51 protein-coding genes (2 of these 51 running past the window's edge) are annotated in these 56,985 nt (G+C 75.3%); 18 read left to right on the forward strand and 33 right to left on the reverse strand.

What is annotated here, in order from left to right; all coding sequences use genetic code 11:
- The 7 genes from ACIBPB_RS29165 to ACIBPB_RS29195 all read right to left on the reverse strand — a co-directional run.
- Nucleotides 1–151 carry the start of a type III pantothenate kinase gene (locus tag ACIBPB_RS29165; protein WP_357316791.1) on the reverse strand. The gene continues 608 nt to the left of window position 1, outside the view, so the window shows 151 of its 759 coding nt (coding positions 1–151); the start codon lies at nt 149–151; its stop codon lies off the left edge, out of view.
- Nucleotides 152–228: 77 nt separating this feature from the next.
- Nucleotides 229–1,125, reverse strand: a complete 897-nt coding sequence (gene nadC, locus ACIBPB_RS29170; protein ID WP_396842648.1) for a carboxylating nicotinate-nucleotide diphosphorylase — start codon at nt 1,123–1,125, stop codon at nt 229–231.
- 46 nt (nt 1,126–1,171) lie between these two features.
- The gene (locus ACIBPB_RS29175; protein ID WP_396842650.1) at nt 1,172–2,920 is read right to left on the reverse strand and encodes an L-aspartate oxidase; all 1,749 of its coding nucleotides are present in this window, start codon (nt 2,918–2,920) and stop codon (nt 1,172–1,174) included.
- 61 nt (nt 2,921–2,981) lie between these two features.
- Nucleotides 2,982–3,872 (reverse strand): septum formation family protein, encoded by an 891-nt coding sequence (locus ACIBPB_RS29180; protein WP_396842651.1) that lies wholly within the window; start codon nt 3,870–3,872, stop codon nt 2,982–2,984.
- Nucleotides 3,873–4,039: 167 nt separating this feature from the next.
- Entirely contained in the window at nt 4,040–4,468 is a 429-nt protein-coding gene (gene panD / locus ACIBPB_RS29185; RefSeq protein ID WP_396842652.1) for an aspartate 1-decarboxylase, read from the reverse strand.
- Between the two features lie 31 nt (nt 4,469–4,499).
- Complete coding sequence (gene panC, locus ACIBPB_RS29190) at nt 4,500–5,348, reverse strand: pantoate--beta-alanine ligase (RefSeq protein ID WP_396842653.1); 849 nt, start codon at nt 5,346–5,348, stop codon at nt 4,500–4,502.
- On the reverse strand, nt 5,345–6,292 hold the full coding sequence (locus tag ACIBPB_RS29195; RefSeq protein WP_396842654.1) for a Rossmann-like and DUF2520 domain-containing protein: 948 nt from the start codon (nt 6,290–6,292) through the stop codon (nt 5,345–5,347). Before ACIBPB_RS29195 ends, panC begins: the two co-directional genes overlap by 4 nt.
- Nucleotides 6,293–6,520: 228 nt before the next feature.
- Between ACIBPB_RS29195 and ACIBPB_RS29200 the strand changes: the two genes are divergently transcribed.
- Nucleotides 6,521–7,867, forward strand: a complete 1,347-nt coding sequence (locus ACIBPB_RS29200) for an SAM-dependent methyltransferase (RefSeq protein WP_396842655.1) — start codon at nt 6,521–6,523, stop codon at nt 7,865–7,867.
- Nucleotides 7,864–9,033 (forward strand): NADH-quinone oxidoreductase subunit D, encoded by a 1,170-nt coding sequence (locus ACIBPB_RS29205; protein ID WP_396842656.1) that lies wholly within the window; start codon nt 7,864–7,866, stop codon nt 9,031–9,033. Before ACIBPB_RS29200 ends, ACIBPB_RS29205 begins: the two co-directional genes overlap by 4 nt.
- A gap of 125 nt (nt 9,034–9,158) precedes the next feature.
- Here ACIBPB_RS29205 and ACIBPB_RS29210 read toward each other — a convergent pair whose 3' ends face one another.
- From ACIBPB_RS29210 to ACIBPB_RS29225, 4 genes are all read right to left on the reverse strand, one after another.
- Entirely contained in the window at nt 9,159–11,228 is a 2,070-nt protein-coding gene (locus tag ACIBPB_RS29210; RefSeq protein ID WP_396842657.1) for a hypothetical protein, read from the reverse strand.
- Nucleotides 11,229–11,409: 181 nt separating this feature from the next.
- Complete coding sequence (locus tag ACIBPB_RS29215) at nt 11,410–12,414, reverse strand: glycine betaine ABC transporter substrate-binding protein (protein WP_357316820.1); 1,005 nt, start codon at nt 12,412–12,414, stop codon at nt 11,410–11,412.
- Between the two features lie 168 nt (nt 12,415–12,582).
- Nucleotides 12,583–13,305: an ABC transporter permease gene (locus ACIBPB_RS29220; RefSeq protein ID WP_396842658.1), complete on the reverse strand. Its 723-nt coding sequence runs from the start codon at nt 13,303–13,305 to the stop codon at nt 12,583–12,585.
- A 40-nt stretch (nt 13,306–13,345) separates the two neighbouring features.
- Nucleotides 13,346–14,032: an ABC transporter permease gene (locus ACIBPB_RS29225; protein WP_396842659.1), complete on the reverse strand. Its 687-nt coding sequence runs from the start codon at nt 14,030–14,032 to the stop codon at nt 13,346–13,348.
- Between the two features lie 2 nt (nt 14,033–14,034).
- On the opposite strand from ACIBPB_RS29225, the gene ACIBPB_RS29230 reads away from it, so the two are divergent.
- Nucleotides 14,035–15,027 (forward strand): ABC transporter ATP-binding protein, encoded by a 993-nt coding sequence (locus ACIBPB_RS29230; RefSeq protein WP_396842660.1) that lies wholly within the window; start codon nt 14,035–14,037, stop codon nt 15,025–15,027.
- A gap of 35 nt (nt 15,028–15,062) precedes the next feature.
- Here ACIBPB_RS29230 and ACIBPB_RS29235 read toward each other — a convergent pair whose 3' ends face one another.
- The 7 genes from ACIBPB_RS29235 to folP all read right to left on the reverse strand — a co-directional run bounded on the left by ACIBPB_RS29235 (nt 15,063) and on the right by folP (nt 19,665).
- Nucleotides 15,063–15,560: a hypothetical protein gene (locus ACIBPB_RS29235; RefSeq protein WP_396842661.1), complete on the reverse strand. Its 498-nt coding sequence runs from the start codon at nt 15,558–15,560 to the stop codon at nt 15,063–15,065.
- A gap of 84 nt (nt 15,561–15,644) precedes the next feature.
- Complete coding sequence (locus ACIBPB_RS29240; protein ID WP_046568396.1) at nt 15,645–15,944, reverse strand: hypothetical protein; 300 nt, start codon at nt 15,942–15,944, stop codon at nt 15,645–15,647.
- A gap of 74 nt (nt 15,945–16,018) precedes the next feature.
- Nucleotides 16,019–17,239, reverse strand: coding sequence for an ABC transporter permease (locus ACIBPB_RS29245; RefSeq protein ID WP_396842662.1), 1,221 nt, complete (start codon nt 17,237–17,239; stop codon nt 16,019–16,021).
- A gap of 117 nt (nt 17,240–17,356) precedes the next feature.
- Nucleotides 17,357–17,845 (reverse strand): DUF3180 domain-containing protein, encoded by a 489-nt coding sequence (locus ACIBPB_RS29250; RefSeq protein WP_396842721.1) that lies wholly within the window; start codon nt 17,843–17,845, stop codon nt 17,357–17,359.
- Between the two features lie 61 nt (nt 17,846–17,906).
- Nucleotides 17,907–18,434 (reverse strand): 2-amino-4-hydroxy-6-hydroxymethyldihydropteridine diphosphokinase, encoded by a 528-nt coding sequence (gene folK, locus ACIBPB_RS29255; RefSeq protein ID WP_396842663.1) that lies wholly within the window; start codon nt 18,432–18,434, stop codon nt 17,907–17,909.
- Entirely contained in the window at nt 18,431–18,790 is a 360-nt protein-coding gene (gene folB, locus ACIBPB_RS29260) for a dihydroneopterin aldolase (RefSeq protein ID WP_396842665.1), read from the reverse strand. Before folB ends, folK begins: the two co-directional genes overlap by 4 nt.
- Nucleotides 18,787–19,665: a dihydropteroate synthase gene (gene folP / locus ACIBPB_RS29265; RefSeq protein ID WP_396842667.1), complete on the reverse strand. Its 879-nt coding sequence runs from the start codon at nt 19,663–19,665 to the stop codon at nt 18,787–18,789. Before folP ends, folB begins: the two co-directional genes overlap by 4 nt.
- A 356-nt stretch (nt 19,666–20,021) precedes the next feature.
- Between folP and ACIBPB_RS29270 the strand changes: the two genes are divergently transcribed.
- Genes ACIBPB_RS29270 through ACIBPB_RS29300 form a run of 7 tightly spaced genes read left to right on the forward strand, consistent with a single transcriptional unit; the run spans nt 20,022 to nt 28,437 of the window.
- Nucleotides 20,022–20,336 carry a hypothetical protein gene (locus ACIBPB_RS29270; protein ID WP_046568403.1) on the forward strand — a complete coding sequence of 105 codons (315 nt, stop codon included), beginning with the start codon at nt 20,022–20,024 and terminating at the stop codon, nt 20,334–20,336.
- A gap of 12 nt (nt 20,337–20,348) precedes the next feature.
- A complete protein-coding gene (locus ACIBPB_RS29275) occupies nt 20,349–20,711 on the forward strand; it encodes a hypothetical protein (protein WP_046568405.1) in 363 nt (120 codons plus the stop codon).
- A 49-nt stretch (nt 20,712–20,760) separates the two neighbouring features.
- Entirely contained in the window at nt 20,761–24,174 is a 3,414-nt protein-coding gene (locus tag ACIBPB_RS29280; RefSeq protein WP_396842668.1) for an ATP-binding protein, read from the forward strand.
- A gap of 1 nt (nt 24,175) precedes the next feature.
- On the forward strand, nt 24,176–26,101 hold the full coding sequence (locus tag ACIBPB_RS29285; protein ID WP_396842669.1) for an MFS transporter: 1,926 nt from the start codon (nt 24,176–24,178) through the stop codon (nt 26,099–26,101).
- A gap of 5 nt (nt 26,102–26,106) precedes the next feature.
- Nucleotides 26,107–26,658 carry a hypothetical protein gene (locus ACIBPB_RS29290; RefSeq protein WP_396842670.1) on the forward strand — a complete coding sequence of 184 codons (552 nt, stop codon included), beginning with the start codon at nt 26,107–26,109 and terminating at the stop codon, nt 26,656–26,658.
- Complete coding sequence (locus ACIBPB_RS29295) at nt 26,655–27,824, forward strand: M23 family metallopeptidase (RefSeq protein WP_396842671.1); 1,170 nt, start codon at nt 26,655–26,657, stop codon at nt 27,822–27,824. The genes ACIBPB_RS29290 and ACIBPB_RS29295 overlap by 4 nt, the downstream gene beginning before the upstream one ends.
- 13 nt (nt 27,825–27,837) lie before the next feature.
- Complete coding sequence (locus ACIBPB_RS29300; protein WP_396842672.1) at nt 27,838–28,437, forward strand: hypothetical protein; 600 nt, start codon at nt 27,838–27,840, stop codon at nt 28,435–28,437.
- 7 nt (nt 28,438–28,444) lie between these two features.
- On the opposite strand, the gene ACIBPB_RS29305 is transcribed toward ACIBPB_RS29300, so the two are convergent.
- Complete coding sequence (locus ACIBPB_RS29305) at nt 28,445–29,005, reverse strand: hypothetical protein (protein ID WP_396842722.1); 561 nt, start codon at nt 29,003–29,005, stop codon at nt 28,445–28,447.
- Between the two features lie 377 nt (nt 29,006–29,382).
- On the opposite strand from ACIBPB_RS29305, the gene ACIBPB_RS29310 reads away from it, so the two are divergent.
- Together ACIBPB_RS29310 and ACIBPB_RS29315 are read left to right on the forward strand one after the other, a co-directional pair.
- Entirely contained in the window at nt 29,383–31,899 is a 2,517-nt protein-coding gene (locus ACIBPB_RS29310; RefSeq protein WP_396842673.1) for an FtsK/SpoIIIE domain-containing protein, read from the forward strand.
- The gene (locus tag ACIBPB_RS29315) at nt 31,896–32,600 is read left to right on the forward strand and encodes a hypothetical protein (protein ID WP_396842674.1); all 705 of its coding nucleotides are present in this window, start codon (nt 31,896–31,898) and stop codon (nt 32,598–32,600) included. The genes ACIBPB_RS29310 and ACIBPB_RS29315 overlap by 4 nt, the downstream gene beginning before the upstream one ends.
- A 65-nt stretch (nt 32,601–32,665) precedes the next feature.
- Here ACIBPB_RS29315 and folE read toward each other — a convergent pair whose 3' ends face one another.
- From folE to ACIBPB_RS29335, 4 genes are all read right to left on the reverse strand, one after another.
- On the reverse strand, nt 32,666–33,331 hold the full coding sequence (gene folE, locus ACIBPB_RS29320; protein WP_396842723.1) for a GTP cyclohydrolase I FolE: 666 nt from the start codon (nt 33,329–33,331) through the stop codon (nt 32,666–32,668).
- 35 nt (nt 33,332–33,366) lie between these two features.
- Nucleotides 33,367–35,376 (reverse strand): ATP-dependent zinc metalloprotease FtsH, encoded by a 2,010-nt coding sequence (gene ftsH, locus ACIBPB_RS29325; RefSeq protein ID WP_396842675.1) that lies wholly within the window; start codon nt 35,374–35,376, stop codon nt 33,367–33,369.
- Between the two features lie 425 nt (nt 35,377–35,801).
- A complete protein-coding gene (gene hpt / locus ACIBPB_RS29330; protein ID WP_046564182.1) occupies nt 35,802–36,377 on the reverse strand; it encodes a hypoxanthine phosphoribosyltransferase in 576 nt (191 codons plus the stop codon).
- A gap of 99 nt (nt 36,378–36,476) precedes the next feature.
- Nucleotides 36,477–36,614 carry a hypothetical protein gene (locus tag ACIBPB_RS29335; protein WP_357316876.1) on the reverse strand — a complete coding sequence of 46 codons (138 nt, stop codon included), beginning with the start codon at nt 36,612–36,614 and terminating at the stop codon, nt 36,477–36,479.
- Nucleotides 36,615–36,764: 150 nt separating this feature from the next.
- Here ACIBPB_RS29335 and ACIBPB_RS29340 point away from each other — a divergent pair, with 150 nt between their 5' ends.
- Nucleotides 36,765–37,724: a GlxA family transcriptional regulator gene (locus tag ACIBPB_RS29340; RefSeq protein WP_396842677.1), complete on the forward strand. Its 960-nt coding sequence runs from the start codon at nt 36,765–36,767 to the stop codon at nt 37,722–37,724.
- On the opposite strand, the gene ACIBPB_RS29345 is transcribed toward ACIBPB_RS29340, so the two are convergent.
- The 4 genes from ACIBPB_RS29345 to dacB all read right to left on the reverse strand — a co-directional run bounded on the left by ACIBPB_RS29345 (nt 37,725) and on the right by dacB (nt 43,929).
- Nucleotides 37,725–39,353 (reverse strand): gamma-glutamyltransferase family protein, encoded by a 1,629-nt coding sequence (locus tag ACIBPB_RS29345; RefSeq protein ID WP_396842678.1) that lies wholly within the window; start codon nt 39,351–39,353, stop codon nt 37,725–37,727.
- 287 nt (nt 39,354–39,640) lie between these two features.
- The gene (gene tilS, locus ACIBPB_RS29350) at nt 39,641–40,600 is read right to left on the reverse strand and encodes a tRNA lysidine(34) synthetase TilS (protein ID WP_396842679.1); all 960 of its coding nucleotides are present in this window, start codon (nt 40,598–40,600) and stop codon (nt 39,641–39,643) included.
- Nucleotides 40,601–41,003: 403 nt separating this feature from the next.
- Entirely contained in the window at nt 41,004–42,071 is a 1,068-nt protein-coding gene (locus ACIBPB_RS29355) for a zinc-dependent metalloprotease (protein ID WP_396842680.1), read from the reverse strand.
- A gap of 67 nt (nt 42,072–42,138) precedes the next feature.
- Entirely contained in the window at nt 42,139–43,929 is a 1,791-nt protein-coding gene (gene dacB, locus ACIBPB_RS29360; RefSeq protein WP_396842682.1) for a D-alanyl-D-alanine carboxypeptidase/D-alanyl-D-alanine-endopeptidase, read from the reverse strand.
- 154 nt (nt 43,930–44,083) lie between these two features.
- On the opposite strand from dacB, the gene ACIBPB_RS29365 reads away from it, so the two are divergent.
- The gene (locus ACIBPB_RS29365) at nt 44,084–44,590 is read left to right on the forward strand and encodes an inorganic diphosphatase (protein ID WP_046564035.1); all 507 of its coding nucleotides are present in this window, start codon (nt 44,084–44,086) and stop codon (nt 44,588–44,590) included.
- A 70-nt stretch (nt 44,591–44,660) separates the two neighbouring features.
- Here the strand turns inward: ACIBPB_RS29365 and eccD are convergent, their stop codons facing one another.
- Nucleotides 44,661–46,064, reverse strand: coding sequence for a type VII secretion integral membrane protein EccD (gene eccD, locus ACIBPB_RS29370; RefSeq protein WP_396842683.1), 1,404 nt, complete (start codon nt 46,062–46,064; stop codon nt 44,661–44,663).
- Between the two features lie 98 nt (nt 46,065–46,162).
- On the opposite strand from eccD, the gene eccCa reads away from it, so the two are divergent.
- From eccCa to ACIBPB_RS29390, 4 genes are all read left to right on the forward strand, one after another.
- A complete protein-coding gene (eccCa, locus tag ACIBPB_RS29375; RefSeq protein ID WP_396842684.1) occupies nt 46,163–50,161 on the forward strand; it encodes a type VII secretion protein EccCa in 3,999 nt (1,332 codons plus the stop codon).
- 87 nt (nt 50,162–50,248) lie between these two features.
- A complete protein-coding gene (mycP, locus tag ACIBPB_RS29380) occupies nt 50,249–51,643 on the forward strand; it encodes a type VII secretion-associated serine protease mycosin (RefSeq protein ID WP_396842685.1) in 1,395 nt (464 codons plus the stop codon).
- Between the two features lie 44 nt (nt 51,644–51,687).
- Nucleotides 51,688–52,491 carry a phosphatase PAP2 family protein gene (locus ACIBPB_RS29385; RefSeq protein ID WP_396842686.1) on the forward strand — a complete coding sequence of 268 codons (804 nt, stop codon included), beginning with the start codon at nt 51,688–51,690 and terminating at the stop codon, nt 52,489–52,491.
- Nucleotides 52,492–52,521: 30 nt separating this feature from the next.
- Nucleotides 52,522–53,244, forward strand: coding sequence for a phosphatase PAP2 family protein (locus ACIBPB_RS29390; protein WP_396842687.1), 723 nt, complete (start codon nt 52,522–52,524; stop codon nt 53,242–53,244).
- Between the two features lie 39 nt (nt 53,245–53,283).
- On the opposite strand, the gene ACIBPB_RS29395 is transcribed toward ACIBPB_RS29390, so the two are convergent.
- From ACIBPB_RS29395 to ACIBPB_RS29415, 5 genes are all read right to left on the reverse strand, one after another.
- Nucleotides 53,284–54,462, reverse strand: coding sequence for a MarP family serine protease (locus tag ACIBPB_RS29395; RefSeq protein ID WP_396842688.1), 1,179 nt, complete (start codon nt 54,460–54,462; stop codon nt 53,284–53,286).
- 87 nt (nt 54,463–54,549) lie between these two features.
- Nucleotides 54,550–55,242: an NUDIX hydrolase gene (locus ACIBPB_RS29400; RefSeq protein WP_396842690.1), complete on the reverse strand. Its 693-nt coding sequence runs from the start codon at nt 55,240–55,242 to the stop codon at nt 54,550–54,552.
- On the reverse strand, nt 55,239–55,871 hold the full coding sequence (locus tag ACIBPB_RS29405) for a TlpA family protein disulfide reductase (RefSeq protein WP_396842691.1): 633 nt from the start codon (nt 55,869–55,871) through the stop codon (nt 55,239–55,241). The genes ACIBPB_RS29400 and ACIBPB_RS29405 overlap by 4 nt, the downstream gene beginning before the upstream one ends.
- The gene (nth, locus tag ACIBPB_RS29410) at nt 55,868–56,647 is read right to left on the reverse strand and encodes an endonuclease III (protein ID WP_357316920.1); all 780 of its coding nucleotides are present in this window, start codon (nt 56,645–56,647) and stop codon (nt 55,868–55,870) included. Before nth ends, ACIBPB_RS29405 begins: the two co-directional genes overlap by 4 nt.
- Nucleotides 56,648–56,699: 52 nt before the next feature.
- A protein-coding gene (locus ACIBPB_RS29415) for a CapA family protein (protein WP_396842693.1) crosses the window boundary here: on the reverse strand, nt 56,700–56,985 show its 3' end. The gene runs 881 nt beyond the window's last position; the window shows 286 of its 1,167 coding nt (coding positions 882–1,167); its start codon lies beyond the right edge, outside the window; the stop codon is at nt 56,700–56,702.

Here is a 56,985-nt window from a genome sequence, read left to right on the forward strand (position 1 = left end):
CGTCGCCGGCCAGCAGGCCCCGGAACATCAGCCCCAGCTCGTCCGCGGTGGACCGGGCATCGGTCTTGATCCGCCAGTTGTGCACCAGCTTGTCGCCGTCGAAGGTCGCCAGCACGGTGTTGGTGTTTCCGATGTCGATGCAGAGCAGCACGACCGCAGCCTAGACCGCGCCCCTCGCGGCGGTGAGCGCGAGGAGCGCGCCGGGTCGGCACCCGCGCCGCCGCGGGTTCACTCCTCCCGCAGGTCCAGCGCGATGTCCAGGATCGGCGAGGAGTGCGTCAGCGCGCCCACCGAGAGGAAGTCGACGCCGGTCGCGCCGTACTCGGCGGCCACCGGCAGGGTGAGCCCTCCGGTCGCCTCCAGCTCGGCCCGGTCGCCCACCGCGGCGACCACCTCGCGCAGCTGCGCCGGGGTCATGTTGTCCAGCAGCAGGAAGCCCGCCCCCGCCTCGACCGCCTCCACCGCCTCGGCCAGGGTGTCCACCTCGACCTGGACGGGCACGTCCGGGAACGCCTCCCGGACCCGACGGTAGGCCGGCCCGATCCCGCCGGCGGCCACCTTGTGGTTGTCCTTGATCATGGCAACGTCGTGCAGGCCCATCCGCTTGTTGGTGCCGCCGCCGGCGCGGACCGCGTACTTCTCCAGGGCCCGCAGGCCCGGCGTCGTCTTGCGGGTGTCCAGCACCATCGCCTTCGTGCCGGCCAGGGCGTCGGCCCAGGCCCGGGTGTGGGTGGCCACCCCGGACATCCGGGAGAGCAGGTTGAGCGCCGTCCGCTCGGCGGTGAGCAGCAGCCGGGTCGGGCCGGTCACGGTGGCCAGCACATCGCCGCGCGCCACCCGCTGCCCGTCCTGGGCCACCAGCGACACCTCGACGGTACGGCCCGCCCCGGTCACCTCTCCCACCAGCTCGAACACGGCCGCCGCCACCGGCAGCCCGGCCACCACGCCGGCCGACCGGGCGACCAGGTCACCGGTGTCGGTCTGCGCGTCCGGGATGGTGGCGACGCTGGTGATGTCGAGGAAATCCGGGCCCAGGTCCTCGGTGAGCGCGTCGACGATCACCCGCCGGACCCGCTCCGGGTCCAGGCCACCGTCCCGCAGCGCCTGCTGAGTCGACTCCCTCACCGTGCCTCCTTCGTTCCCGGCCGCCCGGCTCGCCCGACCGGCCCGCTCACCGGGCCAGTTCCGTTCCCGACTGCGGGGCTCGCAGAACCGGCTCACTCCTCGCGCTCACTGGTTGTTCCGCCCAGCGCTCGGTCAACCGGCTCTCCGCCCCGATCGCGCCGACCAGGTGGCCCAGCCACCGGTCGTCGGCCGTCGGGAAGTCCTCCCGCCAGTGGCAGCCCCGGGTCTCCTGCCGGGCGTACGCGGCGGCGACCAGGGTCGACGCCACGGTGACCAGGTTGGTCGCCTCCCAGTCGGCGGTCCGCGGGGTGCCCCGTCCCTGGCCCAGCTCGCGGAGCGTGCCGGCGGTCCCGGCCAGGGTCTCCGCCGACCGCAGCACCCCGGCGCCCCGGGTCATGGCCCGTTGCAGGGTCGGCGTGCCGCCGGCCGGCACCACCCAGCCCTGCCCGCCCACCCAGGCGCCGGTCTCGGCCGGCTTCGCCTGCTCGGGCAGCCCGGCGGCGATGTCCTCGGCGATCCGGCGGGAGAAGACCAGCCCTTCCAGCAGCGAGTTGCTGGCCAGCCGGTTCGCGCCGTGCACGCCGGTGCAGGCGACCTCGCCGCAGGCGTACAGGCCGGGGATGGAGGTGCGGCCGTGCAGGTCGGTGCGGACGCCGCCGGAGGCGTAGTGGGCGGCCGGGGCGACCGGGATCAGGTCGGCGGCCGGGTCCACCCCGATGGCCAGGCAGGACGCCACGATGGTCGGGAAGCGCCGGGCCAGGAAGTCGCCGCCGAGGTGCCGGGCGTCCAGCCAGACGTGGTCGGCGCCGGTGGCCAGCAGCACCCGGTGGATGCCCTTGGCCACCACGTCCCGCGGGGCCAGCTCCGCCAGCTCGTGCTGGCCGACCATGAACCGCTTGCCGGCCCCGTCGACCAGGTACGCGCCCTCACCCCGCAGCGCCTCGGAGACCAGCGGCTGCTGGGCCAGCCCGGCGCCGGGACCACCGGCCGGCACGATCAGCGCGGTCGGGTGGAACTGCACGAACTCCACGTCGGTGACCGCCGCGCCGGCCCGCAGCGCGAGCGCCACCCCGTCGCCGGTGGAGACCGACGGGTTCGTGGTGGCCGCGAAGACCTGCCCCATGCCGCCGGTGGCCAGCACCACCGCCCGGGCCAGGAGCGCACCGACCCCGTCCTCGCTGCCCTCGCCCAGCACGTGCAGGGTGATGCCGCAGGCCGGGCCGAGCCCGCCGGGGCCGTCGCCGGGGGCGCGCAGCAGGTCCAGCACCAGGGCGTGCTCGACCAGCCGGATCCACGGGTCGCGGTGCACCGCCGCGTGCAGCGCCCGCTGCACCTCGGCGCCGGTGGCGTCGCCGCCCGCGTGCACGATCCGGTCGGCCCGGTGGCCGCCCTCCCGGGTGAGCATCAGCGAGCCGTCCGGGTGGCGGTCGAACTCCGCGCCGATCCGCATCAGCTCGCGCAGCCGGGTCGGGCCCTCCTCCACCAGCACCCGGACCGCCGCCGGGTCGCTCAGGCCGACGCCGGCCACCTCGGTGTCGTACGCGTGCGCGGCCGGCGTGTCGGTCGGGGCGAGCACGGCGGCGATGCCGCCCTGCGCCCAGCGGGTCGAGCCCTCGTCGATGTCGACCTTGGTGACCACGGTGACGTGCAGTCCCGCCTCCCGCAGGTGCAGCGCGGCGGTCAGCCCGGCGACCCCGGAGCCGACCACGATCACGTCGGTGGTCTCCACCCAGCCGGGTGCGGGCGCGGCGAGCAGCCCGGGCAGGGCCGGCAGCTCGACGGTCGGAAGGTCCATGAGCACAGTCAACCCGAACGTCCCTCATCGCGGGCGGCGGGGGCGGGACGAGTGGTTCCGGCTACCTCGTCCGGACCGGCAGGCCCGCCGGGCCGGCCCCCTTCAGCGAGGCGGTCACCGTCCGGTCGCTGAGCCAGAGGTAGCAGCGGACGCCCCGGTCACCGGCGGCCCAGCGGCCCGCGCCGGGCGGGCGTACCACCACGCCGGTGCGGAAGCGCAGCATCTTGTCGTCGGGCACGTTGACGTACCGGGCCAGGACGGTGTCGCAGCCGGTGTAGAGGGGCGCCCAGTCGGCCTCCTTCGTCGGGTAGGGCCGGTCCGGCGCCGGCCAGACCCCGACGAACTCGGCGTCGTGCCCGGTGCGGCAGTCCACCGGGGTGAGGGTCCGGGCCCGGGCCTTCCCGCCGGTGCGCTGGCAGCCCAGCCGCAGCGGGGAGGCGCCCTTGAGCGCGTCCCGCAGGCTGCCCGTCCGGGTCACCACCCGGGCCGCCGCCTCGACCGTGTCCACCTCGCTCAGGTCGCACCGGTACCAGCGCCCACCGGCCGCCCAGCCGGCGCTGGTGGGCAGCGCCACGGCCAGCCGCAGCCGGCCGGCCCGCCAGTTGTCGCCGACGTACCCGTTGGCCCGGGCGTCACAGTCGGCGAAGGCGGTACGCAGCTCCGGCGAGCCGCCGGCCGGCGGGGCGGCCCGGTCCGCCGGGAAGGCGCCGACGTGCACCGTCTCCACCCGGTGCGGCAGGTCACAGTCGACCGGCTCGTACCCGTCGAGGCCGATCGTCGGGGTGAAGTCGGCGACCTGGCAGACGCCGGCGGCCGGGGTGAACGGCCCCGGCGCCGGCAGCGCCCGCCAGTCGTCGGTCAGGTCCCCGTCCAGCCCGCCGCGGGCGGCGCACCCGGCCAGCAGCCCCACGGCGGCCACCGTGGCGACCAGGCTCCGCATCGCACGGCCCATCGCGGCCTCCCCCAGCCCGACGACCGTCTATTCCGACGGTCCGCCCAGGGTAGCGGGAAATGACCTTCCGGTGACAGACCGCTATCGGCCATCCGGCCGGCCGGCCGCCCACAAACCGGAGATAACGGACGCATCCGGGCAGGCTGGCCGGGCCGAGGGCGTGGACCTCAGTTCAGGGCGGCGGCGAGCGGGTTCGGCACCGGGTCGCCGGCGGTGCCCGGGGCGGCGGTGGTCGGGTCCGCCGACAGGTCCACGACCCGGTTGTCCGCGTCCACGTGCACCACCCGCGGCCGGTACGCGCGGGCCTCGGCGTCGTCCATCTGCCCGTACGAGATCAGGATGACCAGGTCGCCGGGGTGCACCAGGTGCGCCGCGGCGCCGTTGATGCCGATCACGCCGCTGCCCCGCCGCCCCGGGATCACGTACGTCTCCAGCCGGGCGCCGTTGGTGATGTCCACGATCGCCACCTGCTCGCCGGGCAGCAGGTCGGCCGCGTCGAGCAGATCCTCGTCCACCGTCACCGAACCCACGTAGTGCAGGTCGGCCTGGGTCACGGTGGCCCGGTGGATCTTCGACTTGAGCATGGTCCGGAACATCGGGTCGCCTCTCCGCGGGGTGTCGTGGTGGTCAGGAACGCGGCGCGAGGTGGAGCCCCGCGTTGTCGATCAGCCGGGTGGTGCCGACCCACGCCGCGACCAGCAGCCGCGCCGGCCCGGCGACCGGCCCCGGCTCCAGATCGGCGTCGGTCAGCACCAGGTAGTCGAGGCGGGCGCCCGGGACGCCTGAGTCGAAGGCGCGGTGGGCCGCGGCCAGCACGGCACCCGCGTCCGCGCCCCGCTCGGCGGCGTCGACGCCGGCGCGCAGCGCGGCGGAGAGGCTCAGCGCGGCCGCCCGCTCCTCGCCCGACAGGTAGCGGTTGCGGCTGGACAGGGCCAGCCCGTCCGGCTCGCGCACGGTCGGCACGCCGACGATCTCGACCGGCACGTCCAGGTCGCGGACCATCCGCTTGACCAGGGCGAGCTGCTGGTAGTCCTTCTCACCGAAGAAGGCCAGGTCGGGGCGGGTGAGCTGGAGCAGCTTCAGCACCACGGTGAGCACCCCGTGGAAGAAGCCGGGGCGGCTCAGCCCTTCCAGGTCCTCGCCGAGCGGGCCCGGGTTCACCCGGACCGTCGGCTGGCCGTCCGGGTACATGTCGGCCACCGACGGGGCGAAGACCAGGTCCACGCCGGCCCGGCGGCAGATCTCCAGGTCGGCGTCGAGGGTGCGCGGGTAGCGGTCGAAGTCCTCGTTCGGGCCGAACTGGAGCGGGTTCACGAAGATCGTGACGAGCACCCGGTCGGCCCGCTCCCGGGCCGCCCGCAGCAGCGTCTCGTGCCCGGAGTGCAGCGCGCCCATGGTCATCACCACGGCCACCGTGCCGGTCAGCGCGTCCCGCGCCGCGGCCAGCTCCTTGCGCGTGTGCACCAGCTCGATCATGCCGCCACCTCGATCCCGTTCAGCACGTCCAGCAGCGGCTCCGCGTCCGCCGGGCGCAGCCGGCCCGCCGCCACGGCACGGTCCGCCGTCCGTCGGGCCAACGCCAGATAGGGGGGTACGGATTCCGGGGCGGTCGCCGCGAGCCGGTCCAGGTGCCGACGTACGGTGCCGGCGTCGCCCCGGGACACCGGGCCGGTGAGCGCGTCGTCACCAAGCCGCAGGGCGTTCTCCAGGGCGGCCCGCAGCAGCGGGGCGAGCACCTTCTCCGGCCGGTCCACCCCGGCGTCGCGCAGCCGGTCGGCCGCCTCGTTGACCAGGGTCACCAGGTGATTCGCGCCGTGCGCCAGCGCCGCGTGGTAGAGCGGCCGGTCGCCCTCGGCCACCCACTCGGGCACCCCGCCCAGGTCGGTGACGAGCCGGGCGGCGAACGCGCGCAGCTCGGCCGGAGCGGTCACCCCGTACGAGATCCCGGTCAGCCGGCCCAGGTCGTCCGGCGTACCGGTGAAGGTCATCGCCGGGTGCAGCGCGAGCGGCCGCGCGCCGACGGCGGCGGCCGGGGCCAGCACCGCCAGCCCGTGCGCGCCGGAGGTGTGCGCGACCACCTGGCCGGGGCGCAGCGCGCCGGCCTCGGCCAGGTCGGCGACCACCCCGGCGAGGGCGTCGTCGGGAACCGCCACGATCAGCAGATCGGTGGCGGCGCGGGCCACCGCGGCGGCGGAGCGGGTCGGGGTCTGCGGCAGCAGCAGCGCCATCCGGGCCTGGGTCGCGCCGGAGGCGCCGGCGGCGGCGACCACCCGGTGGCCGGCCGCGGCGAGGGCCGCACCCAGCACGGCGCCGACCCGGCCGGCGCCGAGCACGCCGACCGTGAGGGTGCGCGGGAAGACGAGCGGGGCGTCGGCGGCCCGCGGCGGGGTGGCCGGACGCGGGCGCAGCGGTGCGCTCATGGCAATCGATCCAGTCCTCGAAGGGGGTACCGGTCGATGGCAAGTATGCGCCGGGGCCACAGAGCCGAAACAAGGATGTGTGAAAACCTTCACCGACCCCGGCAAACCGATTTCAGCGGTCGCGTCAGGTGTCGGTCCAGGTGGGGTCCTCGCCCGATCCGGGCGTGCTGCCGCCCTCGGCCCGGCGGACGGCTGCGTCGAGCGCCACCGGGCCCGTACCGTCGCCGGGTGACCTCTACCGAGCCGCTCCCCTGGCGCTTCGCGATGGACCGGGCGCTCTATGGGCCGGACGGCTTCTTCGTCTCCGGCCCGGGACCGGCCGCCCACTTCCGCACCAGCGTGCACGCCTCCCCCGTCTTCGCGTCCTGCCTGCTGCGGCTGCTCACCTCTCTCGACTCCGCGCTCGGCCATCCCGTTCCGTTTGACGTGGTGGATGTGGGGGCTGGTCGGGGGGAACTGCTGCGGTCGCTGTCGGTCGCCGTGGGGGTTTCGGGGGAGCCCGCCCGCTCCGGGCGGTCAGGCTTGATCCCTCCGCGGGCGGGCTCCCCCGAAACCCTGACCACCACAGCCGCCGTCCGCCCGTCGCCCTCGCTGGCCCGGCCGGTCTCCGCCGGATCGTCACCCGCCGCGCCGGTTCCGCTGGCCGAGCGGGTACGCCTCATCGCGGTCGAGAAGTCGGCCCGGCCGGACGACCTGCCGGCGGAGATCGAGTGGGTGGACGAGATCCCGCAGGGCGTCACGGGCCTGCTGGTGGCCACCGAGTGGCTGGACAACGTCCCGCTGGACCTGGCGGTGTACACCCCCGGGAGCTGGCGGTATCTGTTGGTGGACCCGACGACGGGCGAGGAGTCGACGGGTGATCCGGTCGACGCCGAGGACGCCGACTGGCTGGACCTGTGGTGGCCGTTAGCCGCGAGCGACGCGACCCGCTCGACCACCGAGGGGTTCCGGGCGGCCCGGCCGGCGGAGGGATCAAGCCTGACCGCCCGGAGCCGGTCGGGCCGCCCGGAACCCCCCACCCGAACGTCGGGCCGCCCGGAACCCCCCACCCGAACGTCGGGCCGCCCGGAACCTCCCGCCGGAGCCTCGGGCCGCCCGGAACCTCCCACCGGAGCAAGGGCCGAGATCGGGAGGACCCGAGACGAGGCCTGGGCGGCGGCGGTGGCACACCTCGACCGGGGACTGGCGCTCGCGGTGGACTACGGGCACCTGCGGGCGGACCGGCCGGTCGACGGGACGTTGACCGGGTACCGGGGCGGGCGGCAGGTGGCGCCCGTACCGGACGGGTCCTGTGACATCACCGCGCACGTGGCCATCGACTCGGTCGCCTCCGCCGGTGAGCGGGTCGCCCGGTGTGCGTACACCCTGGTGTCGCAGCGGGAGGCGCTGCGGGCGCTCGGGGCCGACGGCGGGCGACCGCCGCTGAGCCTGGCCTCCCGGGACCCGGCCGGGTACGTGCGGGCGCTGGCCGACGCGTCGGTGGTGGCCGAGCTGACCGACCCGGCCGGCCTCGGCGGGCACTGGTGGCTGCGGCAACCGGTCGGCCTCACCCACGATCCGCTCGTGGCACGATGACGGGCATGACCACCGACGCCGGCGACCTCCGCGAGCTGACCGTCGGCACCGGCGCCGGCGGCGAGCAGCTCGGCACCGACATGGTGCTGAACATCGGCCCGCAGCACCCGTCCACGCACGGCGTGCTCCGGCTCAAGCTGGTGCTCGACGGGGAACGGGTGATCTCCGCCGAGCCGATCGTCGGCTACATGCACCGGGGCGCCGAGAAGCTCTTCGAGGTACGCGACTACCGGCAGATCATCGTGCTGGCCAACCGGCACGACTGGCTCTCCGCGTTCTCGAACGAGTTGGGCGTGGTGCTCGCGGTCGAGCGGCTGATGGGCATGGAGGTGCCGGAGCGCGCGGTCTGGCTGCGGATGGCGCTGGCCGAGCTGAACCGGGTGCTCAACCATCTGATGTTCCTCGGCTCGTACCCGCTGGAGATCGGTGCGATCACGCCGATGTTCTACGCGTTCCGGGAGCGGGAGACCATCCAGGCGGTCATGGAGGAGGTCTCCGGCGGCCGGATCCACTACATGTTCAACCGGGTGGGCGGGCTGAAGGAGGAGGTGCCGGCCGGCTGGACCTCGCGGGCCCGGGCGGCGATCGGGGAGGTCCGCCGCCGGATGCCCGACCTGGACAACCTGATCCGACGCAACGAGATCTTCCTGGCCCGCACCATCGGGGTCGGCGTGCTGTCCGCCGCCGACGCCGCCGCGTTCGGCGCCTCCGGGCCGGTCGCCCGGGCCTCCGGCCTGGACCTGGACCTGCGCCGGGACGAGCCCTACCTGGCTTACGACCAGCTCGACGTGCCGGTGGTGACCAAGACCGCCGGGGACTGCCACGCCCGCTTCGAGGTGCTGCTCGACCAGGTGTACGCCTCGCTCGACCTCGCCGAGCAGTGCCTGGACCGGGTGGACCGGCTCACCGGGCCGGTGAACACCCGGCTGCCCAAGGTGGTCAAGGCACCCGAGGGGCACACCTACGCGTGGACCGAGAACCCGCTCGGCATCAACGGTTACTACCTGGTGTCGCGGGGTGAGAAGACGCCGTGGCGGCTCAAGCTGCGCACCGCCTCGTACGCGAACGTGCAGGCGCTCGCCACGCTGCTGCCCGGCTGCCTGGTACCGGACCTGATCGCCATCCTCGGCTCGATGTTCTTCGTGGTCGGCGACATCGACAAGTAGGGCGCGCCCCGGTCGGACGCACCGCTCACCGAACCGACGGGCCGGGGCGCTGCTCGGCGGACCGACGGCCGGGCGCTGCTCGGGGACCGACGGCCGGGCGCTGCTCACCTGGTTGACGGTCTGGGTCAGCGCCAGCGGTCGGCGCCACGGGTGCCGCCGGCGCGGGGCACCTCGTCCCGGGGCGGGTAGCCGTAGCGTTCGTCGGCGGCGTGCCGGACCGGCTCGGGTTCGGTCTGACGCCACTCGGGCTGGCCGCTGCGCTGGGCCGGCGGCCGCCACTCCTCCGGTACCGGCACCCCGCCCGCCGGCAGCGCCGCCTGGCCGGCGTCCGACCATCCGGACGTCGCGTCCGGCCGGCCGCCGTAGCTGGCGGAGTCGCGGCGCGGCTCCCGGACGGCCGCCCACCGGTCCTCCACCCGGAACTCGGTGCCGCCGCCGTCGGCGTGCACCACCGCCCGCCGCTCCCCGACCTGGACCTCCCGGCCGTGTGCGTCGTCGCGGACCGAGGCCCACCGGTTGCCGGCGCGCAGTTCGGACCAGTAGGCCCCGTCCGGGTCGTCCTCGGCGGCCCGACCCGACGGCTCGGGCGGGGACCAGCCGGTCCCGCCCGGCTGGCTCCACTCCGCACCCTGTCCGGCCCGGTCGCGCTCGTCCCGGCCGGACGCCGTCCAGTCGCGCTCGTCCCGGCCGGTGGCCCGCCAGTCGCGCTCGTCCCGACCGGCGGCCCGCCAGTCGCGCTCGTCCCGGCCAGGGGCCGTCCAGTGGCGCTCGTCCTGGCCGGCGACCGGCCGGTCGCGCTCGTCCCGGCCGGCGGCGGTCCAGTCGGGCTCGGCGCGCCCGTCGCGGGCACCCGCCCAGCCGGCCTCGTCGCGCTGGTCCGCCCAGCCCGGCTCGCCGCGCTGGTCCGCCCAGCCACGGTCGTCCCGGCCGGCCCAGCCGGCCTGCTCACCCGGACCGGGCGGTTCGATCTCGTTGCGCCGGCCGGCCCGGCCGGCCGGGCGGTCGTCGGTCGCCCCGGGGCGGCCCGGTGCCCAGGACCGGTCGTCGTCCGGCCCGGCCGGGGCCGCCGCCCAGGAGCGCGGATCATCCCCGCCCGCCCGCGCCGCCGACCAGGACCGGTCGGCCTCCGGGCCGGGCCCGCCCGCGCCGCCGGCCCGCGCCCACGGGTGCTCCCGCACCGGGCCGCCGCCGGCGCCGTCCCGCGATCCGGCCGGTCCGGTCGGAGGCCGGTCGTTCCAGGCGGTGGCCGGACCGGGCCGGTCCCGGTCGTCCCGTACGCCGCCCTGGTCGCCCCGGGCGCGGTGGTCGCGGCCGGCGCCGGGCTCGGGCCAGGCACCGCCGGCGCCGGTCCGCTCCTCCCCGGTGTCGCGAGAGTCGGACCACGGGCGTTCCTCCGACTCCGCGCCGGGAAAGCCGCGCTCCTCCGGTGCCGGGGACCAGCGGCCCGGGTAGCCGCCGTACCGGGTGCCGGAGTCGGTGCCGCCGTCCACGATGGTGTGCCGGGTGGTGACGTGCACGGTCTCGGTGTGGTGCACCACGCCGACCGGGCGGGGGCCCGGCTCCGGCCGGCCGTCCGGCTCCGGCGCGCGCGGCGCCCCGTACACGCCGGCCTGGGGCCGGTCGGCGCCGGCCCGGTCCGCGCCGTAACGGGTGCCGGGCTGGGCGCGGCGGGCCGGCCCGTCGTCGACCGCGGCCTGCCGCCGGCCCGCGGCGGGCTCCGGTGCCGGCTGGCCGCCGTACCCGTCGGCCGCCGGCACCCGGGCGCGACCGCCGGGCGGCTCCTCGGCGGGCGAGGCGGTGAGGCCCGCGGCGGCGGCGATCCCGGCGGCCGCCGCGTCGAGGCGGCGACGCAGGGCGGTGACCGACTCCTCGGTCCGCTGGACCTGGTCGAGCGCCTGGTTGCCCCGCTGGGCCGCGGCCACGACCTCGCCGCGCAGCTCACGGCGAAGCTGTTCCAGCTCGTCGCGGAGTTCGTCGACGCCGACCGCCGCCGCCCCGCCGTCCGCGCGGAGCGCGATGGAGAGGCCGATCAGCACCACGGCGAGCATCGCCAGCACGGCACCGAACCGCAGCGGACCGTTGCCGTCGGCGACGAGCAGGATCAGCGCGGCCAGGGGTGCACACCCCACCCCGACCCAGAACAGGACGGAGAGCAGCGGGGTGCGCTTCTCGGCGGGGGCAACCGGGGCTGGCATGGCTGAGCAGACTACCGAGACTTCCGCCGCTAGGGAACGCCCCGACAGGGTCGATGTGCAGCGCGGTGACCAGGCCGTCCGGCCGGGCGGCGGGCGCGGTGGCCGGCGGAGTCCCCGACCGCCCGCCGGCGGCGGTTCCGGGTCGCGGCGCCGGACGCGCCGCGACCCGGACGGTCGCCGATCAGCTGGCGGCGAGCGCGGCGTCCGAGGAGAAGACCAGGCCGACGCTGGCCGCGCCGGTCTTCAGCGCGTTCTTCGTCTGCGGACCGCCCGCGTCCAGCGAGCTGAACGAGCCGGCCTTGAAGTCGTAGACCTGGACCAGGCCGGCCTGACACTTCGGCCGCTGCGGGCACTCCGGCGGGCCGGCCAGCACGGTGGCCTGGCCGGAGCACTTGGCGGCGAGGTCGGAGAGCGTGGTCACCTGGTACTTGTCGGCGAAGGCCTGGGTGACCGCGAAGGCGTTCTGGTCCTGCGCCTGGGACGGCTGGCCGAAGGTGATGCCGACCTTGTCCCCCGCGGCCTTGAGCGCGGAGACCGTCTTGTCCAGCTCCGGCGAGGAGACCGGCTGGGCGTCCTTGCCGTTGGCCTTGGTGTTGAGGAACTCGGCCATGGTGGCCGCGTACTCCGGGACGACCTGGATCTCGCCCTTCTCCAGGGCCGGCTCGTAGAGCTCGCGGTTGCCGATCGTCTGCACCTTGACCTGGTAGCCGGCCGCGGTGAGCGTGATCTTGTAGAGCTCGGCGATGGTCTGGCTCTCGCTGAAGTTGCCGGCGCCGACCGTGACCTGGCCGCCCGGCCCCTTGGCCAGGCCCTGGGTGAGGCCGTTGGCCTCGGCGAACTCCTTCGCCGCCGCCTGGGGGGTCTTGCGGTCCACGTCGACGGACTTGTTGAGCGCGATCAGCTTGGGCGTGTCCAGCGCCGCGGAGACCTTGTCCAGCGCGGCGACCAGCTGCGGCTTGGCCACGTCGACGTTGATCGCGGGAATGACGTTGTCGGTGTTCTGGAGCTTCTTGTCGTCGCTGAGCACGACCAGCTTGTCCCCGGCGACCGGGGCGCAGCCCGCCCCGGAGGCGCCCTGCTCGGGCGCGTCGGTGCCGGACGAGCCGGCGTCCCCGCAGCCGGCGAGGAGACTCGCCGCCGCGACGGCGCCGACCGCCCCGACAGCCAGGCGTGAACGTGCGCGCATCAGTAGCCCGCCTTCCGTGTCCCGGCGCGGCCCGAACGGGCCGGCCGCGTGTCCGACGGGCGATCCGGTCGGCCGCCCGCAACTCCAGCCAATATCTTCCTGATCCGACCGACAAACTCCGAGCCGGTTTCGTCACCTGATCGTCATCCGGCCCCGGTGTCGGGCCGGTCAGCCGCCCGCCATGGCGTCGGCGGCGCGCCGGCTCGCCGCCCGGCGTACCCGGCGCAGCGGACGGGGGGTCACCGCCCGCTCGACCAGCGCCAGCACCCCCTCGACGAGCAGCGCCAGCCCGGCCACCAGCAGGCCGCCGGCGATCACCTGCCCGCCGCCGGCCGCGATGTCCAGCCCGAAGCCGGCCCGGATGATCTGCCCCAGCCCGCCGCCGTTGACGAAGGAGGCCAGGGCCGCGGTGGCCACCACCTGCACCGCGGCGGTGCGGAAACCGGCCGCCAGGTACGGCACCGCGAGCGGCAGCTCCACCCGGCGCAGCAACTGCCCGCCGGAGAGCCCCATGCCCCGGGCCGCGTCCCGGGCCTCCGGGTCGGCCTGCCGCACCCCGGTGTACGCGTTCGCGAGCAGCGGCGGCACCGCGAACACCGCGAGCGCCACCACCACCGCCGGCCGCCCGAAGCCGAGGAAGGTCAGCGGCAGGATGGTCAGCAGCGCCAGGGTCGGGATCGCCAGGGTGACGTTGGACACCAGCAGCACCGCGCCCCCGCCCCGGCCGGTGTGCCCGAGCCAGAGCCCGAGCGGCCAGGCCACCAGGCAGCCCAGCAGCACCGCCAGCGCGGACAGGGTCAGGTGCTCGCCGAGCCGGTCCAGGACCCCGCCGGGATTCGTCCAGTTCAACGGGTCGTTCAGCCAGACCACGGCCTCCCGCAGGTGGTTCACCGGGCCGGCTCTCCCGACCCGACCCGGTGCCGGCGGGCGCTCACGAGGACCGCCCGCGCAGCCACGGGGTGAGCAACCGGCCCACCCCGGCCAGCACCAGGTCCAGCACCAGCGCCAGCAGCACGCAGAGCACCGTGCCGGTCATGATCTCCGCCTTGTAGAAGTTGTTCTGGAAGCCGGCGAAGATGAGCTGGCCCAGGCCGCCCCGACCGATCACCACCCCGACGGTGACGAGCGCCACCGTGGAGACGGTGGCCAGCCGCAGGCCGGTGAGGATGCCCGGCAGCGCCAGCGGCAGCTCGATCCGGAACAGGCGGGCCCAGCGGCCGTACCCCATCCCCTCGGCGGCCTCCAGCACGTCGGGCGGCACCTGGTGCAGCCCGGCCAGCGCGTTGCGGACGATGACCAGCAGCGCGTACAGCACCACCACGGTCAGCACGGTCACCGCGCCGATGCCCAGGGTCGGCCCGAGGAACGCGAACAGCGCCAGGGACGGGATCGTGTACAACACCCCGCTCACCGCCAGCACCGGCCCGGCCAGCGACCGGAACCAGTACGCGGCCACGGCGAGCGGCAGCGCCACCACGGCGGCGATCAGCACCGCCCGGGCGGCCAGCCAGGTGTGCTCACGCAAGGCGGCGAGGATCGTGTCAGAGTTGTCCCGCACGTACTGCCAGGAGAACCACGGGTTACCGGGCGCGGCCCGGTAGCTCAGCTGGAGGGACACACGTGGACGTTACCCCGGGAGCCCACGCCGGACACGGCGCGGCCTCGATCAGCCTGGAGCGCATCCGCAAGCGCTACCCGGACGGCACCGAGGCGGTACGCGAGCTGAGCCTGGAGGTGAAGGCCGGCGAACTGGTGGTGCTGATCGGCCCGTCCGGCTGCGGCAAGTCCACCGTGCTCCGGATGATCAACCGGTTGATCGAGCCGACCGACGGGCGGATCCTGCTCGGCAGCGACGACGTCACCCGGGTCGACCCGGTCGCGTTGCGCCGGCGCATCGGCTACGTGATCCAGAACGTCGGCCTCTTCCCGCACCAGACCGTCGCCGCCAACGTGGCGACCGTGCCCGGGCTGCTGCGCTGGTCCCGCCAGCGGACCCGGGACCGGGTGCACGAGCTGCTGGAACTGGTCGGCCTCGACCCGGCGCAGTTCGCCCGCCGCTACCCGCACGAGCTCTCCGGGGGTCAGCGGCAGCGGGTCGGGGTGGCCCGGGCGCTCGCCGCCGACCCGGTGGTGCTGCTGATGGACGAGCCGTTCTCGGCGGTCGACCCGATCGTCCGGACCCGGCTCCAGGAGGAGTTCCTCCGCCTCCAGGCCGAGGTCCGCAAGACCATCGTGCTGGTCACCCACGACCTCGACGAGGCGGTCCGGCTGGGCGACCGGATCGCGGTGCTCTCCGAGGGCGGCCGGCTGGAGCAGTACGCCGACCCGGCCAGCGTGCTCGGCTCCCCCGCCTCGCCGTTCGTCCGCGAGTTCGTCGGCGCCGACCGGGGCATCCGCCGGCTCGCGGTCACCCCGCTCACCCGGGACGTGCTCGACCCGCTCCCCGCCGACGGCGGGGCCGACCTGCCGGCGGTGCCGCTGGACGGGTCGGCCTACGACGCGCTGGGCGCGCTGCTCACCGCCGGCGTCGAGCACGCCGTGGTCACCGCCGACGGGCAACCGGTCGGGCTGGTCAGCCGGGCCCGGGTGCTGGGTCTCGGCGTGCCGGGGTGAGCGGCCCGCGGCCCGGTCGCCCCGACCCGGCGCCGTCAGGCGCGCCCGCCGAGGCTGGCCAGGCCGATGATCCAGCCGGCGAAGAAGCCGTACGTGACCCCGGTGCCGGTGCCCTGGAACGCGGCCAGCAGCGAACCACCCGGGCCGAGCAGCGCGGAGAGCAGCGCGCTGAACCCGGCCGCCAGGACGTACGCGGCCCAGCCGGAGAGGAACTGGCTGGCCGAGCCCTGCACCCTGGCCACCTGGGCGGCGGGCAGCAGGTAGAGCAGCGCCACGGCCAGCACCACCAGCAGCACGGCCCGCAGGTCGGTGGCGAGCACCGACCGGGACGAGTCGTCGGCGTGCAGCTGCCAGGCGGGCCAGGCGAGCAGCTGGAGGAACCAGCCCCCGGCCCCGTTCGGGTCGGTGTCCCGCACCCACCCGGCGTACATCGGGCTGCCGCAGACGCCGACCAGCAGCAGCGCGGCGAGGGCGCCGGTGCCGGCCGCGGTGCCGTACCGGCTGATGCTGCGGGGACGGTTGTCGAGGGCCATGGGGCGGTCAGTTCCCGGCCCGCCTCGCCGGGCAAACCTGCGCGTACGCGCGACCGCCGCCGGCCGGCGGGCGGCCATCCGCGCTCAGTGCTTCATCAGGTAGTCGATGAACGCGGCCCGCAGCAGCGGGGCGGACTCCTCGTAGCCGTGGCCGGTCAGCTCCCGCCACAGCGCGTTCGCCTCGTCGATGATCGGGCCGACCGAGTTGGGCGCTCCGTCCAGCACCGCGGCCTCGTCCGCGTTCGGCAGGTGCCGCAGCACCGACCAGAAGAACTCGACGTCGCGGCGCTCCCGGGCCAGGTGGAACGCCTGCTCCCGAAGCTCCTCGGTGGAGAGCTTGTCGAGCTCGTCGAAGGTGCGGCCGCCGGCAGAGGTCTCGCTCATGCCGCCGAGCCTAACCCGGCGAGATCACGTCCGGCCCGCCGGACGGCACCGGCGGCGGGTGGCGCCCGGTGGGGTCAGCGGTCCTCGGGCTCCCAGCGCTGCCCGGTCTCCCAGCGGGGGGTGTCCCAGGTCTCGACCCCGGTGTCGTTGGTCCGCACCGGCAGCACCGACGGCCAGGTGTCGGTGGGCTCCGGCCGCGGCGTCATGGCCCAGCCGCTGCTGATCGAGCCGTCGCCGGGCGGCCCCACCTCGACCGCGGGCGGGCCGGCCGGGCGGGGCCGGCCGAGCGTCTCGACCAGGCGGGTGGCGAGCAGGCCGACGCCGACGGTGGCCCCGCCGACGGCCCACCGGTTGACCGTCCAGCCCCGGGCCGCCGCCCAGGTCAGGAAGACCTCAACCAGGGCGACCGCGAAGAGGGTGCCGAAGATGCCGCCGCGCCGGCCGTACGCGCTGGTGCCGGCGAGCAGCGCGGCGCCGACCGCGAGCAGCGACCAGTCCAGCCCGCTGCTCGGGACCACCGGGACGGTGCTGTTGGCGGCGATGAGCACGCCGCCGAGCAGGGCCAGCACGGTCGAGCCGGTCAGCGCCAGCGCGGTCACCGTGGCGGCGGCCGCGCCGCGACGCCGGGCCGGGTCGCCGACCGGCCGGAACCGGCCGACCAGCCGGCGGACCGGTTTGATCGCGCCGAACAGCCCGCCCAGCACGGCCACCGCGGCGAAGCCGACGAAGAGGTAGAGCGCGGTCGACCGCGGGTCGTGCCCGCCCTGCACGGCCACCGGAGCGGTCCGCCGCTCGATGTACACGATCACCCCGGCCGCGCCGGCCAGGCTCGCCGCCCAGCCGGGCACGTGCAGCACCACGACCACCAGGCCCAGCGCCAGCCCGCCGAGCGCCGCGATCCCGAGGGCCGGCAGCAGCGCCTCCCGCACGCCGCGGTCGCCCTGCTCGGCGAAGTGCAGCGCGGCGGCCAGCGCGACCGGGCCGATCGCCAGGTTGACCGCGGCGGCGCGCAGGCTCAGCCCGGCGGCCAGGGCGAGCAGCCCGAGCCCGACCACGTCGACCAGCAGGGTCTTGAGCGCTCCGCCGCGCAGCGCGTCCGAGTCCTCCCGCCAGAGCAGCCAGGCGGCCGCGACCAGCGCGGCCAGCAGCAGGATCTCCCAGATCACATGGACGGCGATCCGGTCCCGTCCGGGCTCACCGTGGGACGGGTCGTCGAAGACGTTCTCCAGCACCGCCGCGGGCACGCCGGAGGCCGTCTCCGCGGGTGCGAACCGGCCTGTCTCGTCGTACCCCATGGCCCGCGCCTCCCACGTCGGCGGCCGTCCAGGTCCGACAGGGCGGACCGGCGGCGGCCGTTGCTCTCCGGTCGCCGAGGACGGTACCTGCGGGCGCGGGTGGTGGGAACCCCCTGATCAGAGGCGGCCGCGCGGAGTCTCCCGGTCGCCCGGCTCGCGGTCCTCGTCGTCCTCCTGCTCCGGCACCCGGCAGGACCGTTCCAGCCAGAGCGCCGCGGCGACCAGGGCCAGCGCGGCCAGCACCCCGGCGCCGCCGGCCGGCCGGTCGCCGACCGCGGCGTTGGTGCGCTCGATGAAGAGCCAGCCGGTCAGCCCCGCGTAGAAGCCGGCGAAGATGGCCCCGGCCAGCGCCGACGCCTTGGCCAGCACCACGAACCGGGCGACCAGCAGCGGGTTGACCGGGTCCCGGCCGGGACGGCGCTCGATCCGGCTGCGGGTGTTGACCGCCGCGTAGCCCTCCAGCACCGCGAGGCCGGCCAACGTGATCACCGGCAACCAGGGCAGGTCGGGCGCCACCTCGTAGTAGAAGCTGCTGATCAGCAGCCAGGCCAGGGCGGCCGCGACCAGGGCGGCGACGATCAGGGTGGAGATCCGGGTGGGCCCCATCCGGAACCGGTTGGGGTCGCGCGGGGACTGCGCCGAGCTCATGCCGGCCGGCTCCACTGGGTCATGTGTCCGACTCTAACGCCAGATCGGGCCGCGGGCGCAGTTCCAGGGCGTCCCCGGCCAACGGCTCGGCGTTGAGCAGGTCGGTCAGCCAGCCGTGCCCGGGCAGCCGGCCGTGCGGCTCGATGTCGATCCACGGCCGCAGCACGAAGGCGCGCAGGTGGGCGCGGGGGTGCGGCAGGGTCAGCTCGGGGTCGTCGCGGAGCACCGGACGGCCGTCGCCGTCCCAGACCGCGATCACGTCGACGTCGAGGGTGCGGGGCCCGTACCGCCGCTGGGGGTCGCGGGTCCGCCCGGCCGCGGCCTCGGCGGCCCGGGCCCGGTCCAGCCAGTCCCGCGGGCCGGCCGCCGGGTCCGCGACCAGCAGCGCGGCGTTCAGGTACGCGGGCTGGTCGGCGTCCCCCCACGGTGGAGTCTCGTAGACGCCGCTGACCACCAGCACCGCGTCGCCGAACGCGGCCACCGCCGCGCGGAGGTGGGCCGGCCGGTCGCCGAGGTTGCTGCCGATCGACAGCACGGCCCGGGTCACCGGGTACGCCGCAGGGTCACGGCCACGTCCCGGAAGGTGTGCGGGATCGGCGCCTCCGGCTTGTGCACGGTGACCGTCGCGGCGGCGACCCGCGGCTCGGCCAGGCAGACCGCGAGCAGCCGGTCGGCCAGCGTCTCGATCAGGTTGACCGGTTCCCCGGTGATCACGGCGACCAGCCGCTCGGCCAGCTCGCCGTAGTGCACGGTGTCGGTGACTTCGTCGGACCGGGCCGCCGGGGCGAGGTCGAGTTCGAGCACCGCGTCGACCACGAACTCCTGGCCCTGGGCGCGCTCGAAGTCGTAGACGCCGTGCCGGCCGTGCGCGCGCAGGCCGGTCAGCTCGATCCGGTCGGTCATCGGTCCCCCTCGTACCCGGCCGGCCAGAGGGTGGTCGGCACCAGGCGCGGGCGGCCGGTGGCCCGCCAGACGTCGAGCGCGTCGACGGTGCCGCGCACGTCGTGCACGCGTACCCCCCAGGCCCCGGCCGCGACGGCGAGCACGCTGGTGGCGACGGTGGCCGCCTCGCGCTCGGCGATGGGCCGGGGGGTGCCGTCCGCGTCGGCGAGCAGCCGGCCCAGGTACGACTTGCGGCTGGCCCCGAAGAGCAGCGGGAAGCCCAGTTCGAGCAGTTCGGGCAGGCGGACGCTGAGCTCCCAGTTGTGTTCGGCGGTCTTGGCGAAGCCGAGCCCCGGATCGATGATGATCTTCTCGGCGGCGACCCCGGCGGCGAGCGCCTCGTCCACCCGCCGGCCCAGCTCGGCCCGGACCTCGGCCACCACGTCGGTGTAGCTGGCCAGGTCGCGCATCTCGCGGGAGTGGCCCCGCCAGTGCATGAGCACCCACGGGCAGCCGGCGTCCCGGACCACCCGGGCCATGTCCGGGTCGGCGAGCCCGCCGGAGACGTCGTTGACCACGTCGGCGCCGGCGGCGAGGGCGGCCTCGGCCACCCGGGCCCGGCTGGTGTCGATGCTGACCGGGATGCCGGCGGCGCGCAGCTCGCGGATCACCGGCAGCACCCGGGCGGTCTCGGTCCCGGCGTCGACCCGGTCGGCCCCGGGCCGGGTGGACTCGCCGCCCACGTCGACCAGGTCGGCGCCGGCCTCGCGCAGTCGCACCCCGTGTCCGACGGCGGCGTCGAGATCGGCGTACCGGCCGCCGTCGGAGAAGGAGTCGGGCGTGACGTTGAGGACGCCCATCACCACCGGGTCCTGCGCCCGCACCAGATCGGTCACGGACCCGACAGTACCGGTCGCCAGCAGGGCATCCGGCGAGCCCGCCGGTCCCGCCGGACGACACCGCTGACATGCGGATTGGAACAGGTGTACGATCGGTCGTCCGGGCCCGTTCGGGTCGAGTCTTCGCGGGTTGTCGCAAAGGTGGCCGGCCCGTACGCTTTGGAATTGCCCAGCATCGAGATGGCGAAGCATGGAGGGAGGGCCGAAACGGGAGGAAACCCTCCAAAGCTCACCACTCTCCGTGGTGAGTGACGGACGCAGCGTCGCGGACGCTGTATCCGGTGGGCACATCCCGCCCGGCCCGATCTACTGCACCACCGCGGCGTCGCCGGCCGCGACATGGGGAGGTTTCAGTGATCGCCATCGAGCTCCTGGCGACGGCGACGTCCGCCGTCGACCACGTGCTCCACCCCCTGGCGTCGACTCCACTCGCCGAGCCGGCCCCCAAGGGCATCAACACCAACGGTGTCGTCAGCTTCTTCGCCAGCAAGATCGCGCCGATCCTGCTCGCGGTCCTCGGCGTCATCTTCATCGGGCGCGCCAGCCGGGGCGAGATCTCCAAGGTGCTGACCAGCTCGGCCATCGCCATCATCGGGCTCGCCTTCATCGCCGGCGCGGCAACACTCTTCTTCGTCGGCGACTACCTGATCGACCTGATCTTCGAATAGGCGTCGGCGACCATGCGGCTGCGCACCGACGACGACATCTACCGGGCCCGGCTCGTCTATCTCGGGCCGCCCGGCTACACCCTGCCCGTCCACCTGCCGTACGCCCAGTACGGCCTGTTCATGCTGCTCGTACCCCTCTACATGTTCATCCACTGGCTGTTCACGTTGCAGGTGGAGCTCTTCCCCGCCTGGGAGATCTCGCTCGCCATCGTGACCACCTCGTTCGTCTTCCGGTACGTCGACCCGGACCGCCCGGCGCGCATGGTCATCCGCACCGCGCTGACGGACTGGCGACGTACCCGGGAGCCGGCCGCCGAGCTGCGCGACCCGCGCCTGGTGGCGAGCCGGATCAGGATCCGGGAGGAACTGGCATGACCGGGCGTACGCCGACGGCGCAGCCGAACGACGCGGGTGAGGCGGTCGCATGAGTCGCTCTTCCACGCCGGGTTCCCCGGCCGGGCGCCCGGCCGACCCCCTCGGTAACCGTGCGCGATCGTTCGACTACCCACCCGACGACGAGCTGGACGAGGTCGCCCTCGACCCGGCGCTGGTGAGCAGCCCCGGCCAGGGCCGGGTCGGCGTCTTCCAGCCGCCCCGACCGCCGGCCGCCCGGCCCGCCGGGCCGGAGCAGCGGCGGCCGGCGGCCGGCGACAGCGGCGACATCGACTCGCCCTTCCTCGACCTGTTCGGCGGGGCACAGCCCGGCGCCCGGCGACCCGCGACCCGGCCGGCCGCCCGGCCCGCCCCGCCGGCGGCCATCGAGCCGGCTCCCGTGGTGGCGCCGCCACGCCGCGGCGTCGGGCGGGAGGCCCTGCCCGTCCCGCACCAGCCCGCGACCCCGCCCGAGCGGGTCGAGCGGGTCGAGCCCGCCCCCGCCGCGCCGCCGGTCGCCCGGGTCCGGGAGAGCGCGCCCGGCGTCCGCCCGGTCGGTCGGGGCGCGGAGGCCGAGGTCACCCGGGCGCCGTCCCGACCCGCCCTGCCCGAGCCGCCCGCCGGCCGGCCACCCGCCCTCGACCCGGCGCCCACCGCCCGCACCCGGGTGCCGCAGCAGGCCGGCGAGCGGCTGCCGGCCCTCCGGCCGAACCACGAACCGGCCGGCCCGGAGCACCCCGTCGACCGGCCCGGCCGCCGGGCCGACCGGTGGGCCGGGGAGGACACCGGGCCGGCGGGGCGCGAGGTGGCCGCCCCGCCCGGCCGCGAGATGACCCCGCCGAGGCAGCGCGCCGCCGAGCGGCGCGGCAAGCCGGCCAAGCCGGTCCGGGTACGCCCGCCGAAGATCAAGTTCACCGACCGCGACCCGTCGGTGGAACTGGCGATCACCGAGATCGCCGGTCACCTGACCTTCACCCCGAACACGGTCACCGCCTGGTACTGGCTGCCCGAGGTGCGCTGGGCGTTCCGCCCCGACGCCGAGCGGGAGGCGCTGCTCTCGGCCATCTCCGAGCAGTACGCCGGCCTGGCCGGCTTCCGGCTGCACCTGCGCCGCACCACCCGGCCGTTCCCGGCCGACGAGTGGGCCCGCACCATCGACGCGCACACCGCCGCGCCGCTGCCCGACGTGCCCGGCACCACCGGCTGGGCCGACCACCTGGTCGCCGCCCAGCGGCACCTGATGGCGGTCAACCACGCCGAGGGGCAGACCTACCTCGGCGTCACCTTCGCCCGCCGGTCGCTCGGCGACAACCTCGCCGAGCGGCTGCTGCGGACCTTCGGCCGGGGCACCGCCGACGGCGAGCGCCGCCGGCTGGGACGCACGGTCGAACAGTTCGACGAGGTCCTCGGCGCGTTCGGCATGCGCGGGCGTCGGGTCACCGCGCAGGAGCTGGAGTGGCTGCTCTACCGCTCGGTCGCGCTCTGCATGGCGCCCCCGGGCACGCTCTCGCCGGTCACCAACGGGCAGTGGGAACGCGGCGACCTGCTCGCCCTCACCGAGCAGGTCGAGCGCTACCGCACCCCGTACGGCTCCACGGTGAAGCTGGTCAACCGGATGACCGGCGAGGAGCGGCACGTGGCCGTCCTCGCGGTGGGCCGGATGGAGCCGCTGGAGATCCCCGAGCGACACGAGCCCTGGCTGCACTTCCACGAGCGGCTGCCGTGGCCGATGGAGCTCTCCACCCGGGTGGACATCCTCGGTCCGGGCGACTCCTTCCGGAACCTGGAACACCGGCTGCGGATGATCCGCTCGCAGCAGCTCGACTACGCCGAGCACGGCATCGACGCCCCGCCCGAGCTGGAGCGGCTGGCCAAGCGGGCGCTGGTGATCGGCGACGAGATGACCACCGGGCTGCCGGTCGACTCGGCGCGGGCACACGGCTGGCACCGGATCGCGGTCGGCGGCCGGACCCGCGAGGAGTGCCTGGAACGCGCCCGGCGCCTCATCCAGCTCTACTCCCGCGAGCTGCGCATCTCGCTCCAGCACCCGAAGAACCAGGACTGGCTGGCCCGGGAGTTCATCCCCGGCGAGCCGATCGCCAACACCGGCTACGTCCGGCGGATGCCGGTCAACCTGCTCGCCGCCGCCCTGCCCCAGGCCGCCTCCACGGTCGGCGACCGGCGCGGCGACCTGATCGGCCGCACCGCCGGCACCTGCCGCCGGCCGGTCTTCCTCGACCTGCACTTCCCGATGGAGGTCCGCGAACGCTCCGGGCTGGCGGTCTTCGTGGCCGAGCCCGGTGGCGGCAAGTCGACCCTGCTCGGCGCGCTGGGCTACCTGGCTGCCCGGCGCGGGGTGCAGGTGACCCTGCTCGACCCGTCCGGCCCGCTGGCCCGGCTCTGCGCCATGCCCGAGCTGGCGCCGTACTCGCGGGTGCTCAACCTGACCGGCTCCGAGCAGGGCACCCTGGCGCCGTACGCGCTGATCCCGACGCCACTGCGCAGCGAGTTCGGCAGCGGCGCGGCCGGCGACCGGGAGTTCGAGATCGCGGTCTCCAACGCCCGGGCCGAGCGGCGCATGCTGGTGCAGGACATCTGCATGATGCTGGTACCCCCGCAGGTGGCCCGGGAGGCGTCCACCGCCACCCTGTTCCGGCACGCCGTACGCCAGGTCCCCGCCGAGGAGATGTCCACCCTCGACGACGTGGTCGCCTGCCTGCAAGGGCTGGACGACGACGCCGGCCGGGAACTGGCCAACCTGCTGCTCGACACCGCCGAGATGCCGCTGGCCATGCTCTTCTTCGGCCGGCCCCCGGAGGGCCTGCTCGGCGCCGACGCGGCGCTCACCGTGATCACCATGGCCGGGCTGCGACTGCCCGACCTGAAGATCGAGCGGGAGTACTGGTCGGCGGAGGAGGCGCTCGCCCTGCCGATGCTGCACACCGCGCACCGACTCGCCGTCCGCCGCTGCTACGGCGGCTCCATGTCGTCCCGCAAGCTGGTCGGCCTGGACGAGGCGCACTTCATGGAGGGCTGGCGCTCCGGGCGGTCGTTCCTGGTCCGCCTCGCCCGCGACTCCCGCAAGTGGAACCTGGCCGCGCTCGTCGCCTCGCAGAACCCGAAGGACATCCTCGGCCTCGACGTGCAGAACCTCGTCTCCACCGTCTTCGTCGGCCGGATCGCCGAGGACACCGAGATCGCCTCCGAGGCGCTGCGGCTGCTCCGGGTGCCGGTCAACGACGGCTACGAGGCCACCCTGGCCTCGCTCTCCCAGGCCGACGCGGGATCGGCCGCCCGGCTGGGCTTCCGCGAGTTCGTGATGCGTGACGTCGACGGACGCGTGCAGAAGGTCCGGGTCGACGTGTCGTACGTCGACGGGCTGCTGGAGCACCTGGACACCACCCCCGCCGCGGTCGCCCAGGCCGCCGGGGTGCTGCCGACCGTCCTGGCTGACCTGGAGGCGTGACATGGCGAGGGCACGGATCGCGGCGCTCCTCCTCGCGCTCGGCGTACTCGCCGGGGCCACTATCTCCTGGCCCGTGGTCGGGTCGACACCCGCGTACGCCGCCACACCCGTCGCCCAGGCCCGGGCCGAGCTGTGCAGCACGAAGCAGTGGCAGGCCGACTTCCGCTCCTGCGTCGGCAAGCTGAAGGAGGTCAGCGAGGACCAGGTCGAGTGCCGCAACGCGCCGGTGCCGGGCACCCCCGACTCGGGCCTCGCCGGCTGGTTCGCGGCCCGCCCGGACTCGGCCAAGCTCCCCGGCCCCAAGGGGCTCTACAGCGATTACGGCTACGCCGGCTACAGCTACACGACGTACGACGTCGACGGCGGCTGTGCCTCGTCCGTGCTCCATCCGGACTACCGCTTCACCACCATGGTCGCCAACGGCGAGTTCATGTTCGCGACCGCGGTCATCGGGGCGTCGAACGCGCTGCGCGAGCGGGCCTGGGACCCGCGCTCGATGTGGGGCTGGGCGGATCCGCTGGTGGAGCAGGCCACCAAGGCCGTCTACCAGAAGGTGTTCAGCGTCTTCGGGATCATCACGCTCTGCGTGGTGGGGCTCTACCTGCTCTGGCGCTCGCGCCAGTCCGACATGAGCAACGCCATGACCACGGCGGGCTGGGCGCTGCTGGTGATGGTGGCGGTGACCGCGCTGGCGGCCTGGCCGGTCAAGTCCGCCAACATCGCCGACAACAGCCTGATCACCTCGCTCTCGGTCGTCCACGACGCGGTCGGCCCGGGAACGAGGGACACGCCACCCGGCCAGTGCGACGATTCAGACCCGGAGTCCTGCAAGGACCACCGTCCCCCCGCGGTGCGGGCAAGCGACACCGCCACCGACACCATGCTCTACCGGAACTGGCTGCGCGGCGTGCTCGGCTCGGCCGACAGCGAGACCGCCAAGAAGTACGGGCCGGCGCTCTACGACGCCAAGTCGCTCTCCTGGGAGGAGGCGGAGAAGCTCCGTCAGAATCCAAAGACGCGCGAGGGCACCATCAAGGCCAAGCAGCAGCAGTGGGCGCGGGTGGCCGAGCAGATCAAGTCGGAGGACCCGGAGGCGTACGAGTACCTCCAGGGGACCCGCGACATGGACCGGGTCGGTGCCGGCTTCATCGCGGTGCTCGCCTCGCTGCTCTTCGCCATGTTCGACCTGACCGCCTCGCTGCTGGTGCTGCTCGGCTTCCTGATCTTCCGGTGGGCGGTGATCGCCGCGCCGATCCTCGGCACGGTCGGCCTGATGCGCCCGGCCAGTGCCGGCCTGCGTCGGCTGGCCAACGCGGTGGTGGCCGCCGTCTTCAACATCGCCATCTTCGGCACCGGCGCCGCCATCTACCTCTTCGCGGTCGACCTGATCATGAACACCCCCACCCTGCCCGGCTGGCTCCAGGTGGTCCTGGTCTGGCTCTGCGGCGTGGTGGGTTGGCTGCTGCTGCGGCCGTACCGGCGGATCACCCAGCTCGGCGGCAAGGACAGCAGCGAGGCGGTCAGCTCGGCCGGCTCGTGGCACCGCCGCTTCTTCCGGGACATCCGGGTCGCCGCGCGGCTGGACGTCGCCGAGCCGGGTGGCACCGCCGAGCCGACGCTCGGCCGGCGCCGCGGGGTGGCCACGGACCAGAGCCGCCTGCGGCCGGAGGCCCGGCACGAGGACCCGGCACACACCCGGGGCGGCGACCGCCAGCGGCCGGACGGGCGCGAGCGCGTCGACGAGGCGCCCGCGCCCGAGCGGACGGGCGGAGCGCGCGGCCCGGCGCCCCGCCCCCGCCGGGCGCCGGCCACCTGGACGGAGCCCGACGTCCCCGAGGAGGCCCCCGCCTTCGCCGTCTACCGGCCGGGCTCGACCGAGCAGGCACCGGCCACCCGGGCGCCCCGGGTGCGCTCCGAGGCGCGGTGAGGCCGATGCGTCGCGCGCTGGAGTTCCTCTTCACCCGGGTGTTGCGGTCCCGGCTCGGCGTCGCGCTGGTGATCGCGGCGTTGATCTTCGGCGTGATCGGCGCGGCCCGGCTGGTCTCCGGCCCGGTCGACCCGGCATCCGGGCTGAGCACCCGACCGGACGAGCCGATCAGCACGGTCGACCCGGAGGCCGGCGACGACGGGGTGCTGGCCAGCCCGCCCGCGGCGGTCTCCCCGCGGACCAGCCCCGGTGAGGTCGCGCCCGCACAGGCCGCCGGGCGGTTCACCGCCGCCTGGTTGACCGGCCCGGGCAGCAACGCGGAGCAGTGGCAGGCCCGGCTGCGGCCGCTCTCCACCCCGGCGCTGACCGAGAAGCTCACGGGTGCCGACCCGGAGAGCGTTCCCGCCCGGCGGGTGACCGGCCAGGTGACCCTGCGCCCCCGTACCGAGTCCTTCGTGGAGGCGCTGGTCCCGCTCGACAACGGTCGGCTCCGGCTGGAACTGGTGGCCCCGGACGGCCGCTGGCTGGTGGACGCGGTCGACTGGGAGCGCCAGTGAGCGCCCCGGGGGTGGTGGCCGCCGGCCGCCGCAAACTGCGGCTCGGCGTGCTGGCCACGGCGTTGACGCTGGTGCTCACCCTGCTCTGCTGCGTCGGCGGCGCCGGGGCGTTCCTCCTCACCGAGCTGGGCGACGAGGATCCCGCGCTCACCGCCGGCCTGGCCTGCGACCCGGGCCGCCGGGTCGACGTCACCGGCAAGATGCCCCGCGTCACCGAGTACGGCGAGGGCCAGGTCCGCAACGCGGCGATCATCATCAAGGTCGGTCAGGACCGCAAGATCCCGGCCCGGGGCTGGGTCATCGCGCTGGCCACCGCGATGCAGGAGTCCGGGCTACGCAACCTGGCAAACAGCAAGATTCCGGCGTCGCTCGCGCTGCCGCACGAGGGCGTCGGGTCGGACCACGACTCGCTGGGTCTGTTCCAGCAGCGGCCCGGCTGGGGCACCGTCCAGCAGCGGCTGACGCCGTCGTACGCCGCCGACAAGTTCTACGACAAGCTGCTCAAGGTGCCGAACTGGGAGCGCCGACCGCTCACCGTGGTTGCGCAGAAGGTCCAGGTCAGCGCGTTTCCGGACGCGTACGCGAAGCACGAGGACCTGGCCGGCCGGCTGGTCGACGCGCTGGCCGGCGGCGCCGCCCGGACGGTGCAGCTCGCCGGTAAGGCGGTCTGCGACGCCGCCGCCGGTGCCCGGATCGCCGCCTCCGGCTGGACCGCCCCGCTGCCCGGCGGCGTCGTCTCCGGCTTCCGCACCAGGGAGCGGCCCAGCCACAACGGCGTCGACCTGGCCGCGCAGAAGCGCACCCCGATCCATGCCGCCACGGCCGGCCGGGTGCTGGTGGCGCGGTGCGACCCGGACCATTCGGGCCGGCGGGACTGTGACCGGGACGGTTGGCCGGGCAAGGGCGGCTGCGGCTGGTTCGTGGACATCCTGCACGCCGGTGGTTACATCACCCGCTACTGCCACATGATCCAGCGACCCGCCGTGGTGCCCGGCCAGTCGGTACAGGCCGGCGATGAGATCGGCCTCTCCGGGACCAGCGGGAACTCCTCCGGCCCGCACCTGCACTTCGAGGTGCACCTGGACAGCGACCGGTCCAACCGGGGTGCGATCAACCCGGTGCCGTTCATGCGCCAGCGCGGCGCGCCACTGGGCAGCACCGCCTGAGGTTGACCCAGGCATGAGCAACCCGCTGCCCGACCCGTTCGCGGACCAGCCCGACTGGGCGCCGCGGCCACCCCGACCCGTCGAGATCGTGCCGGCCGCCGGCCGGACCGACCTGCGCGGCCGGCGGGTGCTGGTCGGCCTGCCCGGCCTCGGCTGGCGCGGTGACCTGCGCGCCGACGAGCGGGTGGTGCAGGGCAGCCGGACGTATGTGCCGATCATCCCCGAGCACGAGTGGTACCGCGCCGAGTCCGAGCAGATCGAGGTCTTCGCGCCGCTGGTGCCGGTGGAGCGGGTCTGGGTGGAGACCGTCGGCGAACGACAGTCGGCGGTCGGGCCGTCTCCCGCCGACCTGCGACTGGTCTCGCTGGACGCGCCCGTGCGCCGGCCACCCGCGCCCGTCTTCGAGGCGGACGCGGTGACCGGCCGCCGGGTGGTGCACGTGACCGGCGTTACCGAGCACCGGGATCTGCGCGCGGTGACCGAGACCTACTCGGGCGCCGACGGGGACATCTGCGTGCGGGTGGCACCGGAGCTGGAGTGGTACCGGTGGGCATGGCGCGGGCAGGCACCCTCCACGCTGGAAGTGCCCGTGCATCTGCTCTGGTTGGAGTAAGACCAGATTAATTGATCTTGCCTGCCCCGCAGACCCTCCAACCATCTTGCTCTACTACCCGGAATTGCCAATCCTCGCGACGGCTGCTCCGGGTTTGACCATCGGCCGAACTGGCCACGGTCAACGTCGTGGTCACGGTCTCACCATCATCGTTCTTCACCGTGGTCAATGGCCCCCAGCTCACGCGAACCACCACACCGAAGTTGTTTTCACGCTGCTCAAGCTCGTTGCGGAGCTCGCGGACGGCACCAAGGTCACCTCCCGGGCCGCAGGCGAATTCCTTGGCTTTGGTGTCGTCGCGATCGACCAGAAACGCGCGGAGGTAGTTGTCCACCACGACGTCTGGGGCGCTCCGGTCCGGGGCGGTCGCGCGGTCGTACAGGATGAAACCCGCCACCGCGCCCGTGCCGCAGAGCAGGGCCAGCACCCCGGCGACGACGGCGAGCACGGTCCGCAGCCGCCGTCGCGGGCGCACCGGCGCCGGAGCGGGCGCGGGGGGCGCCAACTGCTCGGGCGGGGTCCGCTGCGCCGGTACCCGGGAGACCTGGGAACCGGCGGGGGGCTGCACTGATTCCACCTCCTGAGGCTATCGGCTAGGCGGCGCGTACCCAATGCCTCGGATCTGGCGGATCGTGGCGAACCGCCGGCGCGGCGGCCAACCGACGCGGTCCTCGCGGCTGCCGGTCACCGTGTGCCGGCGCGGGCGGCCAGGGCGTGGTCCCCCAGCGACTGCACGTTCGACGCCGACAGGGCGAGGTGGCGAGGCAGGGTGGCGGGTGACGGGCGCACGGGTCCGGCGCGCGAAACGGCGGGTTGGTCGGTACCGGGTGAGGCTGCTCACCCGCGGGGTAAAGACCGGGCGCAGCGCCGATCGACATCCCCGGGGACGGACCCCGGCTGGGATACCGTCACAGCTCGGGAGGAGTGGTCGGCCTCGGGAGAGGGGTGGACGCGATGGCGAGTCCGAAGGCGCGTGCCGCCAGGGCCGCCGTCCTGCACCGGCGGGCGGAGGCCACCGCGACGGCCGCGGCCGCCATCCTCGATGAGATCCGTCCCGCGCCCGCCGACCACCACCGGCAGTACGAGCTGGCGGAGCGGCTGCGCGCCGCCGCCGCGCTTGCCGCGCCGGGCTGGGCGGGTGACCCGTTGGAGCGCCTCAGCGTGGCCACACCGCCGGGGGACGGGCCGCCGCCCCTGGTCCGGGTGGGCACCGCCGCGCCGCTGGACGATGCCCGGTTCCCCGCGCTGGTGCCGTTGCTCGGCAGTGGACACCTGGCGGTCGACGCCGACGCGGCGGATCCTCGGGTGGCCGGGCTGCTGCGGGCGCTGCTGCTGCGACTCTTCGCCGCGACTCCGGCCGGTGCGCTGCTGGCCCGGTCGGTCGACGGCACGGCGGCCACCTTCACCGGGTTCGCGGCGCTGGCCGACGCCGGTCTCCTGCCGCCGCCCGCGACGGATCTGGCCGGGTTCCGGGCGGTCCTGGCCGAGGCCGAGCAGTGGGTGGCCGCCGGCACGGCCCGACAGCGCGGGCACGACCGTACGCTGCTGCTGGTGGTGGCCGCCCTGCCGGACGGCGCCGCCCCCTCGGACCTCGCCCGGATCGAGGAGCTGGCCGCCCGGGGGCACCGGGCCGGGCTGCACCTGGTGGTGGCCGGCTGGTCGGCCCCGTCCCCGCTGCCCCAGGCCACCACGATCGCGGTGCGGACCGCGTACGCGCTGGTCGGTGACCCGCCGGGGGCCGCGTACGGCGGTCCGGGGGCGGAGCCGCCCGGCGGGTTGAACGCCCCGGTCTTCCTGGCCGAGGACCCGCCCGGGGAGCTGGTCGGCGGGGTCTGCCGCCGGTTGGCCCAGCAGATCGAGGACGGCTCCCGGCTGGCCCTCACCGACCTGCTGCCGGCCGATGAGCTGTGGTCGGCGGGCTCGGTCGACGGGCTCTCCACCATGGTCGGTGACGCGGCGGGCCGGCCGGTCAGCCTCGGCTTCACCGAGTTGACCCCGCACTGGCTGGTCAGCGGCCGGTCGGCGGCCGGCCGGTCGGCGTTCCTCACCAACGCGCTGTTCGGGCTGGCCGCCCGGTACGGGCCGGACGAGCTGGTGTTCTACCTCGCGGATCTGGCCGAGGGCGAGTCCTTCGTGGAGTTCCTGCAGACCGAGCGGGACCGCTCCTGGGTCCCGCAGGTCCGGGCCGCCGGGATGGCGGTCGACCGGGAGTACGTGGCGGAGCTGCTGGCCGAGCTGGAGGCGGAGCTGCGCCGGCGGGAGGACGCGGGTCGGCGGGCCGGCGGCCAGCGGTACGCGGAGCTGCGCGAGCACCAGCCGCTGCCCCGGATCGTCTGCGTGATCGACAGCTTCCCGCTGCTGCTGCGGGAGCGGGACCGGCTCGCCACCGAGCTGCTGAGCCGGTTGGACGCGCTGGCCCGCGCTGGCCGGGCGTACGGGATCCATCTGGTCCTGGCCGGCGAGGGTGACATGGGCGTCGGGGGTCCGCGTGATCCGCTGCTCGGCCAGTTCCCGGTCCGGGTGGCGCTGCCCGGCGGGTCGGCGGTGCTGGAGCCGACGAACGACGCGGCGGCCGGGTTGCCGGTGGGCAGCGCGGTGGTGAACACGGCCGGCGGCCTCGGCGGCCCGCGCGGCGCGACCCGGGGTCACGAACGGATGATCCGCTTCCCGGACCCGCACGCGGTTCCGGAGGTCCTCGCCGAGCTGCGGCACCGGCTCTGGTCGGCCCGCCCGGCGGACGCCGCCCCGCCGGTGGTCTTCGCCGGGTACGCCCGGCCGCTGCTCGCGAACGACCCGCGGCACCGGGCCGCGCTGGCCGGGCGGGCGCACACCCCGGCCGCGCTGCTCGGTCGGGCGGTGGACGTGCACCGCAGCACGGTGGCCGTGCCTCTCGGGCCGGCCGCCGGCCGGAACCTGGCCGTGCTGGGGCGGGACGAGGAGGCGGAGCGGCTGCTGGTCACCGCGGTCCGGAGCGCGGCCGTGCAGCCCGGCCCGGCGCGGTTCGTGCTGGCGCCGCTGGCGAACGGGTCGGCCGAGCCGGCCGCGGCGCTCGCCGGCGAGCTGGCCGAGCGGCACGTGGTGCGGACCGTGGACGTGGCCGGACTGCGGGCGGCGGTCGAGGCGGGCGAACCCGGCTACCTGGTGGTCTTCGGGCTGGACGTGCCGGACGCCCGTGAGCTGCCGCCCGAACTGTTGCGCACGCTGCTGCTGGAGGGGCCGCCGGCCGGGCGGCATCTGCTCGGCTGGTGGCGGTCGGTGGCACCGCTGGCCGGGCTGGTCGGCCCGGAGGGTGAGGTCGACAAGCTCACCGCCGTGGTGGTGACGGATGTGCCGGGTGGCCGGTTGGAGCAGCTCTTCGACCGGCCGGTGGCGTGGCGACCCCGGCCGGGCCGGGCGATGCTCTGGGACGGCCCGGGCGAGCAGGGGACGGTTCTGGTGCCGTTCGGGGAGGAGCCGGCGTGACCGAGACCGGTACGGCCGTCCCGGCGTCCCGCCCGGCGGGGCCGGCGACGGCGGCCGACCCGGCCGGGGCGGCCTGGGCGGACTACGTGGCGGCGGCCCGGCAACTGGACGGGGTACGCCGGGCCGCGGCGACCGCCGCCGGCGAGCAGGCCCGGTCGGTGGCCGCCGCCCGCGAGGAGCTGATCGCGGTACGCGAGCGGCTGGCGCCGCAGCAGTCGCGGTTGCGGGAGCTGGGCGTGGCGGCGCTGTCGCTGGTGCCGACCCCGCCGGAGGTCACCGAGTCGGCGCGGGCGATGGCGGGCGGGCCGGCGGCGGTGCTGGCCGCCCTGCTGGCCGCCCGGGGCTGGGCGGAGGCGGCCGACGACACGCTCGCGGCGCGCGGCCTGCCCCGGCTGGCCCGCTGGCCGGCGCGCCCGCGCAACCTGCTGGTGTACGGGCCGCTGGCGCTGCTGGTCCCGCTGGTGCAACTGGTGCTCTTCCTGGCCACCGGCACCGGACCGGTGAGCATCCTGGCGCTGGTGGTCGGGCTGCCGATGCCGGCGGTGGCGTTCATGGCGGGCTGGCTGGCGGTGGGGCGGCTGTTCCGGCCCCGGCCGACCGACCGGGTGGACCGGACGCCGCGGTTCGGCGCGCTGGTCTGCCTGGTCCCGGCGGTGCTGGCCACGGCCGGGCTGCTGCTGGCGATGCTGGCCGGCGGCTGACGTCGGGCGCCCCGGCGCGGCGGCCCCGTCGAGCGGGTCCGCCGTCAGCGCGGTGAGCTGGCCGCTCAGCGGTGGAGGATCAGGGACATCGCCTCGGCGCGGGACTTGGCGTCCCGCTGGAGGCTGCCCCGCACGGCCGAGGTGATGGTCTTCGCGCCGGATTTCTGGATGCCGCGCATGGCCATGCACATGTGCTCGCACTCGAGCACCACGATGACGCCGCGCGGCTCCAGCTTGGTCATCAGCAGGTCGGCGATCTGCGAGGTGAGCCGCTCCTGCACCTGGGGCCGGCGGGCGAAGACCTCGACCAGCCGGGCCAGCTTGGACAGGCCGGTGATCCGCCCGTCCGGCCCGGGGATGTAGCCGATGTGCGCGCTGCCCCGGAACGGCAGCAGGTGGTGCTCGCAGAGGCTCATCACGTCGATGTCCCGGACCAGCACGAGTTCCTCGTGGTTGGCCTCGAAGGTGGTGCTGAGCACCTGCGCCGGGTCGACCCGCAGCCCGGCGAAGAGTTCGGCGTACGCGCGGGCGACCCGGGCCGGGGTCTGCTGGAGACCGTCCCGGTCCGGGTTCTCGCCGACGGCGATCAGGATCTCCCGGACCGCCTTCTCGATCCGGCCGAGGTCGACCGTCTCCTCCACCGGACGTCCGGTCAGCTTGCCGCTGATCAGGCGGGCGGCGACGAAGTCGAGCCCGTCGCCGTCGTCGGGCTCGGTCGCGGAGACGGCCAGCTCCCGGTAGGGGGAGCTGGCCGTCGGGTCGCTGCTCAGTGCGTGCCGTCCGAGTTGCTCGACGGGGCACCGCTGACCGAGGCGCCGTCGGCCTGGGCCTGCGCCTTGAGGGCGTTCTTCTCGGCGGGGGTGAGCACGGGCGGCTCGGTGGAGGGCTGGCGCTTGCCGAAGCCGTGGTACGGGGCCATCGGCGGGCGCTTCGCCACCCGGGCGCAGATCCGGGCCATGTCGGCGGTGGAGAGGGTTTCCTTCTCCATCAGCTCGAGCACGATGTTGTCCAGGACGTCCCGGTATTCCACCAGGATCTCCCAGGCCTCGTCGTGGGCCAGTTCGATCAGCGCCCGCATCTCGCCGTCGATCTCGGCGGCCACCGCGTCGGAGTAGTCCCGCTCGTGGCCCATGTTGCGGCCGAGGAACGGCTCGTCGCCGCTGGTGCCGTACTTGATCGCACCGAGCTTGGAGCTCATGCCGTACTGGGTGATCATCGCGCGGGCCAACTGGGTGGCCTTCTCGATGTCGTTGCCGGCGCCGGTGGTGGGCTCGTGGAAGACGAGCTCCTCGGCGGCCCGGCCACCCAACGCGTACGCCAGGGTGTCGATCATCTCGGCCCGGGTCTGGGTGTACTTGTCCTCGGTCGGCAGGACCAGGGTGTGGCCCAGCGACCGACCCCGGGACAGGATGGTCACCTTGTGCACCGGCGCGGCGTGCGGCAGCGCCCAGGCGACCAGCGCGTGCCCACCCTCGTGGTACGCGGTGATCTTCTTCTCCTGGTCGCTCATCACCCGGGTCCGGCGCTGCGGACCGGCGATCACCCGGTCGATCGACTCCTCCAGGGAGTCATTGGTGATCGCCCGCTGGTCCTTGCGGGCGGTGAGCAGCGCGGCCTCGTTGATCACGTTGGCCAGGTCGGCGCCGCTGAAGCCGGGGGTACGCCGGGCGACCGAGTCGAGGTCGACGTCGGGCGTGAACGGCTTGCCCTTGGCGTGCACCCGCAGGATGGCCTTGCGGCCCTCCATGTCGGGGGCGTCGACCGGGATCTGCCGGTCGAAGCGGCCCGGGCGCAGCAGCGCCGGGTCGAGGATGTCCGGCCGGTTGGTGGCGGCGATCAGGATGACGCCGCCCTTGGTGTCGAAGCCGTCCATCTCGACGAGGAGCTGGTTGAGCGTCTGCTCCCGCTCGTCGTGGCCGCCGCCCATGCCGGCGCCGCGGTGCCGACCGACGGCGTCGATCTCGTCGACGAAGACGATCGCCGGCGCGTTCGACTTGGCCTGCTCGAAGAGGTCGCGGACCCGGCTGGCGCCGACACCGACGAACATCTCCACGAAGTCCGAGCCGGAGATGGAGTAGAACGGCACGCCCGCCTCGCCGGCGACCGCCCGGGCGAGCAGGGTCTTACCGGTACCGGGCGGGCCGAAGAGCAGCACGCCCTTCGGGATCTTGGCACCCAGGGCCTGGTACTTCGCCGGGTTCTGCAGGAAGTCCTTGATCTCGTGCAGTTCCTCGACGGCCTCGTCCGCCCCGGCCACGTCGGCGAAGGTGGTCTTCGGCGTGTCCTTGGTGATCATCTTCGCCTTGGACTTGCCGAAGTTGAGCACCCGCGAGCCGCCGCCCTGCATCTGCGACATGAAGAACAGCAGCAGGAGCACGAGCAGCGCGATGGGGAGGAGGTTGACCAGCAGGCTCACCCAGATGCTGTCCGAGGAGACCTTGGTGTCGGCCGGGCCGGTGATCCGGTTGGCCGCCTTGGCCGCCAGGACCTCGTTCCAGACCTGGTTGCCCACCTCGTACGGGAACTGGGCCTCGATCCGGTCGGTGGTGGTGTCACCGAACTTGGTCTTCTGCGCGAGGTTGAGCTGGAGCGTCTGCTCCTTGTCCTGGAAGACCGCCTTTTCGATCTTCGCGGTATGGAGCTGGTCGAGCGCCACCGACGTGTCCACGCGGTGGTAGCTGGGGCCAGCCGTGAAGACTTGACTGAGCAAAACGGCGCCGAGGATGACCAGGATGATCCAGACCACCGGTCGGCGGAAGAAACGCGTACGTTCCATGCTGTCGTCGGGCGCCGGAGCGCCCGCATCCTCCTGATCGACGTCCTGACCGTCTGAATGGTGTCGCCGCCTCGGGCGGCGCCGTAGCCGCCGTGCGGGCCGGCCCCGACCCCGGGGCGCGCCAACTGCCGCGCCACGGTCATTCGACGGTACACCGTGCGCGCGAGAAGTGAGCTTGCGAGCCCCGCAGTCGCATACATCCGGAACATCGTTCGGGCCAGATGTGAGCGTGCGGGCCCGGCGCTTACGCGTACGGCGAACCCGGGTCTGAGCCGGCGTGACGAGGACTCCCCGCCCGACCTTCCGACCGCCCGGTCACGCGGTGCGAGGGGTCGGGCATGGAGGGTGCCTCCACGCCACCGGCCTCTACCGTAGTCCGGAAGGCTGAGAGCCCGCTGAATGTCCGCTTGACGGACCCCGGACGATCAGTTGCGGGCGTACACCTCGGGCTTGAGCACGCCCACGTAGGGCAGCTCCCGGTAGCGCTCGCCGAAGTCCAGGCCGTAGCCGACCACGAACTCGGTCGGGATGTCGAAGCCGACGTACTTGACCGGGACCTCGACCTTGATCGCGTCCGGCTTGCGGAAGAGCGCGACCACCTCGACGCTGGCCGCGGAGCGCGACTCGAGGTAGCGCAGCAGCCAGGAGAGGGTCAGGCCGGAGTCGACGATGTCCTCGACCACCACCACGTGCCGGCCGGCGATGTCCCGGTCCAGGTCCTTGAGGATGCGGACCACGCCGGAGGAGGTGGTGCCCTGGCCGTACGAGGAGATGGCCATGAAGTCCAGCTCGGCGGGCGGGCCCTGGCGGCCCAGCGCCCGGGCGAAGTCGGCCATGAACATGACCGCGCCCTTGAGCACGCAGACGAGCAGGAGACCGTCGTCGACGTGGGCATAGTCCGCGGAGACCTGCTTGGCCAGTTCCGCGGTCTTCTCGCGGATCTGCGCCTCGGAGATGATCACGTGGTCGATGTCGGCGTCGTACCAGGAGCCGTCAGCCATGCTCCTAGCCTGCCGTACGCCGGATGGCCGCCGTCGGCGGGGCCGCCCCATTTGGCGCGGTCCCACCGCGGATTTTCGGCGCAGCTGGCGCAAATCATCTCAGCAGGTGCGGGAGCGCCAGCGGCGGCCGTCGTCGGTCGGCTTCCAGTCGGCCGAGTCGCGGCTGTCGGCGGTCAGCCCGGTCGCGCTGGCGGCCAGGAGGAAGAGGAGGAAGAGCAGGAGCAGGAGGACGGTCATGGCGGCGCTCGCTTTCGCATGGTTGATGTCGATTTCGCCGCCGGTGCGCACCGGACACCAGCAAGTCTGCGCCCGACCGCACCGGCCGGACAGTGGCAGAGATGCCAATGCACGTCGATTTCCTGCCACCTCGTGGGTTACCCTCGTCACATGCTTCGCTCGGTCGCCGTTCTCGCCCTCGACGACGTCGCCGCGTTCGAACTCGGCGTCCTCGCCGAGGTGTTCGGCACCGACCGCACCGCCGACGGCTTCCCCGGCTACCGGTTCGACGTCTGCACGGCCGACGGTGCCCCGGTACGCAGCCGCTCCGGCTTCCTGGTCACCCCGACCGCCGACCTGACCCCGTTCGAGGACGCCGACCTCGTCGCGGTGCCCGCCCACGGCGAGGGGGCACCGGTCCCCGAGCCGGCGCTGGCCGCGCTGCGCCGGGCCGCCGAGCGGGGCGCCTGGGTGTTCAGCGTCTGCTCCGGGGCGTTCGTGCTGGGCGAGGCCGGGCTGCTCGACGGGCGCGACTGCACCACCCACTGGCAGCACGTCGACGACCTGCAACAGCGCTTCCCGGCGGCCCGGGTGCGGTGCAACTCGCTCTACGTGCAGGACGGCCGGCTGCTCACCAGCGCCGGCACCGCCGCCGGGATCGACGCCTGCCTGCACCTGGTCCGCCAGGCGCACGGCTCGGCCACCGCCACCCGGCTGGCCCGGCGGATGGTCGTCCCGCCGCACCGCGACGGCGGCCAGTCCCAGTACGTCGAGGCGCCCATCCCTAAGGCGCCGGAGGCGCCCACCCTGGAGCCGGTGCTGGAGTGGCTGATGGGCCACCTGGACCGGACGGTCAGCGTGGACGAGTTGGCCCGCCGGGCCGGGATGGCGCCCCGGACCTTCGCCCGCCGGTTCCGCGCCGAGACCGGCACCACCCCGCACGACTGGCTGACCAACCAGCGGGTGCTGCTGGCCCGGCGGCTGCTGGAGGAGACCCGGCTGAGCGTGGAAACCGTCGCCGGCCAGGCCGGCTTCGGCGACGCCGCCGCCCTGCGGCACCACTTCACCCGCCGGGTCGGCACCACCCCGCAGGCCTACCGGACCACCTTCCGGGAACGCGCCGAGGCCTGATCACCAGCCCAGCATCGCCCCGTCCACCCGCGACTCCGAGCCGGCCACGTACCCGCCCGACGGGTGGCGCCAGATGGCCTGTCCGTACCCGAAGACGGCCGGCTGGTCCGCCACCACCACCTCGTGGCCGCGGGCCCGCAGGGCGTCCACCACCGCGGGATCGAGGTCGGGTTCGACCAGCACGATCCGCCCGGCGTGCCAGTACCAGCGCGGGGTGTCCAGGGCGGCCTGCGGATCCCGCCCGGCGTCGACGGTGGCCGAGACCAACTGCACGTGCCCCTGCGGCTGCATGTGCCCGCCCATCACCCCGAACGGGCCGACCGGCGCCCCGCCCCGGGTCAGGAACCCCGGAATGATGCTGTGGTACGGCCGCTTGGCCGGCCCCACCACGTTCGGGTGCGCCGGCTCCAGCCGGAACCCGAGGCCCCGGTTCTGCAACGCGAAGCCGTACCCGGGCACCACCACGTGCGACCCGAAGGCCATGAACGTCGACTGGATCAGGCTGACCATCATCCCGCCCGAGTCCGCCGTGCAGAGATAGACGGTGCCGCCGCGCTCCGGCTCGCCGGCCACCGGATCCCCGGCCCGCTCGGTGACCAGCGCCCGGCGGCCCGCCGCGTACGCCGGGTCCAGCAGGGCCGCGGTCGGCAGGTCGGCCCGCTCCGGGTCGGCCACGTACGCGTGGGCGTCGGCGAAGCCGAGCTTCACCGCCTCGATCTGCCAGTGCAGCCGCTCCTCGGGGGAGAGCGCGGCCAACTCCACCCCGTCCAGGACGTTCAGCGCCAGCAGCGCGGCGATCCCCTGCCCGTTCGGCGGCAACTCCCACACCTCGTGCCCCCGGTACCGGACACAGACCGGGTCGACCCAGGTCGAGGTGTGCGCGGCGAGATCGTCGCCGGTGAGGAAACCGCCGGTCCGGGCCGCGTGCCCGTCGATCGCCGCCGCGATCCGCCCCCGGTAGAAGTCCGCCGCCCGGCTCTCCGCGATCCGCCGCAGCGTGCCCGCCGCCTCCGGGTTGCGCCACCGCTCCCCCGGCCCGGGGGCGCGGCCGTCCACCGTGAACGTCGGCGCGAACCCGGCGTACTCCGCCCCGGCCAGCCCGGCGTGCCCGGCCACCCCGTAGGCCCAGGTGGCGGCGGTACCCGGGGCCACCGGGAAGCCCTGCTCGGCGTACCCGATCGCGTCGGTGAACAGCTCGGCGAAGGGCAGCGAGCCGAACCGCTCGTGCAGGTCCCGCCAGCCGGCCGGGGCGCCCGGCACGGTCACCGGCAGCCAGCCCCGCGCCGGCATCACCGGCCCCACCGCCTGGGCCCCACCCAACGCCTCGACCGGCTCCGCGCCCCGCCGGTCGGTCGCCGTCAGCACCAGCTCACGGGTCAGCGCCGCCGGGGACCGCCCGGAGGCGTTCAACCCGTGCAGCCGCTCGCCGTCCCAGACGATCGCGAACAGGTCGCCCCCGATGTCGTTGGAGGGCGGCTGCACCACGGTCAGGGTGATCGCGGTGGCCAGCGCCGCGTCGACGGCGTTGCCGCCGCGCCGCAGCACGGCCAGACCCGCGGCCGCCGCGAGCGGTTGGCTGGTCGCGACGGCACCGTTGGGGGCCAGGAGCGGCTGTCTGGGGTACGCCATGCGCCCCTGTCTACCGCCTCCGGCGGCTCCCCGCGAGACCCCCCACCCGCGCCCACGACGGCCGGCGCGCTCACGACGTGCGGCATCTCGTGGCTTCCTTCGCGGCGGAAGGGCCGGATTGCCGCAACCGGAGTTGATCACGCCAGGGGTGGGCGTGCCTGACCGGAGTCGATCTCGCGGCGGGAAGGGCGGGGTGGGACCGTCCCGGTCCAGGACGGGTCGCGGTGGGCGGGGCGGTCAGTGGGTGAGGCGGTTGGCGCGGCGGCGATCGCGGTGGGCCGGGGGGGTCAGCGAATGAGGCGGTTGGCGCGGCGGCGGACCGGCAGGCCGCCCGGCAGGTGCACCGGGCCCTGGCCGTGCCAGTCGGTGACCAGGGCGTCGAGCGCGGCGACGTGCCGCTGCGACAGGGCGGCCGGCGCGGCGCCCAGCTCGCGGGCCCAGGCGTGCAGCACCCGGGTGCGTACCGCCGCCGGGAGCGCGGCCAGCGCGTCGACCGAGAGGCCGCCCTCGGCGCACCGGGCGTCGGCGAGCGCGGCGCCGGCCAGGTCGTCGAGGGCGGCGGTGTCGGCGGCGAGCAGCCGGGCGGTCCGGGCCAGGTTCGCCACCACCCCGGGGCCGAGCGCGTCGACCAGTGCCGGGAGCAGGTCCGCCCGGACCCGCGAGCGGGCGTACGCCGGGTCGGTGTTGTGCGGATCCTGCCACGGACGGAGGCCGAGGGCAGCGCACGCCGCCCGGGTCTCCGCGCGGGCGACGTCGAGCAGCGGGCGGAGCAGGGGCACCCCGGCCAGGTCCCGGCGCGGCGGCATGCCGGAGAGACCACGCGGGCCGCCGCCCCGGGCCAGCGCCAGCAGCACCGTCTCGGCCTGGTCGTCCCGGGTGTGGCCGAGCAGCACCGCGGCGGCGTCGTGCCGCCGGGCGGCGTCGGCCAGTGCCTCGTACCGGGCCGCGCGGGCGGCCGCCTCCGGGCCGCCGGGCCGGCCCGGGACCCGCACCGGCACCGCCTCGACCGGATCGAACCCCTGCTCCCGGGCCCAGGCGGCGACCGCCCCGGCCCGCTCGGCGGAGCCGGGTTGCAGGCCGTGGTCGACGGTGACCAGGCCGGCCCGGCGGCCGAGGCGGGGCGCCAGGAAGGCGGTCGCGGCGGCCAGCGCGAGGGAATCGGCACCGCCCGAACAGGCCACCAGCACCGGCCCGGCCCCGGGCAGCCCGGTCAACGCCCGGCGCACGGCGAGCCGGACGGCGGCCACCGGCGGAGCGAGGGGGGCCCGGACACCGGCCGCGTTCCGCGCCGGTGCACCCGACCCATCCGCCGCATCGCCCTGCCTCCGCGCCTGGCCAGCCCGCGAGCCCGGCCCGCTCACCGCGCCCAGATCGTGCGGCTCCCCGGCCCCGGAACCCGGTCCACTCACGCCCGGGCCGTGCGGCTCCCCGGCCCGCGGACCCGGCCCACTCACCGCGCCCGGCCCGTGCGGCTCCCCGGCCCGGGAACCCGGTCCACTCACGCCCGGTCCGTGCGGCTGCTCGGCCCGCGAACCCGGCCCACTCACCGCACCCGGTCCCCGCGGCGTGCGGCGCGCGTGCGGGGCTCGTTCGCCGTGCGGGCGCGGGGCCGGGAACCCGGACCACTCGTGGTGCTCACCGGGGGGCGGTTCAGCCGGCGGTCGGGGTGGCGCCGGCCGGCCCGTGCACCCGGGCCACCCAGGCGTCCGGGTCACCCAGCTCGTCGAGCCGGGGCAGGGTCAGCGGCGAGGAGAAGATCTTGTTGAAGCCGGCCATGCCGACCCGGTCGACGACCCCGTGCACGAACTTGCGGCCCTCGGCGTACTGGCGCATCTTGACCTCGACGCCGAGCAGCCGGCGGATCGCCTTCTCCAGCGGGTTGCCGGACTCGCGGCGGCGGTTGAACGCCGCCCGGATCGACTCGACACTGGGAATGACCTGCGGGCCGACCCCGTCCATGACGAACTCGGCGTGCCCCTCCAGCAGGGTCATCAGCGCGGTGAGCCGGTCGAGCACGGCCCGCTGCGCGGGGGTCTGCACGATGTCCAGCACGCTGGCCCGGCTCTCCGGGTCCTTCACCGCCTCGGAGAGGGTGGCGATGCCGCGCCGCAACCGCTCCAGCAGGTGCTCGCCGGCCTGCGCCGCGTCGACGAACGCCTGCACCTCGCCGAGGAAGTACGCGCGCATCCACGGCACGGCGGTGAACTGCGTCCGGTGGGTGACCTCGTGCAGGCAGACCCAGAGCCGGAAGTCCCGCGGGTCGGCGCCGAGCTTCCGCTCCACCTCGACGATGTTCGGCGCGACCAGCAGCAGCTGGCCGGGGTCACCGGCGAAGACCTCGTACTGGCCGAGCACCCGGCCGGAGAGGTACGCCAGCACGGTGCCGGCCTGCACCCCGGTGAGCCGGGACCCGATCGCCTCGGTCAGCGGGCCGGGGCGTTTGTCGCCGGACAGGCGGCTCACCAGCGGGCTGATCACCTCCCGCAGCCCGGCGATGTTCGCGGCCGCCCAGTCCCGGCGGTCCACCACCCGGACCGGTGGGTGCGTCACCTGGGAGCGCAGCCCGGTGTAGTCGGCGACGTGCCCGGCCGCCTCCTCGGTCAACCGTCGCAGCTCGCCCACCACGTCGGTGGCCTCGGCGTACGACACCCGAGGGCCCGACTTGCCCAGGGCCCCCGCGGTCGCGGCGGCCAGATCCCAGTCCACGAACTGCGCCATGGACCCACCGTACCCGCGCCGCGACACCCCAACCGGAGATCGACGGCGGTCGCAGCGGCTCAGCGGCTCAGCGGCAGCCGCAGCGGGCCAGCGCGGAGGTGATCCGGTCGAGCGCCTGCCGGGTCGCATCGAGGCTGCCCCCCGGGGTCCGGTCGGTCAGTACGGCGAAGGTGAGCAGCCGACCGTCGGCCGTGGTGACCAGCCCGGCGATCGCGTTCACCCCGGTCAGCGTGCCGGTCTTGGCCCGGACCACGCCGGCACCGGCCTTCGTCACCGACGCCTGGTAGCGCCCGTCCAGGGTGCCGGACCAGCCGCCCACCGGCAGGCCGCCGAAGATCGCCGCCAGCTCGGGATGGCTGCCGTTGCCGGCCAGCGTGATCAGGTCGGTGAGCAGCGAAGGGCTGATCCGGTTGGTGCGGGACAGCCCGCTGCCGTCGGCCAGGGTGATCTCGTCGGCCGGCAGGCCCAGCTCGCCGAGCACCTGGTCGGTGGCGGCCGCCCCGCCGGCGAACGACGCCGGCTTGCCCTTGGCGAGCGCCACCTGCCGGGCCATCGCCTCCGCGATCACGTTGTCGCTGTCGCTGATCATGATGTCGACCAGGCGGACCACCGGCAGCGACTCGACCTTGCCCAGCTCGCTGCCGGGAGCCGGCGCGCCGGTGGCCGAGGCGCTGGCGGCGGCCGGCGCGGTGCCCCGCTTCACCTGGGCGTCCGCGGGGAGGCCGAGCAGTTTGGCGAACTGCCGGCCGGCGGTCAGATCGGGCTGCGGGACCCGCTCGGCGGCGTGGTTGGTGTCCTCGGCGGTTCGGCGGGCCTCCGCCGCGTCCCGCCGGGCACCGTCGGTCATCAGCGCGGTGATCGCCGCCCCGAAGCCGCCGGTCGGGATGTCGGCGTCCCAACCGGGCTCGTACACCGGGCCGGTGAAACGCGAGGAGTCGACGATGACCCTGGTCGGCGCGGTGCCGCCGAGCGCTTTGCGGACCTGGGCGGCCAGGTCGTCGAGCCGGGCCGCGCCCGGGTAGAAGCCGTTCTTGTCGACCGCGAGGGTCGGGTCGCCGCCGCCCACGAGCACCACCTCGCCGGGGTTGGCGCCGGCCACCGCCCGGGTCGGGATCCGGTACGCGGGGCCGCGGGCGGCCAGCACCGCCACCCCGGTGGCGAGCTTGGTCACCGAGGCGGGCACGGTCGGGGTGTCCTGACCGGCGCCGTAGAGCTGCTGGCCGGTGACCACGTCGGCCACGGACAGGTGCACCCGGTCGCCGAGCGCGGCCGCGCCGACCAGCGGTTGGAGCGCGGCGCGTACCCCGTCGGGGGTCGGTTGGGGCGCGTTGGCGTCCGGACCGGCGAGCACCGCCGGCGGGTCGGGCTCGGGTGGCCGGGCGCCGGCGGTCGGCGGGCCGGCCTCGCTCCCCAGCCAACCGGCCACCGGTCCGGGGCGGACCACGGCGAGCCCGACGCCGGCCAGGACGAGCACCAGCACCGTGGCGAGCAGCGCGACCAGCCGGCCGCGTCGGGGCCGCGCCGGCGGGGTGGGTGGGGCCGGTGCGGCGCCGTAGGGCGGGACGGGCGGGCTGACCGGGATGCCGGTGGCGTCCGACCCGGGCCAGCTCACCGGGGCGGCCGGGCCGGCGGAAGCCGCCCCGTACGGGCGGGGATCGGCCGGAGCGGTGCCGTACGGACGGGGGTCGGACGGACCGGCGGCGCGGCCCACCGGGGCGGACCCGGCGGCCGGACCGGGGTGGCCGACAGGGCTGACCCCCGGGACCCGGACCCGGCCGGTGGCGCCGCCCGAAGTGGAAGGGCCGGAGTTCCGCCCGTCAACCCCTTCGGGGCGGTAGTGTGAATCTTCCCTCCCCACGACCCCCTCCTCCCCCGCGTCGAAGCGCCCTGGGTGACACTACTTCGGTCCGAACACTATGCGGTTGCCAGAGCCGGCGGGTGGGCATTCACCTGGGCGGGAGCGGCGCCACTGGTTCCGTTAGCCAGCGTGGGCAAACGAGGGAGCGTGGGAGATGGATTTCGACGTCACGGTTGAGATCCCGAAGGGGCACCGCAACAAATACGAGGTCGACCACGCGACCGGCCGGATCCGGCTGGACCGCACCCTCTTCACCTCCACGCAGTACCCGGCCGACTACGGCTTCATCGAGGGCACCCTGGGCGAGGACGGCGACCCGCTGGACGCCCTGGTGCTGGTCCCCGAGCCCACCTTCCCGGGCTGCCTGATCCGCTGCCGCACGATCGGCATGTTCCGGATGACGGACGAGAAGGGCGGCGACGACAAGGTCCTCTGCGTGCCCTACGAGGACCCGCGCCAGGAGCACCTGCGGGACATCCACCACCTGGGTGAGTTCGACCGGCTGGAGATCCAGCACTTCTTCGAGGTGTACAAGGACCTGGAGCCGGGCAAGTCGGTCGAGGGCGCGACCTGGGTGGGCCGCACCGAGGCCGAGGCCGAGATCCAGGCCTCGTACCAGCGCGCGCGGGAGGCCGCCGAGCGCGGCGAGACCCTGCACTGAACTGACCTGACCTGCGTCGCCGGGCCCGGGCCGCTCAGCCGAGCGACCCGGGCCCGCGCGCGTGGGCGGCTCAGCCGAGCAGACCGCGGGCCCGGTCGTAGAAGTCCAGCACCGCGCAGGCCACCGGGACCACGGAGACCACCAGCGCCGTGTCCGTGAGGTCGGCCAGCCGACCGAGGTACGGCGAGACCGGCCGCCGGGCGTACGTGGCGCCGGCCGGGACGGCGATCAGGGCCAGCAGCAGCCCGCTGACGGCCAGCGCGAGCCGCCCGGCCGGCGTGCCGCCCTGGACGAGAACCGCGCCCAGCAGGGCGTACCCGGTGAGGCCGGCGGCCACGGCGGGAACCCGGTGGCGGACCGCCACGAAGAGCCGGCTGCGCAGCAGCAGCACGGCGCAACCGACCGCGGCGAGCAGCCGGCCGGCCGGCCCGCCCGTGCCCACCAGCACCGCGGTGGCGGCGACGGCCAGCACGGCGTGCCCGAGCAGCAGCCCGGTGAGCACCTCCTCGGTCCGGGCCACCGCGGCGTGCACCCGCCCCCGGTCGGGCAGGTCGCGCGCGCCGTCCGGCCCGGCATCGGCGGTACCGGCCGGCAGGGTGACCGGCGGCAGCGGGACCTTGCCGAGCCGTAGGGCCAGCAGCGGCAGGCCGCCGAGGGCGAAGACCAGCACGGCGAGCAGCACCGCGGCGGTGCCGGCCGGGTCGAGGAGGAGCCCGCCGAGGGCGGTCGCCGCGCCCGCCGCGCCGGTGGCCGCGCCGGCCACGAAGATCCGGGCCCGGCTGGCCACCCCGAGCAGGCCGAGCACCGACACCAGCAGCAGGCCCACCGCGCCGGCCAGCAACTCGGGGGCGCCGACCCAGCGCAGTGGCCCGGCCGGGCCCACCGGGTCGCCGGAGCTCACCGCCAGGGCGCCGGCCGCGGCGGCGTACGGCAGGGAGTACCCGCCGAGGGCGGCGCCGGCCGGCCCGTCCCCGTACGCCCGGGAGGCGGCGGTGCCGGCGAGCACCAGCAGCAGCGCGACCGCGGCGGCGACCGGCCAGCCGGCCGGTTGCCCGGGCCCGGCGGTCAGCACGGCGGCCAGGCCGACGGCCAGCGGCACGGCCGCCCCGGCCAGGGTGGCCGCCCGGGTGGCCCGGGGAGACCAGGCGGCGCCCCGGCGCCGGGCCCCGTCGGCGATCACCTCGACCACGTCGTCGTACTCCAGCTCCGGCCACTCGGCGCGGGCCGGCACGAGGTGCAGCACCTCGCCGTCGCGGATCCCCTGGGGCAGCAGCGCCTGGGCGGTGGCCAGCACCGCGCCGTCCGTACGGCGCAGCACCCAGCCGCCGTGCCGCTCCCCGTCGTCGGCCAGCCCGTCCCCGGCGTGCCGGAGCACCTCCGGCAGCAGTTCGGCCAGCGGAACCTGCTCCGGCAGCGCGACGTCGACCCGCCGCTGCGGGGTGCTGATGGTGACCCGCGCCAGCCCGGTTGTCATCGAGGCATCTCCATATCGAACGGTACGGGTGACTGACGGACGACAGGACTTTACCTACGATGAGCCAGGCTCGGGTTACCCAGAGTGGGGGAGGTTGGGTGTCCACTGTCGTCATCCGTCGGCCGCCGCGCCGTCCGGCGCCGGAGATCCCGGCCGGCGAGCTGCCCGTCGAGGCGCCGCCGGAGATCCCCGTGCTGGCCGGCGGGCGCTGGCAGCAGGCGTTGATGGTGCTGCCCATGCTCGGCGGCACGGTCGCGATGGCGATGATGTTCGGCCGGGGTGGCGGGGCCTACGCGTACGTGGTGGGCGGCATGTTCGGCCTCTCCTCGGTGGCGATGCTGGTGACCTCGTGGGGCAGCGCCGGGCCGAGGAAGTCGGAGCTGATGGCCGCCCGCCGGGAATACCTGCGCCACCTGGCCGCGCTGCGCCGCCGGGTCCGGGCCACCGCCGGGGCGCAACGGGCCGGGCTGTACTACCGGCACCCCGACCCGGGCCGGCTCTGGTCGACGGTGGACAGCCACCGGGTCTGGGAGCGGCGGCCGGGTGACCCCGACTTCGCGGTGGTCCGGGTCGGGGTGGGCCCGCAGACCCTGGCCACCCCGCTGGTGCCGCCGGTCACCCGGCCGCTGGAGGAGTTGGAGCCGATGACCGCGGGGGCGCTGCGGCGCTTCCTCGACGCGTACTCGGTGGTGCCCGACCTGCCGGTGGCGCTCTCGCTGCGCAGCTTCGCCCGGGTCTTCGTCCGTGGCCCGGGCGCGGGACACCGCCGGGCCGGCGGGGCCGACCCGGCACGGCACGGGGCCGGCGGCCGGGACGCGGGTTCGCCGGCGGCGCAGGCGCTGGCCCGCGCGCTGCTCACCCAACTCGCCGTCTTCCATGCCCCGGACGAGCTGCTGATCGCGGTCTGCGCCGGCCCGGAGCGGCGCGCGCGCTGGGAGTGGGTGAAGTGGCTGCCGCACGCCCACCATCCGCGCCGCGCCGACGCGCTCGGCCCGGTCCGGCTGGTCACCAGCTCCGCCGCCGAGCTGGAACGGCTCCTCGACGACGTGCTGGCCAGCCGGTCCCGGTTCAGCCCGGCCGGCCCGGCCACCGACGGCCCGCACGTCGTGGTGCTCCTCGACGGCGGCGACCTGACCGGGGCGACCGGCCTGGTCGGGGACGGCGGCATCGACGCGGTCACCGTGCTGGACCTGGACACCCCGCCGCCCCGCCTGCTCGACCGGTACGCCCTCCTGCTCGACCTGGTCGACGGGCGGCTGCACTCGTACTCCGCCGAGGGCCACGCGGAGGTCGGCGCGGCCGACGCGCTGGCGCTCGCCGACGCGGAGGCGGTGGCCCGCCGGCTGGCCCCGCTGCGGCTGGCCGGCGCGGTACGCGGCCCGGACGCCCCGCCCGGCGCCGAGCCCGGCCTGCCGGAGCTGCTCGGCCTCGGCGACCCGGAGAACTTCACCGCCGAGCAGGGCTGGGCGCCCCGGGCCGCCCGGGACCGGCTGCGGGTGCCGATCGGGGTGGGCGCCGACGGCGGCGCGATCGAGCTGGACCTCAAGGAGTCCGCGCAGGACGGGATGGGCCCGCACGGCCTGCTCATCGGCGCCACCGGCTCCGGCAAGTCGGAGCTGCTCCGCACCCTGGTGCTCGGGCTGGCCGCGACGCACAGCTCGGAACAGCTCAACTTCGTGCTGGTCGACTTCAAGGGCGGGGCCACCTTCGCGCCGTTCGAGCGGCTGCCGCACACCGCCGCGGTGATCACCAACCTGGCCGACGCGCTGCCGCTGGTGGACCGGATGGTCGCCGCGATCAACGGCGAGCTGATGCGGCGCCAGGAGCTGCTCCGCCGGGCCGGCAACTTCGCCGGCCTGCGGGACTACGAGCGGGCCCGGGCCGCGGGCACCCCGCTCGCCCCGCTGCCGTCACTGCTGCTGATCTGCGACGAGTTCTCCGAGCTGCTCTCCGGCAAGCCCGACTTCATCGACCTGTTCGTGCAGATCGGCCGGCTGGGCCGGTCGCTCGGCGTGCACCTGCTGCTGGCCAGCCAGCGGCTGGAGGAGGGGCGGCTGCGCGGGCTGGACACCCACCTGTCGTACCGGATCGGGTTGCGCACCTTCTCGGCGCTGGAGTCCCGGACGGTGCTCGGCGTGCCGGACGCCCACGAGCTGCCCCGCAGCCCAGGGCACGGCTACCTGCGCGCGGGCACCGACCCGCTGGTCCGGTTCAAGGCCGCGTACGTCTCCGGCCCGGTCCGTCGTCGCACCGGCCCGGACGGCGGGGCCGGCGGCGGCGCGTCCCGGCTGCTGGCCTTCTCCACCCATCTGGTGCCGGTCCCCGAGCCGGCCCCGGCCGCCGCGCCGCCGGCCGAGGAGGACCGGGAGTCCCTGCTCGACCTGCTGGTCGGCCGGCTGGCCGGGCAGGGTCCGCCGGCGCACCAGGTGTGGCTGCCGCCGCTGGACGGCTCGCCCACGCTCGACGAACTGCTCGGCGCGGTCGGCGCCGACCCGGCCCGCGGGCTCACCGTGGCGAACCCGGAGCTGCACGGCGCCCTCCAGGTCCCGGTGGCCGTGCTGGACAAGCCCTTCGAGCAGCGCCGGGACCTGTACTGGCTGGCCCTGGAGGGTGCCGCCGGGCACGTGGCGGTGGTGGGCACCGCCCGCAGCGGCCGGTCCACCCTGCTGCGCACGCTGATCTGCGCGCTGGCCCTCACCCACACCCCGGCCGAGGTGCAGGTCTACTGCCTCGACTTCGGCGGTGGGACGCTCGGCGCGCTGCGCGACCTGCCGCACGTCGGCGGGGTGGCGGGGCGGGCCGACGACACCGCGGTGCGCCGGACCGTCGGGGAGATCACCACGCTGCTCGCCCGGCGGGAGCGGCACTTCGCCGAGGCGGGGGTGGAGTCGGTGGCGGCGTGGCGACGGCGGCGGGCGGCCGCGCTGGCCGGCGGGCAGCCGGGCACCGACCCGTTCGGCGACGTGTTCCTGGTGATCGACGGCTGGAACGCCCTGCGCAGCGACTACGAGGAGCTGGAACCGCTGGTCACCGAGCTGGCCACCCGGGGCCTGACGTACGGGGTGCACGTGGTCGCCAGCGCCTTGCGCTGGTCGGACTTCCGGCCGGCGATCCGGGACCTGTTCGGGTCCCGGCTGGAGCTGCGCCTCGGTGACCCGGCCGACTCGGTGCTGGTGAAGCGCCCGGTCGCGGACAGCGTCCCGGAGCAGCGGCCGGGGCGGGGCATCGCCCCGGGCGGGCTGCACTTCCTCGCCGCCGAGCCCACGGTCGCCGCGCTGGGCTCCGGCACGGCGGACCTGGTGAAGGCGGTCGCCTCGGCGTGGGCCGGCCCGGCCGCGCCCCCGGTACGCCTGCTCCCGCCGGTGCTGCCCTACGCCGCGCTGGACCACGCCGCGACCAGCGGGCTGGCCTTCCCGATCGGGATCGCCGAGGCGGACCTGCGCCCGGTGGTGCTGGACTTCGCCGTGGAGCCCAACTTCGTGGTCTTCGGCGACGCCGAGTGCGGCAAGTCGTCGTTCCTGCGGGCGCTGGCCACCTCGATCGTCAACCGGTTCGCCCCGGACGAGGCCCGGGTGATGCTGGTGGACTACCGGCGCAGTCTGATGGGCGCCATCGAGAGCCCGCACCTGATCGGGTACGGCACGGCCGCCCCGCACACCACCGAGCTGATCGAGTCGGCGGCCGGCTACCTGCGCGGCCGGCAGCCGGGGCCCGAGGTCACCCCGGCGGAGCTGCGCAGCCGGTCGTGGTGGACCGGGCCGGAGCTGTTCGTGCTGGTGGACGACTACGACCTGGTGGCCGGTGGGCCGTCGAACCCGTTGCGGGCGCTGGAGGAGCACCTGCCGCACGCCCGGGACGTCGGCCTGCACCTGGTGCTGGCCCGCCGGGCGGCCGGCTCCGGCCGGACCTCGTTCGAGCCGATCGTGCAGCGGCTGCGGGAGCTGTCCACGCCGGGCCTGGTGATGTCGGGCGGCCCCGAGGAGGGGGCGCTGGTCGGCCAGGTCAAGGCGGGTCCGCTGCCTCCGGGGCGGGGTCGGTTGGTGACCCGGCGCGACGGCGTACGGCTGGTCCAGCTGGCCCACCTGCCAACGGGATGAACGGTGTCACCGACTTGCACCGTGGCGTACGCGAAAACCGGTAATCTCCGAGCAGCATGATGCTGACGCGATGAATGGCTGGGGAATGTGAGCAGGGATCGGCAGGGTGGCCGGACGGCGGCCCGGCGGCTCGCCGGGCGGGCGCTGCTCGGCGCGGCGGCCGCGGCGGTCGCCGTGGCCGGCCCGCCGGCGCCGCCCGCGCACGCCGCTCCGGCCCGGTCGGCCGCGCTGGCCCAGTCACCGGCGCTGGCCCGGTCGGCCGTGTCACCGGCGTTGGGGCGGACGGCCGCGCTGGCTCCGGAGCCCGGCTGGGTGGCGCCGGCCGGGGTGCCGACCCGGAGGGACCAGGTCCGCGAGGAGCAGTGGCAGCTGGACGCGCTCAACGCGAAGGCCGCCTGGCAGATCTCGACCGGTCGCGGCGTGGTGGTCGCCGTCATCGACTCCGGTGTGGACGGTTCCCACCCGGACCTGGCCGGCCAGGTGCTCCCCGGCGTCGACCTGGTCACCCCGGACGGGTCGGAGGGCCCCGACCCGGTCGGGCACGGCACCACGGTCGCCGGCCTGATCGCCGGGCGCAACGACGACGACCGGGGCGTGCTCGGCCTGGCCCCGGACGCCCGGATCCTGCCGGTCCGGGTGCTCGACGACGAGAACCGGTACGACGACGCGATGATCGTCGCCAAGGGAGTGCGCTGGGCGGTCGACCACGGGGCAAGGGTGATCAACCTGTCCCTCGGCGGCAGCGGGACCAGCCCGGCCCTGGCCGCCGCCCTCGACTACGCCTTCGCCCGGGACGTGGTGGTGGTCGCCTGCACCGGCAACCTGGCCACCTCGAGCAGCCCCAAGGTCTGGTACCCGGCCCGGGAGCCGGGGGTGATCGCGGTCGCCGGCCTGGACCGCAGCGCGAGGAACCTCTGGTCCGGCTCGATCACCGGGCACGAGACCGTGCTCACCGCCCCGGCGACGGCGCTCTACGGCGCCCGCCCCGAGGGGTACTGGCGGGTACAGGGGACCAGCTTCGCGTCCCCACTGGTCGCCGCGGCCGCCGCGCTGGTCCGGTCCCGCTGGCCGCAGATGTCCGCCGGCGAGGTGGTCAACCGGCTCATCAGCACGGCCCGAGACCTGGGCCCGACCGCACGCGACGACCGGTTCGGCTACGGCATGGTGGACCCGGTGGCCGCGCTGACCGTCGACGTACCGCCGGTGTTGAGCAACCCCCTGGACGACAACGACCCGCCCGGGGTGGTCGGCTTCGGCCGGGCGCCGGGCGCCGACCGGGACACCCGGGCCGCCGTGGCCGGGCAGGGTGGCAACCCGTTCGGCCTGCCCGGGCCGACGCAGCAGGCCCGGTGGTCGGCGCGGCCGGCCGGCCAGCCGGACGACAGCGCTCCGGACCGGCTCTGGACCGGCCTCCCGCTCCTCGTCGCCCTGGTGACCGGCGCGGCGCTGATGGTCCGCCGGTTCCGCCAGAACCGCCGCTGACTCCGGCGGTCTGGTCCGGGCCCGGGGTGGGTAGTGGTTCGGCCATGGACGTACGGGACACGGGTGGGCAGGTGACGGAGGCCGGACGGTCCTGGCGGGCGCGGCGACTGGACCGGGACGCTTCGCTGGGGCTGCGGCTGACCCTGGCGGCCGTCGCGGCGTTCCTGGTGCTGGTGCCGTTCTCGCTGCTGGCGCTCCTGGTGCTGGGCGCCTGGCCGCCGCTGTCCCGGCTGGACGCGTCGGTCACCGACACCCTGCACCGGTATGCGCTGGACCATCCGGGCTGGGTGCGGGTGATGAGCGTCTGGACGGACGTCTTCGGTCCCGGGCCGTTGCGGGTGGCCGCCGCCGTGCTGGTGGGCTGGCTGCTGCTGCGCCGGGCGCCCCGGCTGGCGCTCTGGGTGGTCACCACGATGGCCGTCGGCGGGCTGCTCGGCGCGCTGCTCAAGCTGCTGGTGGGGCGGCACCGGCCGGACCTGCTCGACCCGGTGGCCCGGGCGGCCGGGTTCTCGTTCCCGTCCGGTCACGCGCTCAACGCCGCCCTGGCCGGCGGGGTGCTGCTGCTGGTCTTCCTGCCGTACACCCGGCAGCGGCGGGCGCTGCGCTGGGCGCTCTGGACGGTGGCCGTGCTGATCACGGTGCTGACCGGGCTGAGCCGGATCGCGCTGGGCGTGCACTGGACCAGCGACGTGCTGGGCGGCTGGCTGCTCGGCGTCGCGGTGCTCGTCGCGACCACCGCCGCGTTCTCCACCTGGCGGACGCGGATCGGCCGGCGGCCGGTGTCGACCGCCCGGGAGGGGGTCGAGCCGGAGTTGGCCGAATCGGACCCGGATCGGCCGCACGCGTAGTCCGGCCCCGCACGGGGTAATGGCCGGCCCATGTCCAATGTCGCACTCCAGGTCGCCCGGCGGATCCTGCTGCCGGTTGCCGTGCTCTTCTCCGTCATGGTGGGGCTGGGCCTGCTGGTCACCCGGGTGCTCGCGAAGACCTGGCCGTTCACCGTGGAGGACGCGGTCAACCGCGAGCTGGCGGCCGACCGGTCCGCGGGGTGGAACGACGTGTCGCTGGTCTTCAGCACGGTGGCCAGCACCCAGGTGATCGTGGCGGTGACCGTGCTGGCGGCGCTCGTGCTGCGGCTGGTGCTGCACCGCTGGCGGGAGCCGCTCTTCCTCTGCGCCGCGGTGACCGCGCAGGCGCTGGTCTTCCTCTTCACCACGATGGTCATCGACCGGAACCGCCCGGCCGTGGAGCACATGGACTCCTCGCCGCCGACGTCCAGTTTCCCGTCCGGGCACACCTCCGCGGCGACCGCGCTCTACGTCGGCATCGCGCTGCTGCTGGCCCTGCGGGCGCGGAGCACCCCGGCCAAGGTCGCCTGGTGGACGCTGCTGGTGCTGGTGCCGATCGGGGTGGCGGTCTTCCGGATGTACCGGGGCATGCACCATCCGAGCGACGTGCTGGCGTCCTTCCTGAACGGCGCCACCTGCGTGGCGATCATGGCCCGGTCGCTGCTGGACCGCACCGTCACCTGGGGGCGGGCCGCGCTGCCGGCCCGCCCGTCCGGCGACGGGGTCACCCCGGCCGGCGCGTCCGCCGGCTGAGCGCCCGGCCGCCGTCGGGGTCGGTGCCCGCCGCCGCGCTCAGGTGCACTCGCCGGTGCCGACCGCCCGGGTACGCTCCGCGCCGGCCAGGGCCACCGGGCGGGCCTCGCCGGCGGTCACCGCGAAGCCGGTGTTCGGGTCGTCGGCCGCCGCCGCGAAGATCACCCCGAGCACCAGCCCGTTCGAGGAGACCAGCGGGCCGCCGGAGTTGCCGCTGCGGACCAGCGCCCGGATCGTGTAGATCTCCCGGGTCACGTCGCCCGACGAGTAGATGTCCGGACCGGTGATCCGGTCGACGTCCCGGATCCGGGCGGGCCGGGCGTCGTACGGGCCGTCGAGGGGGAAGCCCAGCACGATGGCGTCCGCCCCGCTGCCGGCCTGGCCGGCGGCGAAGCGCAGCGACGGGCCGGGCAGCCCGGGCACGTGCAGCACGGCCAGGTCCCGCGCCGGGTCGTAGACGACCACGTCGCCGTCGTACCGCTCGCCGCGCAGCTCCACGGCGACCGAGCGGGTGCCGGCCACCACGTGCGCGTTGGTCATCACCCGGTCGTCGGCGTACACGAAGCCGGAGCCCTCGATGCGACGCGAGCAGCTCGGCGCCGAGCCCAGCACCTTCACCACCGCCCGCTGGCTGCTCTGCACCACCTGCGAGCCGGCCAGCCGGGGGTCGGGCGGGGAGACCTGGCGGGCCCGGGTCGGCGCGAGGTCGCCGAAGACGTCCGGGAAGCCGTTGGTGTCGACGGTGTCCCGCAGCGCCGTGGAGAGCTCCTGCGCCTTGTCCGGCAGCACCCGGTCGACCACGGTGAGCAGGGCGCTGTTGCGCACCGAGGAGGCCAGCCAGGGCAACGACGACGAGCCGAGCGGCACGGCGACCAGCCAGGCCACCAGCATCACCGCGAAGACCGAGACGAGCGCGCCGCCGACGTCGTCGAGCCGCTTGGCCAGCTCGTTGGTGATGGTCTGGCGCAGGTGTGAGCCGATCCAGCCGGCCAGCGCCTGGCCGAGCACGGCGAGCCCGAAGACCGCGACGAGCGAGATCAGCACCCGGGTGCCGCTGTCGGTGAACTGCCGGGCGACCAGCGGGCCGACCTGGAGGCCGACCAGCGCGCCCAGGAAGAACCCGGAGAACGACAGCGCGCCGATGACGAAACCCTGGCGGTATCCGCTGATCGCGAACACGAGCATGAGCAGGAGCAGGACGAGATCCACCGCGGACACGCCCCCAGGGTACGGGCACCGGGCTCGGCGATGGCTCACCGCTCGCGGAACGTGACGGCCGGATCGGCCCCCGGGAACCGCGGCGGCTCAGCGTACGGGCGTCTCGTCGACCGCGTCGGTGCCGGCGGAGGGGGCCGGGGTGGCCCCGGTCGGCGGCAGCTCCACCACCCGCTCGACCGACCAGGGGCGGGCCCAGCCGCCCATCTCCAGCAGCGTGTTCAGCACGCCGGCGGTGAAGCCCCAGACCAGCATTCCGCGTACGGAGAAGGCCGGGCCGATCCAGCCGCTGGGGTGGCGGACCCGCAGCCGGTTCGCCGGGTCGACCAGCTCGGCGACCGGCAGCCGGGCGACGTGCGCCACCTCGGCCGGCTCGCGCGGGTGCACCGGGTGCGGCGCATGCCACCAGGCGAGCACCGGGGTGACCACGAAATCGCTGACCGGGATCCAGAGCTTGGGCAGCTCGGCCAGCACGGTGACGCTGGCCGGGTCGAGGTCGACCTCCTCGTTCGCCTCGCGCAGCGCGGTGGCGCTGGCGTCGGCGTCCTCCGGGTCGGCCGCGCCGCCGGGAAAGGCCGGCTGACCGGCGTGGTTGCGCAGGGTGGCGGCCCGCTGGAGGACAAGTATGTCCGGCCCGACGCCCGGCTCCTCGCCGAGCAGCACCAGCACCGCGCTCTCCCGGCCGCCGCTCTCCGGGGTGGTGAGCCGGGTGAAGTCCTCGGCGCGGGCGGTGCCGAGGCGACCGAGCAGCGGGTCGAACCACCCGGGCGGCCGACGGGTCATGCCGCCACGTCCACGCCGAGGTGGGTACGGAGCAGCTCGGCCAGGCGGGCGTCGTCCAGCGCGCCGGTGGAGTCGGTGTGCCGGATCCGGCCGGCCGCGTCGACGAAGACGGTCAGCGGGAAGGCGTTGCGGCCCAGCGCGTGCTCGAAGGCGTCCCCCTGGTCGACCAGCATCGGGAAGCGCACCCCGAAGTCCTCGCCGATGGACTGGGCGCCGCCGCGGCTGTCCCGGCTGTTCACCCCGATCACCTGGAACCGCCCGGCGGCCCGCTCGTGCAGCCGCTGGAACGCGGGCAGTTCCTTGCGGCAGGGCGGGCACCAGGACGCCCACACGTTGATCACCGCGGGGCCCTTGACGTCCCGCAACGCCACCGGCGCCCCGCCGGTGAAACAGGAGAGCGTGAGCTCGGGCAGCCGGTCGCCGGCCTTGCCGGTCGGGGTTTCGGCGGCCTTGCCGGTCGGGGTCTCGGCGGCCGAGGCCGGCGCGGTGGTCAGCGGGGCGCAGTCGCTGAACGGGGACGGCCGTTCGGGGCGGGCCGCCGGCGCCGCCGGACGATCCGGTTCGGCGGCGGCGGTGCAGCCGGCGAGCCCGAGCAGCACCGGGACGAGCAGGTACGCGAGGCGGTTCACGGCACCTCCGCCGCGACCGCCTGCTGCGGCACCAGCTCCGGGTCGAGGCCGACGGCCGCCGCCAGGTCCCGGGCCCGTGGGCCCTTGAGCAGCTTGACCGCCACCACCGGGTCGGTCGGGCCGGCGCCGTACGACGGGCAGAGCTTGGCCAGCGTGCAGGCGCCGCAGGCCGGCTTGCGGGCGTGGCAGACCCGGCGGCCGTGGAAGATGATCCGGTGCGACAGCATCGTCCAGTCGCGCTTCGGGTACAACGCGCCGATCGCGTGCTCGATCTTGACCGGGTCGGTCTCGGTGGTCAGCTGCCACCGCCGCACCAGCCGCTGGAAGTGGGTGTCGACGGTGATGCCGGGGACGTCGAAGGCGTTGCCGAGGATCACGTTCGCGGTCTTGCGCCCGATGCCGGGGAGGGTGACCAGGTCGGCCAGCCGGCCGGGGACCTCGCCGTCGTACCGCTCGCAGAGGGCGCGGCCCAGGTTGATCAGCGAACTGGTCTTGTTCCGGTAGAAGCCGGTGGGCCGGATCAGCTCCTCCAGCTCGGCGCGGTCCGCCCCGGCGTAGTCGGCGGCGGTGCGGTAACGGGCGAAGAGCTTCGGGGTGACCTCGTTGACCTTCTTGTCGGTGCACTGCGCGGACAGGATGGTGGCGACGGCCAGCTCCAGCGCGTTGCCGTGGTCGAGCTCACAGTGCGCGTCGGGATGCGTCTCGGTCAGCACCCGGCCGATCCGCCGGGCCCGGCGGGTGCGACCGAGGTCGGTCTCGGGGGAACGCGTGGTCACGCCGGCCAGCCTACGTCGCGGGGCCGACGTCCCGGCGGGCCCACGCGCCGGGTCAGCCGCCGGACGGCACCCGGATCCGGCCGGCCGCGTCGATCCGGGCCCCGGTCCGCGGGAAGTCGGCGTGGCTCACCTCACGGACCAGTCCGAGGCCGCGCTGCTGCCGGTCGATCGAGGGCCGGCCGACGCCGTTCATCACGGTGGCGGTGAAGCGGCCGTCGACGAAGCTGCCGTCCGGCTTGAGCGTGACCTTGAGCACCCCGCCCCAGCCGAGTCGACCGGACGGGTTCAGCGACTTCCCCCCGCCGGCGAAGTTGCCCAGGCTGTACGCGATCAGCCGG

The organism is Micromonospora sp. NPDC049836 (assembly GCF_044465125.1).
Classification (GTDB): domain Bacteria; phylum Actinomycetota; class Actinomycetes; order Mycobacteriales; family Micromonosporaceae; genus Micromonospora.

Bases quoted from the DNA above. Each gene is read 5' to 3' on its own strand.
- ACIBPB_RS29365 (WP_046564035.1), top strand. From the start codon at position 44,084: ATGGATTTCGACGTCACGGTTGAGATCCCGAAGGGGCACCGCAACAAA.
- ACIBPB_RS29175 (WP_396842650.1), bottom strand. From the start codon at position 2,920: ATGGACCTTCCGACCGTCGAGCTGCCGGCCCTGCCCGGGCTGCTCGCC.
- ACIBPB_RS29285 (WP_396842669.1), top strand. From the start codon at position 24,176: ATGGCGAGGGCACGGATCGCGGCGCTCCTCCTCGCGCTCGGCGTACTC.
- ACIBPB_RS29290 (WP_396842670.1), top strand. From the start codon at position 26,107: ATGCGTCGCGCGCTGGAGTTCCTCTTCACCCGGGTGTTGCGGTCCCGG.
- ACIBPB_RS29245 (WP_396842662.1), bottom strand. From the start codon at position 17,239: ATGGGGTACGACGAGACAGGCCGGTTCGCACCCGCGGAGACGGCCTCC.
- ACIBPB_RS29340 (WP_396842677.1), top strand. From the start codon at position 36,765: ATGCTTCGCTCGGTCGCCGTTCTCGCCCTCGACGACGTCGCCGCGTTC.
- ACIBPB_RS29390 (WP_396842687.1), top strand. From the start codon at position 52,522: ATGTCCAATGTCGCACTCCAGGTCGCCCGGCGGATCCTGCTGCCGGTT.
- folB (WP_396842665.1), bottom strand. From the start codon at position 18,790: ATGACCGACCGGATCGAGCTGACCGGCCTGCGCGCGCACGGCCGGCAC.
- ACIBPB_RS29240 (WP_046568396.1), bottom strand. From the start codon at position 15,944: ATGAGCGAGACCTCTGCCGGCGGCCGCACCTTCGACGAGCTCGACAAG.
- ACIBPB_RS29280 (WP_396842668.1), top strand. From the start codon at position 20,761: ATGAGTCGCTCTTCCACGCCGGGTTCCCCGGCCGGGCGCCCGGCCGAC.
- ACIBPB_RS29400 (WP_396842690.1), bottom strand. From the start codon at position 55,242: ATGACCCGTCGGCCGCCCGGGTGGTTCGACCCGCTGCTCGGTCGCCTC.
- ACIBPB_RS29210 (WP_396842657.1), bottom strand. From the start codon at position 11,228: ATGCCAGCCCCGGTTGCCCCCGCCGAGAAGCGCACCCCGCTGCTCTCC.
- ACIBPB_RS29385 (WP_396842686.1), top strand. From the start codon at position 51,688: ATGGACGTACGGGACACGGGTGGGCAGGTGACGGAGGCCGGACGGTCC.
- ACIBPB_RS29345 (WP_396842678.1), bottom strand. From the start codon at position 39,353: ATGGCGTACCCCAGACAGCCGCTCCTGGCCCCCAACGGTGCCGTCGCG.
- ACIBPB_RS29215 (WP_357316820.1), bottom strand. From the start codon at position 12,414: ATGCGCGCACGTTCACGCCTGGCTGTCGGGGCGGTCGGCGCCGTCGCG.
- ACIBPB_RS29355 (WP_396842680.1), bottom strand. From the start codon at position 42,071: ATGGCGCAGTTCGTGGACTGGGATCTGGCCGCCGCGACCGCGGGGGCC.
- ACIBPB_RS29235 (WP_396842661.1), bottom strand. From the start codon at position 15,560: ATGGCCCTCGACAACCGTCCCCGCAGCATCAGCCGGTACGGCACCGCG.
- panC (WP_396842653.1), bottom strand. From the start codon at position 5,348: ATGATCGAGCTGGTGCACACGCGCAAGGAGCTGGCCGCGGCGCGGGAC.
- ACIBPB_RS29250 (WP_396842721.1), bottom strand. From the start codon at position 17,845: ATGGGGCCCACCCGGATCTCCACCCTGATCGTCGCCGCCCTGGTCGCG.
- ACIBPB_RS29205 (WP_396842656.1), top strand. From the start codon at position 7,864: ATGACGGGCATGACCACCGACGCCGGCGACCTCCGCGAGCTGACCGTC.
- ACIBPB_RS29195 (WP_396842654.1), bottom strand. From the start codon at position 6,292: ATGAGCGCACCGCTGCGCCCGCGTCCGGCCACCCCGCCGCGGGCCGCC.
- ftsH (WP_396842675.1), bottom strand. From the start codon at position 35,376: ATGGAACGTACGCGTTTCTTCCGCCGACCGGTGGTCTGGATCATCCTG.
- ACIBPB_RS29300 (WP_396842672.1), top strand. From the start codon at position 27,838: ATGAGCAACCCGCTGCCCGACCCGTTCGCGGACCAGCCCGACTGGGCG.
- ACIBPB_RS29275 (WP_046568405.1), top strand. From the start codon at position 20,349: ATGCGGCTGCGCACCGACGACGACATCTACCGGGCCCGGCTCGTCTAT.
- panD (WP_396842652.1), bottom strand. From the start codon at position 4,468: ATGTTCCGGACCATGCTCAAGTCGAAGATCCACCGGGCCACCGTGACC.
- ACIBPB_RS29180 (WP_396842651.1), bottom strand. From the start codon at position 3,872: ATGGGCCGTGCGATGCGGAGCCTGGTCGCCACGGTGGCCGCCGTGGGG.
- ACIBPB_RS29335 (WP_357316876.1), bottom strand. From the start codon at position 36,614: ATGACCGTCCTCCTGCTCCTGCTCTTCCTCCTCTTCCTCCTGGCCGCC.
- eccD (WP_396842683.1), bottom strand. From the start codon at position 46,064: ATGACAACCGGGCTGGCGCGGGTCACCATCAGCACCCCGCAGCGGCGG.
- hpt (WP_046564182.1), bottom strand. From the start codon at position 36,377: ATGGCTGACGGCTCCTGGTACGACGCCGACATCGACCACGTGATCATC.